At 40.4% G+C, this 57671-nt stretch carries 45 protein-coding genes, 1 tRNA gene, 3 pseudogenes and 2 riboswitches (1 of these 51 running past the window's edge); of the genes and pseudogenes, 19 read left to right on the forward strand and 30 right to left on the reverse strand.

The features are described 5' to 3' along the window. Positions 1-105: 105 nt before the first annotated feature. The 3 genes from CDG77_RS12100 to CDG77_RS12110 all read left to right on the forward strand — a co-directional run bounded on the left by CDG77_RS12100 (position 106) and on the right by CDG77_RS12110 (position 2206). Positions 106-924: an NADPH-dependent oxidoreductase gene (locus CDG77_RS12100; RefSeq protein WP_094329617.1), complete on the forward strand. Its 819-nt coding sequence runs from the start codon at positions 106-108 to the stop codon at positions 922-924. A 112-nt stretch (positions 925-1036) separates the two neighbouring features. After that, entirely contained in the window at positions 1037-1414 is a 378-nt protein-coding gene (locus tag CDG77_RS12105) for a restriction endonuclease subunit S (protein WP_190233963.1), read from the forward strand. 60 nt (positions 1415-1474) lie between these two features. After that, the gene (locus CDG77_RS12110) at positions 1475-2206 is read left to right on the forward strand and encodes a restriction endonuclease subunit S (protein WP_094329619.1); all 732 of its coding nucleotides are present in this window, start codon (positions 1475-1477) and stop codon (positions 2204-2206) included. Positions 2207-2538: 332 nt separating this feature from the next. On the opposite strand, the gene CDG77_RS12115 is transcribed toward CDG77_RS12110, so the two are convergent. The 6 genes and pseudogenes from CDG77_RS12115 to CDG77_RS12145 form a co-directional block, all read right to left on the reverse strand. After that, the gene (locus CDG77_RS12115) at positions 2539-3084 is read right to left on the reverse strand and encodes an RNA 2'-phosphotransferase (protein WP_094329620.1); all 546 of its coding nucleotides are present in this window, start codon (positions 3082-3084) and stop codon (positions 2539-2541) included. A 61-nt stretch (positions 3085-3145) separates the two neighbouring features. Continuing rightward, a complete protein-coding gene (locus tag CDG77_RS12120) occupies positions 3146-4453 on the reverse strand; it encodes an amino acid permease (protein WP_094329621.1) in 1308 nt (435 codons plus the stop codon). 533 nt (positions 4454-4986) lie between these two features. Then, positions 4987-5607: a universal stress protein gene (locus CDG77_RS12125; protein WP_094329622.1), complete on the reverse strand. Its 621-nt coding sequence runs from the start codon at positions 5605-5607 to the stop codon at positions 4987-4989. Positions 5608-5783: 176 nt separating this feature from the next. Then, a riboswitch (cyclic di-AMP (ydaO/yuaA leader) is annotated at positions 5784-5898 on the reverse strand. Between the two features lie 38 nt (positions 5899-5936). Beyond that, complete coding sequence (locus tag CDG77_RS12135; protein ID WP_094329624.1) at positions 5937-6797, reverse strand: ABC transporter ATP-binding protein; 861 nt, start codon at positions 6795-6797, stop codon at positions 5937-5939. Positions 6798-6951: 154 nt separating this feature from the next. Further along, positions 6952-7329: pseudogene (locus CDG77_RS12140) on the reverse strand (twin-arginine translocation pathway signal protein); the annotation flags it as partial. A gap of 2 nt (positions 7330-7331) precedes the next feature. Further along, a pseudogene (locus tag CDG77_RS12145) lies at positions 7332-7730 on the reverse strand (nitrate ABC transporter permease); the annotation flags it as partial. 97 nt (positions 7731-7827) lie between these two features. Then, positions 7828-8040, reverse strand: a riboswitch (cyclic di-AMP (ydaO/yuaA leader). 417 nt (positions 8041-8457) lie between these two features. Here CDG77_RS12145 and CDG77_RS12150 point away from each other — a divergent pair. Continuing rightward, positions 8458-9648, forward strand: a complete 1191-nt coding sequence (locus CDG77_RS12150) for a sensor histidine kinase (protein ID WP_094329625.1) — start codon at positions 8458-8460, stop codon at positions 9646-9648. A gap of 58 nt (positions 9649-9706) precedes the next feature. On the opposite strand, the gene rnc is transcribed toward CDG77_RS12150, so the two are convergent. From rnc to CDG77_RS12165, 3 genes are all read right to left on the reverse strand, one after another. Continuing rightward, complete coding sequence (gene rnc / locus CDG77_RS12155) at positions 9707-10387, reverse strand: ribonuclease III (protein ID WP_094329626.1); 681 nt, start codon at positions 10385-10387, stop codon at positions 9707-9709. Between the two features lie 132 nt (positions 10388-10519). Continuing rightward, entirely contained in the window at positions 10520-11128 is a 609-nt protein-coding gene (locus CDG77_RS12160) for a hypothetical protein (RefSeq protein ID WP_094329627.1), read from the reverse strand. Between the two features lie 43 nt (positions 11129-11171). Beyond that, the gene (locus tag CDG77_RS12165; protein ID WP_094329628.1) at positions 11172-11759 is read right to left on the reverse strand and encodes a Uma2 family endonuclease; all 588 of its coding nucleotides are present in this window, start codon (positions 11757-11759) and stop codon (positions 11172-11174) included. 91 nt (positions 11760-11850) lie between these two features. Between CDG77_RS12165 and bchD the strand changes: the two genes are divergently transcribed. Continuing rightward, positions 11851-13884, forward strand: a complete 2034-nt coding sequence (gene bchD / locus CDG77_RS12170; RefSeq protein WP_094329629.1) for a magnesium chelatase ATPase subunit D — start codon at positions 11851-11853, stop codon at positions 13882-13884. Positions 13885-13949: 65 nt separating this feature from the next. Here bchD and CDG77_RS12175 read toward each other — a convergent pair whose 3' ends face one another. After that, on the reverse strand, positions 13950-14735 hold the full coding sequence (locus CDG77_RS12175; protein ID WP_094329630.1) for an RNA polymerase sigma factor SigF: 786 nt from the start codon (positions 14733-14735) through the stop codon (positions 13950-13952). Positions 14736-15343: 608 nt separating this feature from the next. On the opposite strand from CDG77_RS12175, the gene CDG77_RS12180 reads away from it, so the two are divergent. The 9 genes and pseudogenes from CDG77_RS12180 to CDG77_RS12220 all read left to right on the forward strand — a co-directional run bounded on the left by CDG77_RS12180 (position 15344) and on the right by CDG77_RS12220 (position 22210). Beyond that, entirely contained in the window at positions 15344-15553 is a 210-nt protein-coding gene (locus tag CDG77_RS12180) for a hypothetical protein (protein WP_181154108.1), read from the forward strand. 148 nt (positions 15554-15701) lie between these two features. Beyond that, a complete protein-coding gene (locus CDG77_RS12185) occupies positions 15702-16430 on the forward strand; it encodes a Bax inhibitor-1/YccA family protein (protein ID WP_094329631.1) in 729 nt (242 codons plus the stop codon). A gap of 142 nt (positions 16431-16572) precedes the next feature. After that, positions 16573-17725, forward strand: a pseudogene (locus CDG77_RS12190) (PCRF domain-containing protein). A gap of 116 nt (positions 17726-17841) precedes the next feature. Then, positions 17842-18964 (forward strand): peptide chain release factor 2 gene (gene prfB, locus CDG77_RS12195; protein WP_143857011.1). Its coding sequence is split into 2 segments (ribosomal slippage): positions 17842-17913 and positions 17915-18964, totalling 1122 coding nucleotides; the frame shifts between segments, so codons are not numbered across the junction. Between the two features lie 233 nt (positions 18965-19197). Further along, a complete protein-coding gene (locus CDG77_RS12200; RefSeq protein ID WP_094329633.1) occupies positions 19198-19353 on the forward strand; it encodes a DUF3285 domain-containing protein in 156 nt (51 codons plus the stop codon). 113 nt (positions 19354-19466) lie between these two features. After that, a complete protein-coding gene (gene ybeY, locus CDG77_RS12205) occupies positions 19467-19994 on the forward strand; it encodes an rRNA maturation RNase YbeY (RefSeq protein ID WP_094329656.1) in 528 nt (175 codons plus the stop codon). Between the two features lie 152 nt (positions 19995-20146). Beyond that, entirely contained in the window at positions 20147-20602 is a 456-nt protein-coding gene (locus CDG77_RS12210; protein WP_094329634.1) for a diacylglycerol kinase family protein, read from the forward strand. A 237-nt stretch (positions 20603-20839) separates the two neighbouring features. Beyond that, on the forward strand, positions 20840-21427 hold the full coding sequence (locus tag CDG77_RS12215) for an anthranilate synthase component II (RefSeq protein ID WP_094329635.1): 588 nt from the start codon (positions 20840-20842) through the stop codon (positions 21425-21427). A 15-nt stretch (positions 21428-21442) separates the two neighbouring features. After that, positions 21443-22210 (forward strand): MBL fold metallo-hydrolase, encoded by a 768-nt coding sequence (locus CDG77_RS12220; RefSeq protein ID WP_094329636.1) that lies wholly within the window; start codon positions 21443-21445, stop codon positions 22208-22210. Between the two features lie 67 nt (positions 22211-22277). Here CDG77_RS12220 and CDG77_RS12225 read toward each other — a convergent pair whose 3' ends face one another. After that, on the reverse strand, positions 22278-23519 hold the full coding sequence (locus CDG77_RS12225; protein WP_094329637.1) for an FG-GAP repeat domain-containing protein: 1242 nt from the start codon (positions 23517-23519) through the stop codon (positions 22278-22280). A 909-nt stretch (positions 23520-24428) separates the two neighbouring features. On the opposite strand from CDG77_RS12225, the gene CDG77_RS12230 reads away from it, so the two are divergent. After that, complete coding sequence (locus CDG77_RS12230) at positions 24429-25739, forward strand: aminopeptidase P N-terminal domain-containing protein (RefSeq protein WP_094329638.1); 1311 nt, start codon at positions 24429-24431, stop codon at positions 25737-25739. Between the two features lie 39 nt (positions 25740-25778). Here CDG77_RS12230 and CDG77_RS12235 read toward each other — a convergent pair whose 3' ends face one another. The 10 genes from CDG77_RS12235 to CDG77_RS12280 form a co-directional block, all read right to left on the reverse strand. Continuing rightward, positions 25779-26324 carry a hypothetical protein gene (locus CDG77_RS12235; RefSeq protein WP_190233964.1) on the reverse strand — a complete coding sequence of 182 codons (546 nt, stop codon included), beginning with the start codon at positions 26322-26324 and terminating at the stop codon, positions 25779-25781. A 64-nt stretch (positions 26325-26388) separates the two neighbouring features. Then, entirely contained in the window at positions 26389-27648 is a 1260-nt protein-coding gene (locus CDG77_RS12240; protein ID WP_094329640.1) for an ADP-ribosylglycohydrolase family protein, read from the reverse strand. 23 nt (positions 27649-27671) lie between these two features. Next, on the reverse strand, positions 27672-29972 hold the full coding sequence (locus tag CDG77_RS12245) for a site-2 protease family protein (RefSeq protein WP_143857012.1): 2301 nt from the start codon (positions 29970-29972) through the stop codon (positions 27672-27674). 129 nt (positions 29973-30101) lie between these two features. Continuing rightward, positions 30102-31988, reverse strand: a complete 1887-nt coding sequence (gene ftsH2 / locus CDG77_RS12250; protein WP_094329641.1) for an ATP-dependent zinc metalloprotease FtsH2 — start codon at positions 31986-31988, stop codon at positions 30102-30104. Positions 31989-32354: 366 nt separating this feature from the next. Then, complete coding sequence (locus CDG77_RS12255; protein WP_094329642.1) at positions 32355-32849, reverse strand: hypothetical protein; 495 nt, start codon at positions 32847-32849, stop codon at positions 32355-32357. A 223-nt stretch (positions 32850-33072) separates the two neighbouring features. Beyond that, positions 33073-34518 carry a glutamate--tRNA ligase gene (gltX, locus tag CDG77_RS12260; protein WP_094329643.1) on the reverse strand — a complete coding sequence of 482 codons (1446 nt, stop codon included), beginning with the start codon at positions 34516-34518 and terminating at the stop codon, positions 33073-33075. A 135-nt stretch (positions 34519-34653) separates the two neighbouring features. Beyond that, positions 34654-34727: transfer RNA gene (locus CDG77_RS12265), tRNA-Asp, on the reverse strand. 110 nt (positions 34728-34837) lie between these two features. Continuing rightward, positions 34838-36361, reverse strand: coding sequence for a serine/threonine protein kinase (locus CDG77_RS12270; RefSeq protein WP_094329644.1), 1524 nt, complete (start codon positions 36359-36361; stop codon positions 34838-34840). 102 nt (positions 36362-36463) lie between these two features. Continuing rightward, positions 36464-38086, reverse strand: a complete 1623-nt coding sequence (locus CDG77_RS12275; RefSeq protein WP_442946417.1) for a serine/threonine protein kinase — start codon at positions 38084-38086, stop codon at positions 36464-36466. A 286-nt stretch (positions 38087-38372) separates the two neighbouring features. Next, positions 38373-39557: an esterase-like activity of phytase family protein gene (locus tag CDG77_RS12280; RefSeq protein ID WP_094329645.1), complete on the reverse strand. Its 1185-nt coding sequence runs from the start codon at positions 39555-39557 to the stop codon at positions 38373-38375. A 478-nt stretch (positions 39558-40035) separates the two neighbouring features. Here CDG77_RS12280 and rnhA point away from each other — a divergent pair, with 478 nt between their 5' ends. Beyond that, on the forward strand, positions 40036-40944 hold the full coding sequence (gene rnhA / locus CDG77_RS12285) for a ribonuclease HI (protein WP_094329646.1): 909 nt from the start codon (positions 40036-40038) through the stop codon (positions 40942-40944). A gap of 47 nt (positions 40945-40991) precedes the next feature. Here the strand turns inward: rnhA and cruG are convergent, their stop codons facing one another. The 3 genes from cruG to CDG77_RS36445 all read right to left on the reverse strand — a co-directional run bounded on the left by cruG (position 40992) and on the right by CDG77_RS36445 (position 43725). After that, positions 40992-42221 (reverse strand): 2'-O-glycosyltransferase CruG, encoded by a 1230-nt coding sequence (cruG, locus tag CDG77_RS12290; RefSeq protein WP_442946418.1) that lies wholly within the window; start codon positions 42219-42221, stop codon positions 40992-40994. A 106-nt stretch (positions 42222-42327) separates the two neighbouring features. Then, on the reverse strand, positions 42328-43236 hold the full coding sequence (cruF, locus tag CDG77_RS12295) for a gamma-carotene 1'-hydroxylase CruF (RefSeq protein ID WP_094329647.1): 909 nt from the start codon (positions 43234-43236) through the stop codon (positions 42328-42330). A gap of 342 nt (positions 43237-43578) precedes the next feature. Beyond that, entirely contained in the window at positions 43579-43725 is a 147-nt protein-coding gene (locus CDG77_RS36445) for a hypothetical protein (RefSeq protein WP_181154102.1), read from the reverse strand. Between the two features lie 40 nt (positions 43726-43765). Here CDG77_RS36445 and CDG77_RS12300 point away from each other — a divergent pair, with 40 nt between their 5' ends. The 3 genes from CDG77_RS12300 to CDG77_RS12310 are packed head-to-tail and all read left to right on the forward strand — an operon-like array spanning position 43766 to position 46545. Then, positions 43766-44851, forward strand: a complete 1086-nt coding sequence (locus tag CDG77_RS12300) for an ABC transporter substrate-binding protein (RefSeq protein WP_094329648.1) — start codon at positions 43766-43768, stop codon at positions 44849-44851. Positions 44852-44893: 42 nt separating this feature from the next. After that, positions 44894-45787 (forward strand): ABC transporter permease, encoded by an 894-nt coding sequence (locus tag CDG77_RS12305; RefSeq protein ID WP_094329659.1) that lies wholly within the window; start codon positions 44894-44896, stop codon positions 45785-45787. A gap of 53 nt (positions 45788-45840) precedes the next feature. Continuing rightward, on the forward strand, positions 45841-46545 hold the full coding sequence (locus tag CDG77_RS12310) for a Uma2 family endonuclease (protein WP_094329649.1): 705 nt from the start codon (positions 45841-45843) through the stop codon (positions 46543-46545). Between the two features lie 100 nt (positions 46546-46645). On the opposite strand, the gene CDG77_RS12315 is transcribed toward CDG77_RS12310, so the two are convergent. The 6 genes from CDG77_RS12315 to murQ all read right to left on the reverse strand — a co-directional run. Further along, complete coding sequence (locus CDG77_RS12315; protein ID WP_094329650.1) at positions 46646-50269, reverse strand: hybrid sensor histidine kinase/response regulator; 3624 nt, start codon at positions 50267-50269, stop codon at positions 46646-46648. A gap of 200 nt (positions 50270-50469) precedes the next feature. Then, positions 50470-53778 carry a GAF domain-containing protein gene (locus CDG77_RS12320; RefSeq protein ID WP_094329651.1) on the reverse strand — a complete coding sequence of 1103 codons (3309 nt, stop codon included), beginning with the start codon at positions 53776-53778 and terminating at the stop codon, positions 50470-50472. Between the two features lie 125 nt (positions 53779-53903). Further along, a complete protein-coding gene (locus CDG77_RS12325; RefSeq protein ID WP_094329652.1) occupies positions 53904-54377 on the reverse strand; it encodes a chemotaxis protein CheW in 474 nt (157 codons plus the stop codon). A 121-nt stretch (positions 54378-54498) separates the two neighbouring features. Then, positions 54499-54864 carry a response regulator transcription factor gene (locus CDG77_RS12330; RefSeq protein WP_094329653.1) on the reverse strand — a complete coding sequence of 122 codons (366 nt, stop codon included), beginning with the start codon at positions 54862-54864 and terminating at the stop codon, positions 54499-54501. Between the two features lie 724 nt (positions 54865-55588). After that, positions 55589-56863: a response regulator gene (locus tag CDG77_RS12335; protein WP_223269795.1), complete on the reverse strand. Its 1275-nt coding sequence runs from the start codon at positions 56861-56863 to the stop codon at positions 55589-55591. Positions 56864-57373: 510 nt separating this feature from the next. Next, positions 57374-57671, reverse strand: partial view of an N-acetylmuramic acid 6-phosphate etherase gene (murQ, locus tag CDG77_RS12340; RefSeq protein WP_094329654.1) — the 3' portion only. Its footprint extends 629 nt past the window's final position; only the last 298 of its 927 coding nucleotides appear in the window; the start codon falls outside the window, past its right edge; it ends in the stop codon at positions 57374-57376.

Below are 57671 nucleotides of genomic sequence, written 5' to 3' on the forward strand. Positions count from 1 at the left end.
AACCCCCTCCCCGCAAGCGATGAGGGGGCTATGATGTACTTTGTATGATTAGGAAACGCTATATGCCTCTACAGAATAAAATATCTGAAAATCTGGGAGTTGATTATGACTAATCCTACAGAACTACTGCGATCGCGCTACGGTGAAATTCCCTTCAATCCCGAACAATGGAATGATTCTCTGACAACACTATTATCTCACCGTTCCATCCGGTCTTATTTATCCGATCCTTTACCACCAGGGACTCTGGAGTTACTAATTGCAGCTGCCCAATCTGCCTCTACTTCCTCTAATTTGCAAACCTGGAGTGTGGTAGCAGTCGAAGATCGAGAACGCAAAGAGGAGTTATCTAGATTAGCGGGGAACCAAGCACATATTAAACAGGTTCCTTTATTCTTGGTTTGGTTAGCAGACTTGGCGCGTCTAAGTTACGTTGCTGAGAGTCGCGGCATATCTCATGATGCGCTGGAATATTTGGAAATGTTTTTGACGGCAACAGTTGATGCAGCTTTGGCGGCACAAAACGCAACAGCCGCAGCCGAGTCACTCGGTTTAGGAACAGTATATATCGGCGCAATCCGCAACCACCCGAAAGAGGTAGCAGAGATATTAAATTTACCTTCCTCTGTGTTTGCCGTATTTGGGTTATGTGTAGGCTATCCAAATCCAGAGGTAGAAGCAGCGATTAAGCCAAGGTTGCCACAATCAGCTGTGCTGCACCGCGAAACTTATAAATTGGCGGATCGAGAAGAAGCGATCGCTCATTACAACGACATCATCAAAGAATTCTATACTGAACAACAGATGAATGTTGCTGGTGATTGGTCAGAACACTCAGCCCAAAGGATCGCCACTGTTGAGTCATTGAAAGGACGCGATCGCTTGCGGGAAGCTCTCAATCAACTCGGCTTCAAGTTACTCTAGAACACGACTTACGTAAGGGACTTCCAATTAAAAAAATATCCCAAATTTTCTTGTGGGATGGGCATCTTGCCCGTCCTAATAATTGGGGATGGGCATCTTGCCCGTCCCACAAATGGATAATTATCAACAAATAACTGGTATAAAATTTAATAGAAGTGTTATTCCTGAATATGCTTATTATTATTTTCTAGCAAATCGAAATTTGATTTTAGCTGATAGTTTTAAATCACCTTTACCAATTATTAATCAAAGCAAAATAAGAAATATTCCCTTCATTTGTCCTTCTATAAATGAACAAAATCAAATAGTTTCTTATTTGAACTACTGTTTAGAGTGCTTTCTTGTAAAGAAGTTTATTAGCAAAAAAACGCATAATTTACCAGAAAAAATTTACGCCGCATCAGATAAATTGTTTAGTATATATGATTTCTCCATTAATTCTATTAGAGAAAATAATAAGCAAGAAAAATATATTTCTCAACTGAAATAGGCGATTTTACAAGAGGCGATCGCAGGGCAACTTACGGCAGAATGGCGCGATCGCAATCCAATGCAAAAAGGCAACCCAGATACCGATGCAGCCGCACTCCTAGCCAAAATCAAAGCCGAAAAACAACAATTAATTGCTGACGGAAAACTCAAAAAAGAAAAACCCCTCTCCGAAATTCAACCTGATGAAATTCCATTTTCTTTACCTGATAGTTGGGTTTGGTGTCGCTTAATAGAAATTGCAGAGGGTTTTGAATATGGATCAAGCTCTAAATCACTTAAAGCTGGTAAAGTCCCAGTTTTAAGAATGGGTAATTTACAAAATGGATTAGTTGATTTAACAGATTTAGTATATACAAATGATGAAAAAGAAATACAGCAATATGCCTTATATTATGGTGATTTACTCTTTAACAGAACAAATAGTCGTGAATTGGTAGGAAAAACATCTCTGTTTCTTTGTGATGAAAAGATGATCTACGCAGGTTATTTGGTTCGCTATAGAATGCTTTTGTCAATAAGTTTTCAATATGCTAACTATGTGATGAATTCTCAACTTCATAGAGAATGGTGTAATACAGTTAAGAGTGATGCAATAGGACAATCCAATATTAACGCAACTAAATTACGAAGTTTTTGTTTTCCCCTTCCTCCGCTTGCCGAACAAAAAGCGATCGTTGAAAAAGTTGATTATTTGATGAAAATAATTGACCAACTGGAAGAACAAATCAAACACCGAAAACAACTCGCAGAAGACCTCATGCAAACCGTCCTGCGCGAAGCATTTGAATAATCTTCTATGTACCTAAGAGGTTGTTTGAAAAGTGTTTCGCTGTGACTTTAGGCACTTTAGATCCCCCCTAACCCCCCCTAAAAAAGGGGGGAACCGGAATCAAAGTCCCCCTTTTGAAGGGGGATTTAGGGGGATCTAAAACGTTTTGCTACCAAGAAGAGGACTTTTCAAACATCCTCTAAACTTAACTATTTTAATCCTAGTCGCATAATTGTATTTTACACAAAAAAATAGCTCTACTGCTCTCTTTATTGAATCAAATAATAAATGAAACTGTATTTTGCTTAATTACGCATACAACCATACAACCAATCATAAGCAACTATTAAAATTCAAATTCTTTGTAGATACTCAGGTGGCACACAATCTACTAACCAAACACCATTAGCAGAACAATAAAAAATATAACCCGCCTGATACATTGCCGCAGCATTTACAGCAAAAACCACTGCTTTTCCATGTCTTGCACCAACAGTTTGCGCTGTTGCAATATCCTTCGATAAATGGACATGATGTCGTGACATTTTGCAAAGTCCTGTTTGCAAAATTGACTCTACAGATTTGCGTCCCGTACCGTGATAAAGCCGATCTGGGGGAGTAACAGGTTCTAACTGTAAATCGACTTTTACACTATGTCCTTGGTTAGCACGAATTAGAGTACCTGTAGAATCAAAAGAAAAGCGTTGTTTCTCGTTGTATTCAACTACCACCTCTAATTCCTGACGGGTAATGGGAAACTTGTTTTTAGCACAAGCGGTAAGTAGTTCATCAACAGCAACCCAACCACCGGGAGCAAGTTTAATTCCAATTGCATCTGGTGTGTGTCGCAGATATTTGCTGAGATATTTGCTGATTTTGACGAGGCGAGTATCACTCATAAGATTGTGGTTGGCAAAGACTATACTACAAGTGTATATCAAGAATATTACATTAATGTTTTTAGTAAATTGACAAAATTTGTCTTCCCATCATCGCTAATGCCACTCCAATCATCACAATCAGCGTCACCTTCCCACCAGGCACGAGTGGTTGATTTGTACTATCTGAATTTTCTTGTTCTTGACGTTGCTTCCAACTCATTAACGCTGGAATAATTCCACCCAGAACTGAAATACTAAACGTTCCAGTGTAATCTAGAGCAGTAAAAAAGATGCTGGGATTGAGCGTTCCCAGAGTCATTGGAGGGAAAAGAACCAGGGAATATAAGGGGAGACGACTAGAAAGTTTACTTTGTGCGGTGGAGAAAATATCTTTGAATACATCAAGCAAACCGTAGACAAATCCGATGAATGATGTAGCGATCGCAAACTCTGCAAAAATGGATACTAGCACTCCTAACCATTCTCCTGCCCCACCTGCTCGGAGAATTTGCAATGGATCGATAACAGTTTTACCGTCAGCAGTGCCATGTAGCATATCGGGAGTGACGCTTCCTAAAATTACGGCATTCCATGCCAAGAACATAATTAGAGGAATCACAGAACCCATAAAGATAGACTGACGAATTTTGCGGGCATCCCCTTCGAGTTGGGTTACAACCAGAGGCACAACGTTTTGAAAAAATAGCGCCACAGACATGACTGAAATGGCACTACCAAGGGCACTCCAATTTTGAAATAGCAGTTGGGTACTCTGAATATGTCTACTCGCCAAAAACAATAATCCCAAGAAAGAAGCGATGACAATTCCGACAAAGGCGCTGTTTAATTTTTCAATAAACTTTTCTCGTCCAAGATACATAATGCCACCAAATAAAAACGTGAAAGTTGTTGTGCCCATCCACGTAGATATATGTACACCTCCGATTTTTGCTGCCGCATAAGCTAAAATCTCTCCACCTTCGGTAATGTATGCCACCAAAAGAGCATAATGCATGAATAAATATGCGCCGCCTGCCATTCGCGCTCCCATTTTACCAAGGATTTTCTCAACAATTCCCAAAAAACCGATACTTGCACGCCCTTCTGTTCGCATCGTATTTAAAGTAACATCTGCAACCAATAACCCGGAAACTAAAGCGTAGAGCCAAACAGCAATCAATCCAGATGTGGATGGCACAATCCCAGATGGCATGGTGACAGATGGTAGAGCGAGAATCCCTGCCCCAACAGTGGTTCCCGCAATCAATGCAGTACTTCCCAATACACTACCCGGTTGATGATTGAGCTTTTTTCCATCAAATTCGAGATGAGAAAACAAGCGATTGACTTGCTCTGAATCTTGGAGAACAGTCTTTATGGGAACCATACTGAATATCCGTACCTAAACCAAGCAATATTAACATACGTAAATATTCTTCACAAAAACCCTGATTTTAGGTTTTGCCAGCATTTTTGGCGATCGCTTTCTTGTCTATTACCCCATGAGCGTAATCAAATATTTTATACTAACGCCAAGAGGCTTATACTATTTTGCTTTAAAGTTGATAAGCTGTTCCACATTTAAATTGCATAATGAGGGCAGGCAAGATGCCCACCCCACAAGAGTTATAAAAATTTTAGATATGCAAACTAGATGTGGTTTAGCTTATAAATAGGTTGGTAAGGACGCACAGCGTGATTTTTCAATGTTTTCAAGCTGTTCATCTAGTTGTCGTTTCTGAAGTCAAGCTTATTTCTAACCTCACTCATGAACCAAAGTTTATACTAGAGTTTCTTGATTCTGCTTGTCAGAAATATTATCTCCTTTGTTGAGCAACCTGCGGAATGTAGGATCTAAAAAAGCCACCTACTTTTAGGTGACTTTTCTATGACTAAAATTACCGTAATTTTAAACAGCGATTATTCATCAATACAACTGGGAATACCTAAAACAGCACAGGGAAAATTAGAACCTAACGCTTCAATCATCGGATGATTGACAGAGTTGCAACCTAGAAACAGAATATCGGCAGCTTCTGATTCAACAACTTTGTGAAGTTCTGTAGAAATGCAGCCAAATCGCAAATGAGATTTGAAAGAACCCTGCCATTCTTCAGCCAGACTCCGGGCTTGCCAGAGAATTATATCTGCTTGTTGCAGGGGAGTTACCACTGTCTGCAATTTGGGTTGAGTTAATACCTGTGTGATAGAGTTTGATACTTCACTAATTTGACATTCTAATGAAGACTGTTGTGTTGGAAAACTCAAAATATTTGAATATTGATTGCTTTGATTATCTTCTAACACATAAACAGCTTGAACTGTCACTTCTGCATTAGTAGCTAAACGGGTTTGATGGGCAATCCAGAAAGCAATATCTAGTGCCGTATGACTATTAGGAGATGCGTCATAAGCAACAATTAAATTAACTGGTTTTGCTTTTTTAGTTTCTTTAGAAAAAGGTTTTTTTGGTTCTGGCAGCAGTACCATTTGTTCAATTAAGTCATCTCGACCTGTGGCACTTTGCAGACGTGCTAACATTGGCTTGATTTGCACAGCTTTACTTCTCCCAATGAAATGAATTAACAATGAGAAGCAGGGGGACGAATTTTAGATTTTTAGATTTTGGATTTTAGATTGAGTGACGATAACCAAAATTGCAAATCTGAAATCAGTCAAGGAAACCCCAATAATAACTGTATTACAGCCAAAGTCTTGGGGGTTCCTTCCATTGCCTACGGAGTTAGCTGACGGGCTAAGACTGGAAGGTGTCTCTCGTAAGATTAGCCCCAAACATTGGTTCCTCCGTTCCAAATTCAGCTTTCATGAATTTGAATTAGGCTACCCACTAAAAAAAATGATAATCTAATTTACTCGTCTTGGGTAAAATAGCGATCGAGAAAATTTAAGGCGTGGTTGCGGAGTTCAAAATATTCTTTTGAGTTTCGCATGGCGGCGCGAGCCTCTTTCAGAGGAGCTTCGCTAACGCGGGGACGCTCAAAAGGAACTTCTAAAATCTCTCCTATACTAGCAGCTGGGCCGTTGGTCATCAAGACGATACGATCGGACATATAAATTGCTTCGTCTACATCGTGGGTAATCATCATCACTGCTTGACGATTATTTTCCCAAATATCCAATACCTGCTGCTCTAATTTGCCACGAGTTAGTGCATGTAGTGCCCCAAAAGGTTCATCCATCAGCAACATTTTAGGACGAATTGCTAAAGCTCTGGCAATACCTACTCGTTGTTTCATCCCTCCAGATATTTCATCAGGATATTTGTCAGCCGCCGCCGTCAAGTTTACCATTGCCAAGTGTTGATTTACAATGCTAATTTTTTCAGACTTATTAGCATTTTTTAACACCTCATCCACGGCTAAACGGATATTTTCTCGGACTGTTAACCAAGGTAACAGCGAATAGTTCTGAAATACCATCATCCTTTCGGCTCCTGGCTGACGAATTTCTTTTCCATTGAGCCGGACTGAGCCTGATGTGGCTTTTTCTAAACCAGCTACTATCTTTAGTAGGGTTGATTTTCCACAACCTGAGTGACCAATTACAGAAATATATTCATCTTCACCAATCGTTAGATTAACCCCATCTAAAACGACAAAGTTATCTTTATCAGGTGTCGGATAAGACTTGACTAAATTTTCAATTTCTAAAAATCCAGGATGGGGTAGAACTTCGGTCTGGGTATTAATAGGTAATGAGGTATATTCCATCATCAAAATGCTCCCGAAATTATTTAGTCATCAGTCAATATTTGAACTTAGCATTTCAGCTAAAATTGCTTTAATTTGCATTCTCCAAAAAGTAAATCTTTTGTGGGTTGGACAACATAAATACCATAGTTGTGCAAATTAAATGCACGACAGCTTAAGACATGTAAAATTTAGTGGGAGCATTAGCCCTGATAGCAAAACTATTCAGATAGCCCACAGGATCGCTGGGGTCGAAGCCTTTCTTATCTATAAATACTTCTGGTGGTTCGACCTTGTAATCATCCTTGGGACATTTGATGCCCATTTCAGATGCTATCTCCCGATATAAATCTGTTCTCCAGCCCTGGTCGGCTAGTTTATCGGCATTTTTAGGAAATTCCTTAATTTGTCCCCACCGCGCTGCTTGTGTCATCAACCAGAGACTTCTCGATCTCCATAAGAATGTTGAGTGTTCTCCTGGCTGTTTGGGAAGGTTGTCAGGAATATCGAAGAAAATCGTGGTGTCAGCAGCTTTGATGGTGCGGTCTTTACCAATACAGGTTTAAAAATTTGAATGATAGGATTGAGGGCTAACATTGCCGGTCTGGACATCCCAATGAGAAAACCCAGAGGAATCGCTACTACCGCACCTAACAAAAAACCCAGTAATACCCGACGCAGACTTGCGATCGACAACCAACCAATTCCCAAGTTGCCAGGGCCTCTTTGGTAGAAGGGATTTAAGATGTAGTCCAGATTAGCGATTAGCGCTTCTGGTGGGGTGGGCATCAATTCATGATTGGCAAGTGCAATAATCCACCACAGCACAATTATTCCCAAGAAGCCCAATACAGGTAAAATGAATACATCTCTGAGGATGACAGGTTTTGTCTTTTTCCAGGCCGCTTGTGTTGCGATCGCTGCGATCGCAATAAAATTTAATTGAAATATCATTTACGACCTCAACAGATTTAAGTGCAGGTACAAAAAATCCGAGCAGTACCAGCCTTGGACACCGATGAGATCGGAACATCGTAAAAATGCCGTCTCTTCAGTCTCCTCCCAATGCCTACGAAGTTAGCTGACGGGCTAGGGCTGAGAGATGCCCTTCTTTTTAAAGTGCTGAGTAGCGAGTGCTGAGTTCTGAGTTAACTCTTCACTTCTCACTCTCAACTCCTCACTTTCTATGAGATACGCCCCACAATTTGGTTCCTCCGCTCCAGCGTTATGGACTGTAACACGCTGAATTAGGCTGACTTACTCTAATGGATTGCTAAATTATGGACAATATAACATCGATTCTCAGTAAAAGCCATCTATCTTATGATAAGTAAAGTTAGATTTTATGCTGTAATTAAAGGTTTTTACTTAACTCATGGTAATAATTATAATACATATTTATAATTGGATTTTGAGTGAAATCCTTGCCCAGAAAGCTAAACAATATAGTCTAGTCAAGCATAAAGATTGTTACGTGTTTAATTAATATTTCTTAATTTTAAGCTGGATTATACTGAGGGAGTTTTATATGAGGTTAGTTAACCAGCAAATAAAAAACATTTAGAATCTATTACTTTTGGTAGGTGAATTAAATTCCTAAACTTGGTAAAAATCCACTGCACTCGCTAAACTAATTGAATATGGAAGTTTGCTCATCTATCTCCTAGCTGAATTTAACATAATGGATTTTAGTCAAGTACTGGCTGAAAAAACTGACACCATCATTGAGAAATGGGTTGCAGCAGTTCGCAAGGATAGACGGATTGAAAGTGCTGAGGACCTATCTTATACAGCAGTAAAGGATCACATCCCTGATGTTTTACAAGCAATGGTAACAGTGCTTTCAAAATCTCAGGATAATGATATTCAGTCCATAGTTACTGCCAGTTTTCAGCATGGAGCTATTCGAGCGGAACAAGGTTACGATCCAGGAGAAATTGCCAGAGAATATCATTTGCTGCGAACAGTAATATTTGATGCTCTACAAGCAGATTTATTAGGGGGAACACCTATAGAGATAATTCGTTCCATGCGTTTGATTGACGCTATTATAGACGAAGCGATCGCTCGGTGTTTTAAGAGTTATGTTGACGAACGCTTGCGAGAATTACAGCAGTTGCAGTTATCACTAACGCTTCATAATGAGGAACTTACGCGCTTAATTAGCGCCAATCAAGAGTATCTTTCGCAACTAGCCCACGAATTGAAACATCCCCTAACTTCTATTATTGGTTACTCGGATCTGTTTTTACGCCAACAACGACGAAAGACACGGATAAAAGATACCTCAGCCAATTTAGAACATATTGAGAGGGTACTACGCAACGGTAGACAATTACTCCACCTAATTAACGATGTATTAGAACTTTCACGATATGAAGCAGGGCAGATAAAACTCCAACTAGCGCCTACCGATGTGCGTGAATTAATCAATAATATCTGTGAAATGTTGGAACCTTTAGCTGCTGGGAAAAATTTAAAAGTCGTAGTAGATTGCGATCGCGCTCCCAAAGAACTGATCACAGATCCTTTTCAATATCAACAAATTGTTACAAATCTTATTAGTAATGCAATTCGCTATACAGAGTCGGGGACTATTATTATAATGTGTCAGATGTTGGAGAACCAGAAATGTGCGATCGCGGTTTCTGACACTGGAATTGGCATTGCACCAGAAAACCAAGCCCAGATATTTGAACCCTACTTTCGGGTTAGTTCTAGCGATCGTCCTTATCTACCCGATAGTACAGGATTGGGGTTAGCGATCGTTTCGCGGTTGGTGAAACTACTACAAGGTGAAATTAACCTAGTTTCTGAGGTAGGTGTTGGTTCTACCTTCACGGTAATTTTGCCTTTAGAAATAGAGAGTTGATTTCGTGCCAAGATGTAAAATTCTTCTCTACGCCTCTGCGTGAAATCAAAAAACATTTTTACAACAATCCTTGTTTTTCCAAGTTAGCTAGTGCATCCTCAGCAGCAGCTTTTTCTGCATCTTTCTTATTGCGTCCCTTACCTTCGCCGAACTCTTCTTCACCCATAAACACTGTAGCTAAAAACTCTGGTGTGTGAGATTCACCACCTATTTGTCTTGTATTATATTTGGGGGGAGTAGTGATACCTCTGCTTTGCACCCATTCCTGAAAGCGATTTTTTGAGTCTATATTAGAGCGAGACACAACATTATTCTCAGGTACAGAATCAAAGAACTGTTTTACAAAATCACGAACAGGTTTAATATCGAACTCTTTATCCTCATAATAAGCACCAATGATTGCTTCAAAGGTACTGCTAAGTAAATTAGGATTTTGACGGCCTCCATCTCGAATAGCACCATTCCCTAGTCGCATCTTGGAATTTAGTTCTAAATCTTCAGCAAACTTTGCCAATTGCTTCTCATCTACTAGTGCAGAACGACGACGAGTTAATTCATCTTCTCCCTTTTCTCGGTGTTTCTTATAGAGATATTCACCACTTAAAAAATTAAGTAGAGCATCACCGAGAAACTCTAGGCGTTCATTATGCTTGCTTGTGGGATGTTCATTAACATAAGAACGGTGAGTAAGCGCTTGATCTCGAAGTGTTGAATTATCGAATTTTGGAAGTTCGTACATTTTTCTGTTTCCAATTCCTAGAGGAGTTAATTACCCTAAGTTTACGTAAAATTTGATTACTGTCTCAACCGTCTGCTAAGGTATATGATACTATTTTCAATAGTTTAAATAATATTCTAACTTTTAAAGAATTTATACCTTATTGTGCGCGATCGCACTATACAAAATACCTAAAATTTTCTTAATATCCTGAATATAATATTCACTCAAATCAATCGAAACTACATTACCTTCAAGTTTTAGAAATTGCCAGATCGTACCGATAGTCACAGCACCATATATAGCTTTTATTTGATTTCCACCTCTTTCGTTAAATAACTGAGCAGCTACCATTTCGGCAATACATTGGGCTAAACCAGACCTCAAATTCTCATTTTTACTTTCTACTAACATAATTACCGGACTACGCACAAGCAACTGCTCCGAAGAAAGACTTAAAATAAAATCACAAAAACCGTTTAATCCTCGTTGACTATCAACAGTAAAATCAACTCCTGAAAAAAAGCTTATTTCATAATTAAATTTACGTCTAATTTCTAGTAAAATTGGACTAATTATCATTTCGCTTCGAGCTTTTTCTGTACTGATAGCTACTGCTAAATCTACATTCTCCCTAAGAATAGTAGCTAATAAATCACTACATTCTTGCTCTTGTACGCTTGCAAATAGTCCAGATGACTCGTGAATAACTAAACCAAAAGAATCAATAATTTCAACAAGTTTGAAATCACTATAAGCCATAAAACTTACTCCTTTGTCTTATGACTGAATCCTATAACAAAGTTTAAAAAATCAGCTTTGGCGGAAACACCTTAGCTAAATCAAGAGATAAATTAGGGAAGCAGGGAAAATTTATTACTTCATTTGACAATAAAATTCGCTTATTTGAATAACCATATCTACCTTGATTATCCTGATATGGTTCACTGTAAGCTTCCAAATAATTATCGAATAAATTAAATATCCAATAATCACTAATACCCGCTTTAGCATAAAGAGGGATTTTCACATCTTGGTCATAAGCTAAAGAAGAATCGGAAACTTCCATCACCAATAACACATCAGCAGGTTTAGGGTGAGCCGACAGATAATCATCAGCACGGTTTTGAACAATCGCAAAATCTGGTTCAGGTTCGCTATTAGGCGGTAAAGCAATCGGGGCTTGAGATTGCAAAGTAGCCTTGTCTCCCAGTATTTTGGGGAGTTCCTTCAACAGTTTTCTTAAACAAGTTTCATGGGCTGTACCTTTGGCTACCATTTGAATAATTTCTCCATTAATTAATTCAATATGGTCATCTTCATGGAAAAAGCCCAATTCTCCAAGCCTGTGGTATTCATCCAGTGTGAAGCGTTTAGCCTGAGCAATACTCATAACCTTACCTTTCTCTCATTGCCATAATACTTATTCTAAATGTGCCAGAAATTGGTATGCTAAAGGCCGAGACTCGCTATGAAAGCAAACAATGCCTGCGCCTACCATTAATCCTACAATCACTGCTTTTCCCTTGACTGCCGTAGTCGGTCAAGAAGCAATTAAATTAGCCTTGCTGTTAGCAGCCGTTGATCCTGGTTTAGGGGGAGTGGCGATCGCAGGTCGTCGTGGTACGGCAAAATCTGTAATGGCTCGTGCTATCCACGCTCTACTACCACCCATTGAAGTTGTCAAAGGTTCAATCAGCAACTGCGACCCCAATCACCCAGAAGAATGGGACGATCAATTATTGGCGGAGTACGCAGACAAAGATATTCAAGATGTGCCCGTCGAAATTATCCCTGCGCCTTTTTTGCAAATTCCTCTAGGTATCACTGAAGACCGACTATTAGGTTCAGTGGATGTGGAAAAGTCCGTAAAACAAGGTGATACCATTTTTCAGCCTGGATTACTCGCTACAGCAAACCGGGGTGTACTGTACGTAGATGAAATTAATTTATTAGATGACCAAATATCAAATCAGCTTCTAACAGTATTATCTGATGGACGCAACCAGATAGAACGGGAAGGGATTAGTTTTCAGCATCCGTGCAAATCCCTATTTATTGCCACCTATAATCCCGAAGAAGGCGGATTACGGGAGCATTTGCTAGATAGAATTGCGATCGCACTTTCTGCTGACGGTGTACTCGGCTTAGATCAAAGAGTAGAAGCAGTAGAGCAAGCGATCGCTTATTCTAAATCTCCTCAAGACTTTCTCAAGCAATACAACGAAGACTTAGACTCCCTCAAAACCCAAATTATCTTGGCGCGGGAATGGTTAAAAGAAGTCATCATCACCCACGAACAAATTGCCTACTTAGTGGATGAGGCCATTCGCGGAGGAGTTCAGGGACATCGCGCCGAGTTATTCGCCACGCGGGTGGCCAAAGCTGCGGCGGCTTTAGAGGGACGGACAACAGTTAATGCTGAAGATTTGCGCCGGGCTGTAGAACTGGTAATTGTACCACGCGCCACAGTTGTGCAGACACCGCCACCCGATCAAGCACCGCCACCACCTCCACCGCCGCCACAACAGAATCAAGAAGAACCCCAAGACGAATCTGAAGAGGAACAAGAAGAACAGGAAGAACAGGAAGAAAATCAAGAGCAAGAACCCCCCAGCATCCCGGAAGAGTTTATCTTTGATCCAGAAGGGGTAATCCTTGATGACAACGTGCTTTACTTTACTCAAATGGCGAAGCGGCAAGGTAAATCGGGTAGTCGCAGTGTCATCTTTTCCGATGACAGGGGACGTTATATTAAGCCAATGTTGCCCAAAGGGAAAGCGCGACGCATTGCAGTAGATGCTACCCTGAGAGCAGCTGCCCCTTATCAAAAAGCACGCAGAGAAAGACAACCAGATAGAAAAGTTATTGTAGAACAGCCTGATATTCGCTCGAAACGCCTGGTACGCAAAGCCGGGGCGTTGGTAGTATTTGTGGTAGATGCTTCTGGCTCAATGGCCCTGAATCGAATGCAATCGGCTAAAGGTGCGGTGATGCAACTTTTAACAGAAGCTTATCAAAATCGCGATCAAATAGCATTGATTCCCTTCCGAGGAGAACAGGCAGAGGTCTTATTGCCTCCAACACGTTCTATTGCCTTAGCGCGTAACCGTTTGGAAAGGTTGCCTTGTGGTGGGGGTTCGCCCTTAGCACATGGTTTAACTCAAGCTGTGCGCGTCGGCTTAAATGCCCAGATGAGTGGAGATATTGGGCAAGTTGTCCTTGTCGCAATCACCGATGGGCGGGGTAATATTCCCTTAGCGCGTTCTTTGGGCGAACAGCTAGAACCAGGAGAAAAGCCAGATATCAAAGGAGAATTATTAGAAATTGCTGCGAGAATTCGGGCTTTGGGGATGCAACTATTAGTAATTGATACGGAAAGTAAATTTGTGTCTACTGGTTTTGCCAAGGAATTATCGCAAACAGCAGGCGGTAAATATTATCATTTGCCAAAAGCGACAGATCAAGCTATTGCTGCTATGACCAAAGGTGCGATCGCTGATTTAAAATCTAGATAATTAGTCATTTGTCATTTGTCATTTGTCAGTTGCTTTTCTACAAACCACTGACCATTGACTAATGACTACGAGCCAGTGGGCATTACCTGTGGTTGTAAATAGCAAATCAAATCTTGGATTCCCTTTTGCAGATAGCGCGTCACCGTCATTGGACTAGTGCCAATGTTCTTAGCAGCATCTTTGCGAGAAAGTTCCTTTAAAAATACCATTTCAACTGCCATGCGGGGCTTTTCTTCCAACATATTGATTGCACCTTGCAGTTGTTGGCGTTCTTCTTCTTGTTGTAGGAGGACATGAGAACGAGGACAAGGAAGTGCTTCACCCAAGGTTATTTGACAATCAACATAGTTAACTGCGGTTGCATCTAAACTCAAAGGCATCCGATTTTGAGCCGCTAACTTGGTTTCTTGCCATTCTTGCACAGATACCCGGAGGTGGCTGGCAATTTCAGCATCCTTGGGCTGGCGACCTAAAGACATTGCTAAATCTTTGCGAATCTTTTGCCCTTCATTATATAATTCTTGCCAACGACGGGGGATTTTTAATAGAGTACTGCGATCGCGCAAAAAGTGCAGCATCTCACCGCGAATGTATGGCACTGCAAAGGAACTAAAAGCATATCCTTGGCTAGGGTCAAAACGCTCAATAGCCCTAATCAAACCAAAATACCCAATTTGTTCTAAATCTTCATAAGGTTCATTACATTGATGGCTGAATTTATGAGCCATCTTCCGTACTAAGCCAGTATGTAACTGTACAAGTTTATTACGAAGTTTAATAGAAGGATTCTGGTGGTACAAGTGCAATAATTCTATACCATCAGTTCGTAAAGAGGACTCACTTGTTGCCATATACATTCCCTTGTTTTAACTCCCATTCCTCAGAAAATGGAGTTGCGTATATTTTCTTCTAAGCTGTTATTATTTTGCTGAGTCAGGGAAGAATAAGCTATCGTCGTTTCACTGAACTTATGAGGGGTCTAACTCCACAATTCAGTATTTATACGCATGATTTTTCTCACATCTCTGTTACAGGTTATTTTTGTTTTTTACATAACTCTTGAATCGCAGATAATCTTTATCTTTTGCAACAAAAACTAGCTATTTATGCTGAATAATGCATAACTAACCTAATAACCATCTGTCATACTGAGAGCAACGTAAATCAGTACTGAATTAATCGCAAAAGAGACTGGGCAATTTTATCTTTTAGTACGCACCGTCATTAATAAAGGTCGAAAAACCCAATTGAAAGTTGGGCTGATGAAGAAAACCTAAGCTACAAAAAACAGAATTCCAACTCATTTTTATGGGGATTTGTACTTAGTTGGGTCTTGAGGGACATTTCCATTCAATATTGGTAAGGTAGAAACTTTGGAAACTTAGTGGAAACATAGAAACAGGTGATTGCTATGCCAGTTTGCTGGGTGTCACACTTCTCTTAAACAGGAGGGTGAACAATGAAAATCACCAAACACCGACAAAAAATTCTGGATACACTTCAGCAATGGTTCAGCATCCATAAACAGGGGCCAACTCTAGAAGAGTTGTGTCAAGAACTCGGAATGCAACCATGTCAAAAGCAACAGTTCAGCGCTGGTTACAAACTATGTGCGGTATTGATGTCGAATGGGATAACCCGCCCGCAGTCTTCACCTACTCACATCTGAGCTAAAAGCACTCTCTCTAGATATCTGTGACAGACACTCTAAAGCTGCCCTTCAAATTTTGCAACGTTCTAAATCCTTGGCTGTTAACCGCAAAGATTGGTAACAATAGGAATAAGCAGAAAGTTTTTCTAAAGAACAGTTTTTCAATATGAGCAATACCAGTAATTTTCGTGAAGCTATGCGTGAGGCTAAATCTCACACTCTCGTTGGCCCAAATGTAATTGCCAACGCCCTCCCCTACGTCGGTGGTGGATTGGTGCTAACGGCATTAGGGACTTACGGCGGTTTGGGAGTTATCCGTGCTAACTCTGAAATATTCTTTGCCACTTTCATCGGTGCGGTGATTTTGGAGTTAATTTTGTTCTTTGTTGCCCAAAATGTTGCCCAAAAAGGTAATAAGGGTCTTGCACTACCTCTGCTAGCAACCTACAGCCTCTTGTCTGGATATACTCTCAGTGGCCTGGTGTATGTCGCTTTAGGACAAAAAGGTGTTGGCTTTCAAGGTATTGGTTTGGCTGCCCTTGGTTGTGGCGTTACTTTTATTGCTGCCCGTCAAATTGGTTCAAATCTCTCGGAACAAGATGGTATGGCTTTGACGAAAACCATCAATCTTGGCGTTATCGCCTTGGTGGTTGTGTGCCTTGCCCAATTTGGGTTTGCCATGTTTGGTGTTTATAGCCCAAATTGGTTAGAAATTGCCATCTCCGGTTTAGGGGTATTTCTATTTGTTGGGGTTTCTGTTGTCGATTTCTACATCTTGCCCCGCACTTACAGCGATGACCAATATCTTCCTGCTGCTTTGTCGATGTACTTAACCTACATCAACTTGTTTGTCTTTATCTTACGGTTGCTAATTGCCATAAATGGCCGCGATTAAGCTTTCGTAAGTATAAAAACTTAACAAATTATCAACCGTGGTCAAGCATTAGCAGCCACGGTTTTTTGTGGGATGAGAAACTAGAGCAATTTGTAGTAATATACTATCTAGTAAGCTATCAACCCCAGAGAGTAAAACCATGCTGGAACTCTTGAACATCAAACGTGAAGTAGAAAGGTTATCTAATATCTTGGCTAAGGCTGAAGGCTGTCTTTGACGTTCGAGAACTGAGTGCAAGAATTGAATATTTGAATCAATTAATTTCTCAATCTACTTTCTGGGATAATTCTGCCACTTTCTATCAGATACTTCAAGAAATTGAACACCTCAACGCTACAAAGAAACAATATCAGCGATCGCACTTCATTCTAGAAGATATTAAGGCTGCACTAGAACTACTAGAATCATACGCTAATGAGGAATTGTTGCTAGAGGCGCAAACCAACCTTAGCCAACTCCAGCAAGAACTCGAAACAGTAGAAATACAACAATTAATGTCTGACACCTGCGACCAAAAGGGGGCATTCTTGGCAATTACGGCTGAGGTTGGAAGTATAGATGCCCAAGACTGGGCAATGATGTTATTGCAGCTATACCATCGTTGGGCAGTAAATCACAACCATAAAGTATATCTAGTGCAAGAGTCAGTAGGTGATTTAGGAGAGGTTAAACATACCATCCTAGAAATTATAGGGCGTTATGCTTATGGCTGACTGAAATCGGAACAAGGAACTCATGCAAGAATAGAGCGAATTTCTCCTGTTCATGGCAATGGCAAACGGCATACTTGCCTAGCCAGCGTAGAAGTCAGCCCGATTTTAGATGAGTCTATTGATTTTGAGATTCCAGAGAAGGATTTGGAAATTACTTTTTATCGCCATCGGGGGAATGTCAACCGGACAGAAACATGGGTAAAGATGGTTCACATTCCTACTGGGATTAGTGTGTCTTGTAACCAAGAGCGTAGCCAGATGCAAAACAAAGAAAAAGCCTTAGCTATTCTCAAGAGTAAATTGTTTGCGATGCCTACGGCTGGCTACGCCTACGCACTAGCCCAAAATGTCCAGCAAGTTGATGAAATTCAACCTCGGCTAATAAAATCTCTATCCAGCAAGCTCATCCGAGAATATATCTTGCATCCTTACACCAAGGTGAAAGATTTACGTACCAATGTCGAAACAGCTGCTGCGACAGAGGTATTAGAGGGTAAAATTGATTTGTTTATCAAAGCCTATCTGCAACAGCTAAATCACACTACTTCAGTGAGTAAAGAAGCACTTGATAATTTCAAGTAACTTTTGTAACTAGTGCAGAAAAAATTTGCCCAATTACAGCTAAAATCAAGAAACATCAGTAGAATAAAGAGCAATTTTTTAATCCAAAGCGCTCTATCTATCATTCAGCAAGCATTATGGATGTCCTAGAACTCAAACGCGAAATCGAAACGTTGTCTGGCCGCCTGGGTAAAACCCAGGACTATCTTTGACGTACCTGCACTGACAGCTAAAATTCAAGACCTCGAAAAAATATCCGCTCAACCAGAATTTTGGAATGAGCAAACCCAAGCCCAACAAACGCTACAAGAACTCAACGACCTGAAAGCCCACCTTCAGCAATACGATCGCTGGCACGCTAATCTGGAAGATACTAGGGCAGTTGTTGAATTGTTGGAGTTAGAAACCGATGAGGCACTACTCCAAGAAGCGGAATCTACCATCACTAAACTGAATCGCGACCTTGACCAGTGGGAGTTACAACAGTTACTTTCTGGTCTCTATGATGCGGAAGGTGCTGTACTGACAATTAGTGCTGGCGCTGGTGGCACAGATGCTCAAGACTGGGCATTTATGCTGATGCGGATGTACACCCGTTGGGGCGAAGCTCACGGCTATAAGGTAACTTTAGCTGAAGAGTCGGAGGGTGATGAAGCTGGAATTAAATCGGCAACCCTAGAAATTACTGGTCGCTATGCCTATGGTTACTTGCGTTCAGAAATGGGTACACATCGCTTAGTGCGGATTTCCCCTTTTAATGCCAACGGCAAGCGCCAAACCAGTTTTGCTGGGGTGGAAGTGATGCCGCAGATTGATAACTCTGTGCAATTGGATATTCCAGATAAGGATTTGGATATCACCACAACTCGGTCTGGTGGTAAAGGTGGGCAAAACGTTAACAAAGTAGAAACTGCGGTGCGGATTGTTCACCTTCCTACGGGTCTTGCCGTGCGCTGTACAGAAGAGCGATCGCAGCTGCAAAATAAAGAGAAAGCCCTAAATCGTCTAAAAGCCAAGCTTTTGGTCATCGCCAAGGAGCAACGCGCCCAAGAAATTGCCGAAATTCGTGGCGATATGGTGGAAGCCTCCTGGGGAAACCAAATCCGTAACTATGTATTTCATCCTTACCAAATGGTGAAGGATTTACGTACAAATACAGAAACAACGGCGATTGGGGATGTGATGAGTGGCGAACTTGATACATTCATTCAAGCTTATCTGCGCCAAGAGAATAAATTAGTAGAAAACACTACTGCATAAATCAAAATTATTTACAAGTGCTAAGTCACGATTTTTAACATTACTTAGCACTTGTTACTTATTTTTAGTGTTTTCAGATTAGCGTGCAGGCGTAGCCCGTCCTAGACATCGCATAGCATTTCATCTTATTGGGGCGTTTTCGGAGAAATTCCTTAGCAATATGCAAGCGATCGCCATTCTATCTCAGACCAACTAACTGTTACAGTTATAAAAGAGTCTGTAGACAAATAACTATGAGCAACTCACCTTCAACAGAACCTCAACCCAGCTACGTAAAACTCGCCATGCGAAACATGGTGCGGAAGGGTGCAACTTCCCTAAAGCATTTTGGGTTGACTGCCGTAGGGCTTTTAGCTCTCCTTGTTGGTCTTGCTTACTTAACTCACTAAGCTATTACGCAACTGGTGAGAGTTGTCATTAGTCATTAGTCATTTATACTTCAAAGGACAGATGACCAATGACAAAAGAGAGTCTTAGCGACAGACAAGGAGACTATGTGCCCCTGAGCGTTGAATTATATGTGGAAGATTCTTTTTACGATTTCTCCTCGACAAAATCTGTAAAAATTGCGGACACCGATACCCGAATTCCTCCTGAAACTTGGGAAAATTGGTTTAATCAGTGGTTGAAAATACTTCACCCTCAAATCCCGCCAGCGCCAAGTTATGAAATTGGGCTGCGTTTGACAGATGACTCGCAAATTCAAGAACTAAATGCCCAGTATCGTCAACAAAATAAACCCACAGACGTTTTAGCTTTTGCTGCTTTAGAAGTGGATTTTCCGCAAAATAAAGAAATGCTTGCTTCTGTGCCATTATACTTAGGTGATATTATCGTGTCTGTAGATACAGCACAGCGTCAAGCTCAACAGATGGAACATAGCTTACCAACTGAGCTAGCCTGGTTAGCTACTCACGGTTTATTACACCTATTAGGCTGGGATCATCCTGATGAGGAAAGTTTGGGGCGAATGTTAAAACAGCAAGTAAAATTGCTGAACGTAATAGGTATTGCTATTGACATAGAATAGCAGTAGTTATGTCTCTTTAATGTTAATTTGGGGTAATACTTTTATAATACTTCTGTGGAAAATTGCTTAAAGATTGCCTCAAAGTTAATTCTGCCATTAAGATCGGCGAATATTCCCACTGTAGCAACTCTATTTTTGTATTTTTTAAGTCTATGTCCCCAAAAATTTCTCCATCACCAACGCCTACCTCTTTTCAACCACTGGTGTCTAACGAACGGGAATTTTCCTGGAAAGTAGCCTCTAATTTATTTGTTAGTTTTAAATATGCCTGGGCTGGAATCAGCTATAGTTTTCGGACTCAACGGAATTTTCGCATCCACGTAAGTGTTTGTGCAATGGCTATCGGTTTAAGCGTTTTTTTGCATCTGCAAGCCGTGGAAATAGCGGTAATTGGTATAACTAGTGGTTTAGTTTTGGCACTAGAGTTACTAAATACAGCGATCGAGTCTCTTGTAGACTTAACCGTTAAGCAGACATATCATGAATTGGCAAAAATTGCTAAAGATTGTGCGGCTGGTGCAGTCCTTGTCTCTGCCTTGGTAGCGGTGCTGGTAGCTGGTACGCTATTGCTCCCTCCTTTGGTAAAGTTAATTATATTGACTTTGTAAATATGATTTGCGTCAGCTAGGAAAAACCGTAGACATCGCTAAGTGACTTGGTAAGAGAAATCGCACTCTACCCAATCCACTTTCGAGAAGACACTATAAGCAATTCAAAGTTTGAGAAGTGGCTGGTCGTAGAGTAGCCGCTTCATATTTATACGTCTACATCAGCATTATTTTTAGACCTAGCGAACAAATAGCACGAGTAGTCTGATGAGTGCTAAAAACCAGGAGTGATGAGCTTTGATTATAGTTATCGACAATTACGACAGTTTTACATATAATTTAGTGCAGTATCTGGGAGAATTGGCAGCAGAATTCTCAGTAGCAGATGATATTAAAGTTTTTCGTAATGACAAGATATCGATAGATGAGATTCGGGCATTAAAACCGGAAGCCGTGGTTATTTCTCCTGGGCCAGGTCGCCCAGAAGATGCCGGTATTTCTCTAGAATTGATTAAACAGCTAGGACAAGAATTGCCAATTTTGGGTGTCTGTTTAGGACATCAAAGCATCGGTCAAGTATTCGGTGGTAAAATAATTTCTGCTCCAGAGTTGATGCATGGCAAAACCTCTCAAGTGTCTCACACTGGGGTGGGGGTTTTCCGGGGATTAGAAAATCCTCTAATCGCCACTAGGTATCATAGTTTGGTAATCGAACGTGAGACTTGCCCAGATGTGTTAGAAATCACCGCTTGGGTTGAAGATAACACTATTATGGGAGTGCGACACCGGAACTATCCTCACATTCAGGGCGTGCAGTTTCACCCAGAGAGTGTCCTGACATCTTCAGGAAAACAGTTATTGCGAAATTTTCTGGAACAGTTATAGTCAAGAGCATAATTAATGAAACGACGACAGTTGATGGGCTATGCTGGGGCGGGGTTGGCCACAGCTTTCGTTACTACCTTGAGTTCTGAATCTCAAGCTGACGCACAATCTAGCAGTTTATCAGTTCAGTGGTTGGGTCATACTTGCTTTCTTTTTACTGGTGGCGGTGCGAAAATCCTTGTCAATCCATTTCGGTCGGTCGGCTGTACTGCTAAGTATCGTCCACCAAAAGTTGCAGCAGATTTGGTACTAATTAGCAGTCAATTGCTGGATGAAGGTGCTGTGGACGTGCTACCGGGAAATGCAAAACTCATCTACGAACCAGGAGTTTATGAGTTTAAAGGTATTAAGTTTCAAGGAATTGCCATAGACCACGATCGCAAAAGTGGTAAGCAATTTGGTTTAAATACTGCTTGGAGTTGGAAGCAAGCCGGAATTAATATCCTACACTTAGGCGGGGCTGCTGCACCCATTTCCATTGAGCAAAAAATCTTGATGGGACGGCCCGATGTGGCATTTGTTCCAGTGGGAGGCAGCGCAAAAGCCTACAATGCTCAGGAAGCAAAGCAAGCTATTCAAGTATTAAATCCCAAGCTGGTGATTCCAACCCATTATCGGACACAGGCGGCTGATGCTGCTAAGTGCGATATTTCACCACTTGATGATTTTTTAACCTTAATGCAAGGTATGAAAGTACGACGCAGCAATGGAGATAGTATCTCCATTAGCCCTAAAGATTTGCCAGAAAATGGGGAAATTCAGGTTTTGACTTACAAGTTTTAATTGTAGGAGATGAGGGAGCAGGAGAAAGAACTCCTAACTCCTAACTCTTAACTCCTACTTCTAACTTTTAGAACGTATACCACTGTCCACCAAGCTTATCTGCGTCGCCGATGGGATTCTCAACGGCTGTTGTCCCATCTATAGTCCAAATATTATCTGAACCTGCGGTCTGATCGCGCCAGTAGATATCGGTCTTACCATCGCCGTTGAAGTCACCAAGGGATGGTGTCAAGGCTGCGTTATTAGTTGGTAAGAAAGCTTCAGTAGCAACTGTTGTACCATCCATCAACCAAGCGGTGTTTGCACCAGTTGTGCCATTGTGCCAGAAGATATCAGTCTTACCATCACCGTTGAAATCACCAATTTTGGAAGTCCAGGATGAGTCAAGTGTTCCTAAAGCCCCTTCTGTGACTAAGATACCATTCATCGTCCAAACCTTGTTCTCACCAGTTTGAGCGTTTCTCCACAGAATGTCGGTCTTATAGTCGCCGTTGAAATCACCAAGGCTAGCAGTCCAGGCTGCGTCTTGTGATTGGAGGGCAAACTCAGTTTTTTGCGTACCATCCATAAACCAAGCGGTGTTATCGCCAGTTGTCTGATTGCGCCAGAAGATGTCACTCTTGCCATTGCCGTCGAAATCAACAATGCTAGGAGTTAATGCTGGGTCTGTAGTATCTAGAACAGTTGCACTCAGAACTGTGGTGCCATCCATCTCCCAAATAGCGTTCTCACCGGTCGTATTATTATGCCAGAAGATATCGGTTTTGCGATCGCCGTTAAAATCCCCAATCTGAGGAGTCCAAGCTGGATCGACGCTAGTTAGAGCAGCCGCAGTCGCAACTTTGGTTCCATCCATCAGCACAACGCTATTCTCACCGGTTGTCTTATTCCGTAACAAGAAGTCGGTTTTGCCATCAGCGTTAAAGTCAGCAATTTTGTAATCATAGGCTGATAGGTCATATTGACCCAGAGAACCCTGTTCAAGAACTTTTGTGCCATCCATCAACCGAATGATAATCTCACCGGTTGTAGAATCGACCCAAACTTTATCTGTTTTGCCATCACCGTTGAAATCAGGAGTAATGGCTGCACTGGTTAGGTAAGGATTAGGATTGGGATTTGATGATGTTTTGACAGGCTGGGTAGTTTGTTCATTTCGTAGTGCATAGGAGGAACTCTTACCCCCAAATCCCAAATCATAATTTAAATTCTCAAAAGAAGATGTCAAGATTTCTGATTTTTTGAAAGAGTCTGATGCCCATCCAGATGTATTTAAAGATAAAGGTGAGGAATTTGTATTTGCAGGCATGGTGTATTTTTATGATTGGTTGTCATATTCTTTTAACTTTTTTTGGAAATACTTTTCTGTAACGAAATAACATTTACTAATTTTTCAATATTTATTTACAACCATTTATTTTTTATAAATGTCAGTCTTTTAAGATAAATGTTTGTTTTAAACGATGCTAATAAATTATCCAGTCTTACATAAACAATTAAAAAAAGTTTTGCTGTATTTTATGTACATATAAATCTATAGGTTTACTATTTGATTTTTGAACGAAATTAGGTATTGTAGAGTGTGTTAGAACGAAGTTCGTAACGCACTCTTATCATGGGTTTGATACGTTACGCTGTCGCTAACACATCCTACGTATATTTTCAAAAATCAAATCGGATTCCTATAGTTTGATTTCTAATAAGCATATTGAGACTAAAACATTAAACACTTTATCTAAATAAGTCCCTTAAATCCAACCAAGTCATATATGATGATTTGTAGATATTCCATCTCTGATATCTATGTTTTGTGATATCTAAATATAGTTAAGTAGTTATACGAACAATATCTACACTAACTATCTATTGGTTACGTAAACGAGCGCTTTTTTTATTGTGGGTTGAGTAGACATAGTTTTTACAGTGTGTTTTTGAATTTATGAACTACCATAATTTAAATAAGATAAACGAGTAAAAAATTAATTATTTTCTGAATCTCCTAAAGTATTCGATAGCAACAAGATTTTTGAGTTATTTAAAACTTATAAAATCTGAGTTTTTCAAGAGAATTAATTATTTTTAAATGATTTATGATTTGAGTTTAAACAAATATTGGTTAGAATAACTTAGATTAGCAACTACCGAGAAGCACAAACTGTGCAATAGCTGGTTGCCCAAAGTGTAAAATAACACAATACTTTAATACATACATTTAGTTATGCAAGCAGAATATCGGCAGCGTCGCGAGCAGTTAATGGCAAAAATTGGTGATGGCACAGCTATTTTTCGCAGTGCGCCAATGGCAGTGATGCACAACGATGTCGAGTATGTTTATCGGCAAGACAGTGATTTTTTTTACCTGACTGGTTTTAATGAACCAGAGGCAGTAGCAGTGTTAGCGCCGCATCATTCAGAACATCGGTTTGTACTGTTTGTCCAACCGAAGGATCGCGAAAAGGAAGTATGGACTGGTTATCTTTCTGGGGTAGATGCAGCTAAGGAAATGTATGGTGCTGATGAAGCGTACCCCATTAGCGAGTTAGATGAAAAATTGCCGCAGTATTTGGAAAAAGCCAGGCGTATTTACTATCACTTAGGACGCGATCGCACTTTCAACGACCAAATCCTTACACATTACCAAAGTTTACTGCGGAGTTATCCTAAACGCGGTACAGGGCCTGTCGCGATTGAAGATACTGGCCCTGTCCTCAACAGCATGAGACTAATTAAAAGTGAAGCTGAATTGGAATTGATGCGTCAAGCCGTGGCGATCGCAGTCGAAGCACACAACTATGCACAAGAAATCACCGCACCTGGACGTTATGAGTATGAAATTCAAGCGGAGATGGAACGCATCTTTCGACTCAGGGGTGGAATGGGGCCAGCTTATCCTTCGATTGTGGCTTCTGGTGTGAATGCTTGCGTACTCCACTACATTGAAAATAATCGGCAAATGCAGGATGGAGAATTACTGCTAATTGATGCCGGTTGTGCTTACGGTTATTACAACTCTGATATTACCAGGACATTTCCTGTGGGGGGTAAATTTACGCCAGAGCAAAAGACACTGTATGAGATTGTACTAGAAGCGCAAAAACAAGCGATCGCTCAAATTAAACCAGGTAATCCCTTCAAATTAGTTCACGATACAGCAGTGCGCGTTATCGCCGAAGGTTTAGTTGAAATTGGTATCCTCAAAGGTGAAATTGATAAGTTAATTGAAGAAGAGAAATATAAACCATATTATATGCACCGCACCAGTCATTGGTTAGGTTTGGATGTTCATGATGTGGGAGTTTACCAACATGGTGAAGACAAACCACAGATTTTACAACCAGGCCAAATTTTGACAGTGGAACCGGGACTATATATTGTGCCAGATACCAAACTAGCAGAAGACCAACCAGAGACTGATCCTCGATGGGTTGGCATTGGTATTCGGATTGAGGATGATGTGTTAGTTACACCTGGTGGACATGAAGTGTTAACTGCGGGAGTTCCCAAGGCCGTGGATGAAGTGGAACGATAAAAATGGGGATGGTATGTACCATCCCTAAGATAATTTAAATCAAGAACAACCCTCAACAAATTCAACTTCTGGTAGTTTACCTGAGCGAAGCTGAGTGACACGCTTACCGTCAGTCTCGAATACCACACGATAGTTCTGATTAGAACGGTCTTTCGGGATAAATGTTAAGTAGTGTCCGCCTTGGACGTATTTATGAGGTGTGACTTTAATTTGTCCTGGGTAAAGAGACTTGATTTGCGCTTCGGTGTCGCCAATTTTTGCACCTTTAAGGGTAGTAATTTGGGTATTCTGCCGCACATCTACTCTAGAAATGCGACCTTTTGTAACCATAAACAAAAGATTTTTGGGTTCGTTTTGTGGCTTAACATAGTAGCAACTGTTATTCGGCGAATCTCCCGCTAGCTTAGTACCAGCAGCTTTTGCCGCTTGGGAAACAGTCATCCCAACTCTTACCTCTCCGATACCATTGATGAACAATTTCGATTTATTTGTCAGTTTCGCCTGTGCTAAAACTGTGCTGACAGTTAAAGAAGAAACTGCCAACGTTAAGGAAGCAAGAGTCAATAATTTAACTTTATTATTCATAAATTGTGCAAATAAAAGTGGGTATATTTTTGTATACAGCATCGATGCTGCCAGTTTCGGATTTTCAAGTTGTTGATTGGCGAAATTCTGATATTACTTCGATTAAACCAACGATATTACGGTTGAATTCAGGTAAATCTTCCGCAGGTATCCAATATTCCTGATGTATGGAACCGCCTACAGTTTTTACGGAGTAGCGGCTTAAAAACTCTGCACGCACCTGAAAACGTGTTACATAGCCGATGTATCCTGTGTCAGTACTTGCCGCATTCCAGTTACGGGCAATTTGTGCGGCGTATTCTTCGTTAAGTACTGGGTAGAAAATAGGCTGTTCAGGCAGTCGAGGAGGAAATTCGCGATCGCCACTTTCTTTAATCAAAGCCAGTTCTTTTGGCCCAATAGGACGGAAGAGTGCGATCGTTTCTCTATCGCCCTTGGGCAAAGGTTCTCGCGCTTGCACCCATGCCGTGGGAATACCTGACACACCTGTAGATAGCGCCACAATACCACCCGCGATCGCACAAGTAGTATCTCTATCTCCCAAGCCACTTACAGTTAACCACAGTGCTTCTTCGTAGTTATGAAGGTGCTGGGCAGCACACCATAGTGCAAAAGGTACTGTATCTTGTGCTGAGACATGAGTACCATTTCCCAGGAGAGTAGCTGCTGATTGCACTGATGTGTTTTCCGACAAATTCACAGCCTGATGAATTTTTGAACTTACCTCACTGTCTGGAACATAAGGTAAGACAAGGTTGAGAAAATCTTCTTTGCTGGGTAAAGAATCTTTGAGTCTCCACGCCCAAGCAGCAGCAACAGCTACGGCAATTGCACCAGCGATCGCTTCTGGATGGGTGTGAGTGATTTCGGCACTGGCTTGTGCTTGTTTGACAACTAAATCCAAATCTTCGGCAAAGAACGCCCCTATCGGTGCAACGCGCATCGCTGCTCCATTTCCATAAGAACCTTGTCCGTCAAACAGACTACTTGCCAATTTATGCCAAGATTCGCCATTGCGTATTTGCGTTAACAGCCTGTGCATTGCTGCACCATAACCCCGTTCGCTATCGTATTGTTTAGCAAAGCTTTGTGCGAGATAATCTTGGTTAATTTCCCCGTATTCTTGGAGAGTAGACACAATTGAGAGCGCCATCTGGGTATCGTCAGTGTAGTACCAAGGTGATGCTGGGATGGCACGGCTAACAATCAGACTTTCTACCACATCTGGATGCAGAAAAAATCGCTCTCCAAAAGCATCACCCACTGATAAACCTTCAAGGGAGGATTGAGCGCGAATTAGGCGAAGATCGTCAGTTGTTAACATAAGTCATTAATAATTGGTTTTTATCAACTAGGATCTTCCTCATCCATAGCTTTAAAAAGAGTATTTCCAGTTTGTTCATCTGCGATCGCTCCTTGATTATCTCCCAAATGACGACGAATTTGGCTACGCAATATATATGCTTCTGCTTCTTTAGGATTTAGCTGAATTACATAGTTAGCATCTGCGATCGCACCTTTGTAATCTTGGAGTTTTTGACGAGTATATCCACGAGAGATATAAGCGTAGGTATCTTTGGTATTCAATTTAATAATTTCGTTGTAATCAGCGATCGCTCCTTTATAGTCTTCCAGATGATTAAGAACTTGCGCTCGCTGGTAATAGATATCACTGACATTTTTGGGGTTAAGGCGCAAAATCTCGTTATAATCTTGAATTGCGCCTTTATAATCTTTTAATCTATTACGAAAGCTGGCACGAGTCCTACGATATTCAACATCGTCAGGTTTTAAGCGCACAATTTGGTCATAATCTGCTAGTGCGCCTTTATCATCACGCAATCCCATACGCGCCCGCGATCGCTTTATATAAAGATTAACATCATTGGGATTTGTACGTAAAGCAGCAGTTGCAAGCTCAATCTGTTGTTGTCTATTTTTTCTGATCTGCTCAATTCTTTGCTGAGAATTTTGAGAGTAATAACTCAATAACCTTACCCAGCTAGGAGCCATAGCTTGCAAAGTACCTACCATTCCACCTAACAAGGTTACACAGTATATAACTAATAGAAAAACTCTAGTTTTCCATTTACTACGGGATTCATGCTGCTGTTGAATCAATCCCTTGACTAAGGCGTATCTTTTACTGAAAGGCAAGTTTCCATATCCGAGTTGCTTCAGATACTTGAATATGAAATGCAGAATATTGTCCCGATCTATGGGTGGATTTAGTTGCAGTTCTTTTTGAAATTTCTGATTAATTTTAGCGCTGCGGAAGCTATTAGGGATACCCATAGCTATCAACATTGCAAATAACAACAGCATTGGTCTATCTTTTCCTAGAAATCCTAAGATAATCACACCAAAGACTTTAAATAAAACACCAATGTAAGGGAAACGAGAAAACAGCAGTAAATCAGCAATTTGTCCTCCATCTAGAGGATAAACTGGGAGGAGATTGAACAAGTTTAGAAATATCAGCGTCCAACTTATTTCTCGTACCCAATCAGGATAACCACTGCCAAAAGGTGCAAGGATCGCCAGCCCAATCCCCAAAATTAACCCTGGTAATGGCCCTGCTAAAGATATCCAAAACTTTTGGGTGAGTGTGGCATCATCTTTACGGGCAGTTGCTAAAGCGCCTAAAAACGGTACGAATAAAACAGAGGTATCACGATAGCCAAACAGTTTCATCGCCAATAAATGTCCGCCTTCATGGAAAAACAGTACAGCGATGAAGATCGCCACACTTTGTGGACTAAGAAAGCTTGTATAACTAGCAATGAACAACCCTAGACTACCAAACAAAAGCCAAGTGCGAAATTTTTTACCCACCAGACCAGTTTGGGTATACTCCATTTGTTTAAATCCCTCTACTTCCAGTTCTATAGGGATTTCTTGTAAAATGCTGGAATCAGTTTTGGCTTGTTGTCTGCGTTGCTTGATGATATTTGCTGCTTTCTTGTTACCCTGCGTCATTGGGTTAAGCGATCGCAGAACTGTTAACCAATGTATCTGAAATAACTCTGTTCCCTTGATTGGTGATATTTTCCCCGTCTTGGCTAAGTTCCTAACATAGCCACTCATCTGTATCTGTAGTGCTTGAGCAAAAGACTCTGGTGATAAACCACAAGGTGTTTTGCTGATAGTTAATTGTTTGAGACGATCTTGATGAGTTTGCCATTGTACTGATACTTCGCCAGTATAAACATCCTGAACAATAGTGTTGGGAAACTCACCTATAAGTCCATGCTGTTTGCCGTTGACAGTCAGCAATAAAGTTTTATCCTTAAAAAAAGTATAAAACTCTATATCGAATAAATTGACAGGTTCGGCTAAACGACGAATAACTACTGTGGCATAGCTTTTGAGTGCTTTGTGATATAAAAGAAGTTCCCAATTTGTTTGCTCATAGGCTTTGCTGATTGGTTGATATTGCAAATAGCTGCATGGAAGAAAGCCGAATTGCTCTAGTTCTTTAATGGGAGTTTGAAATAAATCTTTTAAATAGATAGGAACTGTATCAGTCTTGGTAATCTGGTACTTGGGATATTGAATCTGAGACTTGCAAAGTAGTAAAAAAAGAATGAGATAGCGAATAACAGTCAGTAAAACGTAAATTGCGATCGGGTAGATTAAGTATTGCATAGCAATATCAAATTTTTAACTATACTTAGTATTCCCTTACACTAAATAAAATAGCTTAGTATTAATACCTAAAATAAAAATGAGTATAGCCTTTTGACCATACCCATTTCAGTGATTTTAGAACAGTGGTTACAGTTGCGGTACGTACTGCTGCTTCTCAGGAACTTCAGCATACTCAGCCACAATCTGACGGAATTCTTCGCCGTCAATGGTTTCTTTTTCGATGAGCAAATCGACTAAGCGATCGGTAACAGTGCGATGATCTCGGACAATTTTCTTCGCATTTTCGTAGCATTCTTCCACGATCGCTCTGACTTGTCCATCAATGCGGGAAGCAATGGATTCGGAATACTCAGATCGAGTTGTCCAGTCACGACCCAAGAATACTTCACCCTGTTGGCTTTCCAATGAAAGTGGCCCTAAGTCGGACATTCCGAACCGAGTCACCATCTGCCGTGCCATTCCTGATAACTGCTGCAAGTCTCCACCAGCGCCAGTTGTGACTTCAGCAGCCCCAAAAATTACCTCTTCGGCGGCGCGACCACCCAAAGCACCAGTAATCCTAGCTTTCAACTGAGAACGAGAAATTAATCCCTGTTCTTCGTTGGGAGTAAACCAAGTTAAACCTTGTGCTTGTCCCCGTGGGATTAAGGTGACTTTTTGCACTGGGTCATGGTCTTTTAATAAAGTGCCAACTAAAGCGTGTCCGATTTCATGGTATGCAATTAAGCGCTTGCTCTTGCTATCTACCAAGGGAGTGCCTTCCATCCCAGCAACTACCCGATCAACTGCATCATCAACTTCGCGGAGGGTGATAGCTTCTTTGCGTCTTCTAGCAGTAAGAATTGCCGCTTCGTTGAGTAAGTTGGCTAAGTCAGCACCAGTGAATCCAGGAGTGCGACGAGCGATCGCATCAAGAGATACGCTAGCGTCTAGTTTCTTGTTCCGCGCATGGACTTGTAAGATTTCCAAACGTCCTTTGATATCGGGTGCATCAACTGTTACTTGTCGGTCAAAACGACCGGGACGCAACAAGGCTGAGTCTAGTACGTCGGGACGGTTGGTAGCAGCAATAATAATGATGCCTGTGTTACCTTCAAACCCGTCCATTTCGGTGAGCAACTGGTTGAGGGTTTGCTCTCTCTCGTCGTTACCGCCACCAATACCAGCGCCACGTTGGCGTCCAACAGCGTCGATTTCATCGATGAAGATGATACAGGGGGCGTTGTCTTTGGCTTTCTTGAACAAATCGCGGACGCGAGATGCACCCACACCAACGAACATTTCTACAAATTCTGAACCGGAAATACTGAAGAATGGTACACCTGCTTCGCCAGCGATCGCTTTTGCTAGTAAAGTTTTACCAGTTCCTGGAGGCCCAACTAGCAGCACTCCCTTGGGAATCCGTGCGCCTACAGCCGTAAATCTTTCTGGCTGCTTAAGGAAAGTGACGACTTCTTGCAATTCTTCCTTAGCTTCTTCAATCCCGGCCACATCGTCAAATTTGACTCCAGTTTTCGCTTCCATTTGGAAACGCGCTTTGGATTTGCCGAAGTTCATTGCTTGACCTGGCCCCCCGGGAAGGTTGCTAGAACGCCGGAACAAAAAGAACAGTCCGGTAATCAATAAAATTGGAAACACGAGATTGCCCAACAATCCCCAGATTGCGCCATCATTCCGCATGGGGTGAGCATCAAAACTAATATCTTTTTCTTTGAGCTTGCTAATTAACTCAGGAGCGTTAATAGGCAAATCTACCCGCCACCGTTGGACGCGATTTTCGATATCTGGATCGCGGGCTTCAATAATTGCTGTTCTACCGCCTTCGTACAGATCCACACTGCTGACGCGATCGCCGTCCAAGTATTCTAGAAAGCGACCATAAGTCATGCGGGTATTAGCTGTATTCTTGTTCATGTCAGTAGGAGCGCCTGCAAAAGCCCCCTGCCAGAAGAAAAAGCCAATTACCAAAGCCGGCAATGTCCAGAGTACTACGACTTTCCAAGAGAATTTCATCTTAATTTGCCTCTAGATGCCTATACAACTCGTTAGCCTTAGCAACCGAATGTTAAATCACTCTGTCACTTTAAGCTGTTAAACGGATGTCTATAAATCCATTTTGTTTAATCTGATCTCTTACATGCACTGCCATAAGGCGATTAGAGCATTATGGCAATGCCAACAAGAATCTTAATCAAAGTTAACTTAATTTTAATACAATATCGCACGAGAAAAGGGAGTGCAACGGGATGCAAAGCCACGGAGAATTTATCCACAAGGCTCCTCATGTCCTTCCAACCCCTCACAATCATCATATTTACGGTTAAGAGACGCGATTAATCGCGTCTCTACAAAAGCGATTATTGCCCTATTCCCCATTCCCTACTTAATTTCTGTAATTTTTAGAGTGTAAGGAAGGTACTTACCTTTTTCGTAGGAACCAACCCAAATCTGATAACTTCCAGGCAGCCATTCACCAATAATGCCGGCATTTTTGCCATCAAAATCGTCATTGCACCAAGTACCACCCGGCCCCTTAATAATGAGCGTGGTGTCTTCAGGACTTTGCACTTGCAGCTTCAGGTAGTCAAATTTACTTGTTAGTGCTAATGTGTGGTCTGGTGTTTCATCAACAAATCCGGTACAAGGGCCAGTGGCTGTTTCGCTTCTCCCACCGACTTTACTCCCAGATATTGAACCACCACTCATCCCGCGAACTGTCAAGGGGTCTGGCGAAAACTGAGGGCCAATGTTGACATCTCCAAATATCGTTGGCGCTTCCTGAGCATCCGTCACAGCGTTAACTGTCGATGTGATGAAGAGCGTAACTATCATCAACGATAATCTCATCCCTCTATTGAGCGCTTTTGTCGGCATTGTAATTACGTTCGCTTCTAAGTGTTTTTGAAGACATGAATTTTACACACCAAGTTCCCAAGATGAGGAGAATTGACTACCTATTTTAGATTTAAATTTAGGGATAATTCATTAGTAATTAGTCAATGATTTCTTGTTCTTATAGTTGCTCTACCTTATGGATAGGGGCGCACAAATGTGCGCCCCTAAAATCTAAAATATTTCTAAAGTTCGGAAATAATTGCTAATTAGCTTCTGTTATTGCTCTACTCAAGCGCGACTTGTCTAAACCAATCTGATTTAGTAGTAACCAAGATTGAATGAGGTCGGGGCCATGAACATCTCCAGTTAAGGCTGCTCGGAGCGATCGCATTACCAAGCCTTTTTTGACTTTTTGCTCTTTCACCACTTGTTTGATAATATCCTGCGCGGCGGCTTCCGACAGTTGCGGCTGATTTTCTAAAGCTGTGACAATCGCCTCAAGGACAGCATTAGAACCTTCTTGCTTGAGTTGTGTACTACCTTCTTCGCTAAATTCAACTGTATCGCTAAAAAACAGTTGGCTTTGAGGTACTGCATCTACTAAACGAGTCAAACTTTGGCTAATTAAAGTTACTAGCTGCTCTAACCAAGAGCGTTCTCTTCCACCATCAAATTTATACCCAGCCGCTTCCCAAAAGGGTATGAGTAAATCTGTGAGTTTATCTACTGGCGTATGGTGGATATACTGACTATTCAACCAATCTAGCTTGTCCCAGTCAAATTTTGCACCCGCTTTATTTACACGCTCAAAGCCAAACTCCTTGGCTGCTGTTTCTAAGGTAAATATTTCTTGCGTCGAGTCTGGTGGCGACCAACCCAGCAATGTCATATAATTTACCAAGCCTTCAGCAGTAAAGCCCATTTGCTGAAATTCAGAAATAGAAGTAACTCCATCCCGCTTAGAAAGCTTGCGCCCTTCCATGTTCAAAATTAGCGGTGTGTGGGAAAATTCTGGAATTTTTGCACCCATTGCTTCATACAGCAAAATTTGCTTGGCGGTGTTGGCAATATGGTCTTCTCCGCGAATCACATGAGTGATTTGCATATCAATGTCATCCACTACAACGACAAAGTTATACAGTGGTTGACCGCTACCCTCTTCTGAGGCGCGGGCGATAACCATATCACCACCTAAATCGCTACCTCGCCAAGACATTTTTCCCCTTACTAGGTCATTCCAGACAATTTCCCGCCCATCTTCGATTTTGAAACGAATTACAAAAGAACGACCTTCTGCTTCATAAGCGGCGCGTTGTTCTGAGGTGAGGTTGCGGTGACGGTTATCATAGCGGGGAGCTTCGCCTCTAGCTTTTTGGGCTTCTCTTAGCGCCTCTAGTTCTTCAGAAGTGGTGTAGCAGCGATAGGCTAATCCTGCATCTAGCAGTTTTTGCACTGCTTCTTTATAAAGATCCAGGCGTTGGGATTGAAAAAATGGCCCTTCATCCCAGTTCAGCCCTAGCCAGCGCAGTCCTTCAAGAATATTGTCGGTGTATTCGGGACGCGATCGCTCTAGGTCTGTATCTTCTATTCGCAGAATAAACTTCCCGCCCTGGTGACGGGCAAATAGCCAGTTAAATACAGCCGTTCTAGCTGTACCAATATGTAAATTTCCGGTTGGACTCGGCGCAATACGGACTCTAACAGTCACAGTTAATTCTCTCTTTTGCAAAGCATGATAAATGTAGCTTATATTCAAACCCTGAATTCTGAGTCAATCTCTTTGAATTCAAAATCCAAAATCACCGAAATGAACTTCGGTGATTCGCTATCTATAAATTTAGAACGGGACTGACGGGGCTCGAACCCGCAACTTCCGCCGTGACAGGGCGGTGCTCTAACCAATTGAACTACAGTCCCTTGTTTGTCAACTTTGCTATTATCACTATTTTTTTCTGACTTGTCAAGTGTTTTGGAGTGGGAAATTAAGAATCATTTTTGCCCCGTCTCTCTCAGGTGCGAATTTACCGTTAAAACCTTGATAAAACAACCTGGGGCTTGGATTCCAGATGTTGCAATATCCGGGATTGCATTTGTTTGTACTGCTGCTTTAATAGCTGTTTGCTCAATTGGGGCTGAGAAGTTGGTGGTAGACGATGAGCCTGTTGCACCCAGGTTTTCAACATTTGTCGCTGAGTTAGTTCAATAGGACTGCTGAGAACGCTGGTGCAGGAATGTGGTGCTTCCAGAGGAAAGAAAATCAAAGGATAGTGTTCATTTTCAGCCAGTAAACTTACCAGCCTAAGATTTTGAGGATTTTGCATATCTAAGTAGCACGGTAGCCACTTAGGAGTCAATTGCCGATTGTAGAGTACAGTCACCCACAACAGCATTGGGTGAGGGGATGTCATGAAGATAAACTGGTTATAACGGTTAGAAACCGTATAGTTTTTGATTTCTTGTTTAGGTAACATTAACCATAGTGCTGTTATAGATCCTTGTGGGGTATCTATCAGCTGGGGAAAAACAATTTCTTGAATTGGTTTATTTTGAGGCCACAAAAGTTGCCGACAGCTTTCTTCTACTGTGATTGCTAATCCCGAATCTAAGGGACGGCTAAGGATAGAATTAGAAGCTAAATTTGTAGGTAAGCCAGGACAATCTGACTGTTCTAAACTATTTAATACTTGCAAAATTTGAGCGATATTTTGTGGGCGATCGCTTGCCTTTTTTGCAAGACAAGACATGATTAAATTATTTAGCTTCTGAGGTATTTTCAGAGTAGGTTTAACATCTGCGATCGTTTTTGGTGCTTCAAAGTGATGTGCTTTATACCAAGCACCAAAGTAATCCGTTTCGGGTTCCCAGGGTTTTTTCCCTGTGAGCATTTCAAACATCATTGCACCCAGACTGTAAATATCAGAACGACTATCTAATTTTTCCCCATCTAGCTGTTCTGGAGAACAGTAAGGCAAAGTGCCATTAAATCCTCTACTTGTACTGGCTGTTGATGCATAATTTAAAAATCTAGCAATTCCAAAATCGAGGATTTTAACTAACTGACCCAATATTGGATCGGGAATAACTAATATATTGGCAGGCTTGATATCTCGATGAACTAACGGACAAATTTTTCCATCAACGTTAATACCTTGATGGGCGCACTGTAAGCCTAAACAAATTTGGCGAGAGAGAGTCAAAAATATCGACAATGGTAGCGGAATTAAATCTTTTAAACTTTTACCACTTAGATATTCCATGACATAATATGGTTTTCCTTTTTCATTTACACCATAATCATACGCCCGCACTATATGTAAGCTCTTTTGACTCAAAGCCGCACTCATTAAAGCTTCACGAGCAAAATCTTGTTGCATCTTGCTATCGACAACAGTCTGAGTCAAAAACTTGATAGCAACTGGTATACCTCCTAACAAAATATCATTTGCTAAGAAAACTTCACCCATACCACCGCTACCAATTAATTGCTTGAGTTGATAACGATTAGCAAGCAAGCCCGTACTATTTGGAGATATAAATGGGCTTTTATTCACTTTATTCACCTCTGCTACTGAGTCTATTTAAAGATAGCAATACACACATAAGAATATGCTTAGGTAATGGTGGTAAGTTTTTTGATTTTGAGCCGCAAACTTTCAAGAATGTGATAAAAGCTTAAAAAAAATCTCAAAAAATTTAGCCATCCAATTTTTTAAACCTTCTTTCTCAGCTTTTTGATCTGCGGCTAACTTTTGTAAAATGTCTAATTTCAATTTTTCGTACTCTGTTTTTAGAAGAGTTTTGGCTTGATTAGACAAAATTAACTCATTTGACTGTTGACTCATATCTAGCCAATCTAGAAGTTGCTGGCGCTGATTAGCTGTGAGGCTTAAAGTCGTGACATGAGAGCAACGGTTTGGATCTTCTAGGGGAAAAAATAGTAGATGATAATACCCTACCTCTGCTAAACTTCGTGCTATGTTCTGTCCTTTATTATCTTTCAAATCTAGAAAATAAGGTAGCCACTTAGTCATAGAAGGCTGGGCATCGTATAGGACTGTTATCCACAATAACATCGGGTACACGTTAATTTGACTAATAAATTCAGTGCCATGTACTTTATCCAAAAATTTTGTAATTTCTTGTTTGGGCAACATTGCCCAAAAAGTTGGTATAGGTCTTTGAGGAGTTTGTAGTAAATGGGGAAAACCAATTGCACCAATTGGCTTATTTTTAGGCCAGTTTTTCTGCAAACACTCTTGTTCTGACAATAAAGTTGCAGGGACTAATTGAACCGGAAGTGGGAGTTTAATAATTTCACTACTCTTGTTAGGAATAACATCCTTAATCTGATTATTAACTTTTTCTAATTCTTCTAATATTTGGTTAATATTTTGCGGGCGATCGCTTACTTCTTTCGCTAAACAACTCATCAATAATTTTTGTAATACTTGCGGTATTTTAACTTGCGGGTTCACTTCTTCAACTGTAGGTGGCATTTGAAAGCGATGCGCTTGATACCAAGTACCAAAAGAGTTACTTTTTGTCTGAAATGGATGTTTTCCTGTCAGCATTTCAAACATTAGTACTCCCAAACTATAAATATCAGAGCGTACATCTAGCAATTTACGCCCTTCCATGTGTTCTGGAGAACAGTAAGGTAAACTGCCAATAAAAGAATCTGTCAGAGTCATCCCACTTCGTTCTGTTAAAAATTTGGCAATGCCAAAATCTAGTATCTTAACAATTTCTCCTTGTTTACTATCTTCACTAAGGAATATATTTTCGGGTTTTATATCTCTGTGAACAATGGGATAAATCTCTCCTTTGAGGCTGATACCTTGGTGGGCGCATTGTAAGCCTAAACAAATTTGATTACAAATCTCCAAAAACTTGGATATTGTTAAGGGTTTAATTTTAAGAATTTGTTTGAGATTTTTCCCTTGGAGGTATTCCATTACAAAAAAAGGGGTTTTATCTTCAGTAACGCCATAACTTAAAATGCGAACAATATGTTTACTTTTACGCCCCAATTGAGCGCCAATAAAAATTTCTCTGGCAAAGCGTTGGGACATTTGCTGATTTGCCAAACTGAGTGATAAAATTTTGATTGCGATCGGCATAGCACCTTTAGCACTATCTTCTGCTAAATAAACTCTCCCCATCCCCCCTTTGCCGATCAAATCTCTGATTAAATAGCGATTATTTAAAAATTGCCCAATATAATCGTCTAATTCTGCTTTTTGCCCTACCATATTCTCAGTTTTTTTTTGTGGCATAAAAATCATTTATGAAAAATATTGTTGGCAAATTACTTTAATAAGTATAGTTAAGCGCTAATTTTAAATCTAAAAAAATATCATAATTTGTAGGAAATTAATCATCCACCGCCATCAAGGTTAATCTGCTTGCAAAATTTTCTAAACATTATGTAACATATTTATTAAGGAATATGGCTGAGAAATTACACGGAAACTACGAATAGGCTAGATAAAGTTGCCTAATAGATTCCGTGAATACACAGGAATAAGTAAATAGCATTAAAGGTGCTATATCTCTGTACAGTTAGCGGTTGAGATTCAGTAGTAATCGCCGAAATAATCTACTCAGTGGTGTTTCAATTTTCATTTTAAAGGCTAGTATTTGAGTCCGTTGCAGTGAGTTAAAATTGTTATCGCTCACAAGAATTAATGATTGTTGACCATCGGGTAGTTTGGGGCCAAGAGTTAAGCCTTCAATGTTGTCTAGCAGTACATTTAGGCTTCTCAAATCTAACAGTAGTTTTTTATAAACTGGTTTAATATTTTTCGAGTCAACTGCTAAAAGGCTATCAATATTGTGAATATCATCAGATCCTTCTAAAGAAACTTGAAACAAGGAAATAGCAAATCCTAAACCAGTAAAAGACCGTTCTAAAGTTAGGAAGTGTCCTTGATTATCGAGAGCAAGTAAATCAGGTAATCCACTAGCGAATTTGCCAGTCAGATTTAAAAAGGGTGAAACGGCTTCTGTTTGGTAAAGGAATTCTTTTTCTGGCTGGTTATTAAGCAAGTTATATTGCAAAATGCGGCAAGGACTACCGATGTTAGGTTTGGCGGCAACACCATCTTGAATTAAAGCATTTTCGGTAGCTGTAAATAGATGGTTTTTATCGGGTGTGATAGTAAGGCTTTCAAAAGCCAAATTGTTGCGGATACCTTGTTTACCACTTTTATCTGGCAAAAATTTGTTTGGGATGGTAAATGTCGTAATTTCTTTGCCAGAAGATAGTGAAAACTCTTTAATAAAAGGATTAATTAGTTTTGCCACATCGCCCTCAGAAGAAATAAACACAGTTGATTTATTAGTTAAGGCAATACCTTCTGTATCAGTTTCACCAGGGCGAAATGTTTGACCCTTTTCATTTAATAATGTGGTAACATTGACAGGAATAACTCCACCTTTTTGCAGATAACCCTTACTTAAGTCTATTTTTAGGGTGTAGAAACGGGCAGCAGCTTTTTGTCCCCGATCGTCAGAAATAGCATAATAAAGGTTGTTTTTTGCATCATAGCTAATTCCAGACAAGCCTCCTAATTCAGCTTTTTTAAAAATTAAACCTTTGGGCAAAGTAGCTTCACCGATAAACTCTATGCTACTAATTTCAACAGATTTTAATGATAATTTATTAAATAAAAAAATGATGCCTAAAATTACAATTAAGAATAAAATAATTAGTGGAATAGGGAAGACTTTTTTAATTAGTTTCATAGATGCTTTTGTTAAAGTTGGAATATAATCTTGATTTTAGTGTCATAAGTGCTATAACCAAAAATAGCAACAGCTACCTCCAATTTATCAAGCGATCCAGGAAATTTAGCGCTGATAAATATCTGTTGCAAATATAAACAGATTACATCAACCTTAGCCCCTACTTAACCCGACTGCAAAGCAAAATTTAATTAGTACAATTTAAGGTAGTATTCACACTTGCCAAGCAAAAAGCGATCGCAACATAGAAAACATTCATCGGTAACGCAGATATGGGGTTAGTAACCAGCCAAATCGGATCTTCAGTGTTGGTTGCTCAATACCCACTCAATAGCAAAACACCATTTTTCGTCACAACAGCCTTGTAATGGAGCGTTGTTGCTGGAGTGCTAATCGGTATAATAGCCTGGATATTCTTTAAAAATTCGCAGCTAATCACTCTTGCCTTAGCGTCCTTTGCGGTTCGATATTCTAAACCATGTCCACTCAACCTATAATCCAAAGCATATATACCGATGGCGCTTGTACCGGGAACCCTGGCCCTGGCGGTTGGGGAGTTGTCGTCTACTTCAGCGATGGCTCAATCCACGAAATGGGCGATGCATCCCCTCATAGCACCAATAATAAAATGGAAATGCAAGCTGCGATCGCAGCCCTCCAATTCCTGCAAACATCTCAACAAGCTGAACCAATTACGCTCTATACCGATAGTGAATACCTGATTAACTGCGTTACTAAGTGGGTGAAAGGCTGGAAAAAGAAAGGCTGGAAAAAGTCAGATGGTAAACCCGTCCAAAACCAAGAGCTTTTGGAAACTCTTGATGAACTCAATACTCAACAGGTAAAATGGCAACACGTCCGGGGACATTCTGGTAACATAGGTAACGAACGTTGTGATGCGATCGCTCGCACATACGCCAGTGGCAAAATCCCTTCCCTACAACAACTAACTCCTGCAAATTTTTATCAATCTTTACCTTCCAGAAATGAACTAAATGTAGCAAAAGTAGCTGATTATGAAAAAAACTCTCGAATAATTAACCAAAGTCCGCAAGAAATCAGTACTTCTGCACCAGAAATAACCATTATGGAACCATCAACCGGGCCAACTGCGGCCACAACCGATGAAAAACCGCCAGAAATTAGGGTTTCGCAACTCCGCAGCTTGGTCGAAACTCTGCGTATCGCTGACGAAATTTCAGAAAAAGGCTACTTAATCACCAGTTCTGAGTTAGCAGACTTGATGGATGTCCACGCCAGCGCTGTTACCAGTCGGGGAGATCAATGGCGCTGGCGAAACTGGATAGTGTCACGGGTACGCCGTGAAGGAAATCAAATTCTTTGGGAACTGGAACGCGGGGATCGAGTAGGAGGTGAAGAGGAGTAGGGAGACAAGATGGGGAATTTTTTCAATATCCAATTCCCAATTCCCGACTATATTATATATTTGCGTCCTCGCCACTCGCGTGGCTTGCGGAACGCAGATAAGAAAATTCGCAGCACAGCTAAGGGATCGGCTAAAGGGGAAAGCCAGAATAACCAACCGCCTTTAGCACTTTTGCGATCGTAAGAGGGTGCGATCGCAATTAGCATCGCAAAGCGAATCACCACCAAGAATAAATTCAGTCCCAGCAGAAGAAGTGGGGGAGTAGGTAGAGACGCGATTAATCGCGTCTCTAGCAAGTATGAAAATTGGGAAGAAATCAATAAAAAAGTGAGGACAATTAAAAGGGGTAGACCTTGAACAGATGTGAGTAGCCATAAATCTCCCCACAATTGCGAACGAGAAGTTGCATCTTTGAGGTCGAGACTGCGCCCCCACTCCTTCCACGTCTCCATCGCCCCTTCATACATCCGTACCTTCAGCACCTTTGCCCCATCTAAAAATCCCACCTTATACCCAAGAGTTGCAATATTTCGTGCCAAGGTGACATCATCACAAAAAGAACTACTTGCACTGCTATAGCCACCCACAGCAGCTAAAACGGAGCGACGACACAAAAAACACTGTCCATTTGCCATCACCCGTTCAGGCTGCTCTGCATTGATCCCAGCAGGGTCAAATCGGTAAAGCAGAGTCATCAACAAAGCTGGTTGTAGCCAGCACTCTCCTGGATATTTAAGGATAAACTGAGGTGAAAGGGAAACCAAGTCATAACCTTGTGCTTCGGCTGTTTTTACTAAAGCAGCAACCAAACCAGGATGTGGTTGAATATCAGCATCTAGTCCCAGAAACCACTGACTACCTTCAGAACTATATAGAAAACCGTTATGCAACGCCCAAGGCCGTCCCACCCAACCAGAGGGTAAGGGATCGTCTATCATCACGCGAAAGCGCGGATCTTTTTGCTGTATCGCTTTTACTAAGTCGGGTGTCCCATCACTGGAATTGCTGTCTACAACAATAATTTCCCGAACTTCATAACTTTGCTGACTTAAACCAGCCAACAGAGGGCTAATACGAAGCGCCTCGTTCAATGTGGGAACAACGACGCTAACCCTACCTAAAAGCTCTGGTGTCGGCTGTTGCGGTTCTATTGGGGGCAGCCGTCTTGGCCCCTTTAGCAGACGCGAAAACAGAATTGCCGTTGCTGGTACTTGGATAAGTAGCAATAAAAGTGATATGGCACTTTCTACTATCAAAGCGTTGTCTACTGTTGTCAAAATACTTATCAATTAAAAGTGCGACTATACAAAATAAATGGGCATTGGGCATGGGTATGGGGCATTGGTTATTCCCCTCCCTAGTCCCCAGTCCCCAATCTCTAGACTATTTCAAGGCAACTTCAACCTTTGCTACTGATACTTCTTTGCTTATTGGTTCAACAGCAACTTGAGTAGGTTTGGTTGAACTCCTTAACCACAGCGCCACGGCGGGAACCACACCAAGAAATAAGCCGAGTAATACAGGAATAGAGAACCCAGCTGCCAAACTTAGTCCGGCGGCGAAGGCAAAATTAGTTAAATAAACGACCAAGGGTAGATTAAGTTGCGATCGCTCTAATTTAATCGATGTATTTCTCCACAACAAGCCTGCCACACTCATAAACAGGGCGCTAGTGCCAAACCAACCTGCATAGTTCTGGTAAGGTGTCCCAAAGAAAGCCCCTGGTTGTTCCCAATACCAAAAAGGCAGAGAAGTTTGACTCATAGCTGGCTCAAGGGCAAAATCCCAGCAAGTGAAGAGTAAAGCACCAACGGCTATAGCTGCAATATGGCGACCCCAACTGGGTTTTTGAGCCACTTGCAAACCAGTTCTCGCAATTAAATAAGACGACAGCCCAACATAGAACCAAGACAAAGGAATTGTGAAAGGAACTAGCCCCGCAATCTTATAACCCAAGCCACTCAAGTAGCTATAATCACCAAATGGAAAACCTGTGCTGGTTCCCAGTAGTTCACTTCCCAAAGAGATAAACATAGCCGGCAGCATAAATGCTAGCCAAGTTCCCAATCCTAGCGTCCGGTAGGCATAAATAGAGACAGCTATTGTCCCTAAGATGATATCAACTACACCACCGCCAGCCATACTTAACTGTACGGCAGTTTCTCCAACCTGCGATAAGTTGAAAATTATTTCGGCATTAGGTACGACCAGTAGCATCCCTACCAGTCCAAAGGCTTTTGACACGATATGACCAATCAGGCATACGCGTTCAGCAATAACAAGTTGTCTCATGATAATTCCTTAACAAGATGTGACACGCGGCTACTCGGCTGCTAACAGTTTACAAATGTTTAACAACATATTTAAATACTTTGTGCCGCAATTTTCTACAAACTTGTTTGACTTTCTTGGGAAGAGCATAAGAGGATGTTTAATTGAAGCTATAAGAAATATGATGATAAACCTACTAGTGTAAGCTATATACTCAAAATCTATATGATTTCATCGGCAAAAACTTCTGGTTTGTTATCCCACTGATACCCCTATGGTGAAAAACTCCTTTCATCCAAGCATCTTCACTTGAGGAAAGATAACAATCATAGATTAACCAAGCCTGAAAGTAAAATAAAGTGTTTAGCTAAATCTGATAGAAGCCCCACATTCCAACCGTTCGAGGAGCATTACATTTACGTAGCAGGCGATCGCAGGAGAAGGTGCGTTTGGTAAGTGTGAAGAATGACACATTCCTGCTAGTAAATCACACCAGGGGCTAGGAATCATACCGTAATCTAGAAGTTGTTGATGAATAATTTCTAACTTAATGACTAACAGACGGCAATTTTTAAAAGGGGTGGCAGCACTTTCTAGCTTATCTTTAGCTGGTTGTGGCTGGAGGCTGGCTGAAGTCCGTGCTAATTCTAATACTTCTAGTCAGCGCAACCAACTTTATATTTTTACCTGGACACAATATACTGACCAAAAATTACTGAGAACTTTCAATACCCAAACCGGTATGAAAGTGCTAGCGGATGTGTATGATTCCAATGATGTCATGCTGGCTAAGTTGCAAGCTGGAGGTGGTGGTACTTACAGTATCATCTACCCATCCGATTACATGGTGCAGAAGATGGTAAACAAAGGTTTGTTAACAGAAATAAATCACGATCGCTTAATCGGTTTAGAGAATTTATTCCCCCGGTTCCAGAATCCTAGTTATGACCCCAATAACCGTTACAGTATCCCTTTTAACTGGGGGACAACAGGTTTCCTGTACAATTCCGAAAAAATCAAAGATGTACCACAAGACTGGGATTACCTTTGGCAGAATCAAGAGGAACTTAATCAGAGAATGACCTTGCTTAATGATGTTCGAGAGGTGATGGGTGCGACGTTACGGATGCTAGGTTATTCTTACAACTCCAAAAATGAACAAGAAATCAAACAAGCTTATGAAAAGTTGAAGGTGTTAAAACCTGCGATCGCCCGTTTTGACACCGATGCTTGGCAAAATCAAATTCTGGCAGGAGATTTACTATTGGCAATGTGTTATTCAGCAGATGCAGTGAAAATCTCTCAAGAAAACCCTAAACTCAAATATGTGATTCCTCGCAGTGGTTCTTCATTATGGACAGATACTATTGTAATTCCCAAAGCTTCTCCGAATTTAGATGGAGCCTATGCTTGGATTAACATGATTTTGCAACCAAAAATAGCCGCTCAAATCAGTAAACGTCTGAGTGTTTCTACACCTAATAAGGCGGGATTTGAGCAATTGCCAAAAATCATCCAAAATAATGGTAATTTATTTCCCTCAGAGTCGCTTTTAGCAAATTGCGAACGTGTTACTCCTGTAGGAGACTTTGAAGAGGTTTACGATCGCTATTGGACTCAACTAACTAGCAGCTAAAATAGTTAGGAGTTAGGAGTTATGAGTGAGAAATTACAAGTGATGAATGTTGAAAAAAATGATATTTCCCAAGTAGAAGAATTGCATTCCCTGCCAGGGAAGTGGCTGCAACCTTTGATATTACTTGCACCATCAGGGATTTGGTTATTGCTTTTGTTGGTGTTGCCAACTTTGATAATTTTCGAGTTAAGTTTAGTTGCAGATATCCGGCCGGGAGATTTGGTTAACCCTAACGGATTTCAAAACTACATCCGAATATTCGATCCGCTTTATATACAAGTGATTGTGCGATCGCTATTCTTTGCGTTTGGTACCACCATAATTTGTTTAATTTTGGGCTTCCCCGTCGCCTATTGGATTGCTCAAATAGCGCCGCAACGTTGGCGAAATTTGCTGCTATTAGGCTTTGTTTTGCCTTTGTGGACTTCCTCGTTACTCCGCTCTTATGCTTGGATTACAATTCTTCGCCCTACTGGTTTATTGAACAGTTTACTCAGCACTTTCGGTTTACCTACCTTGCAATTACTTAATCAGAGTCAAGCTGTATTTATTGGTATGAGTTATAGCTTGTTACCCTATATGGTTTTGATTTTATATGCTTCTCTCGAAAAACTAGATAAGCGGTTGCTAGAAGCGGCGGCTGATTTAGGTGCAAATCCAGTGGAAACTTTTTGCCAAGTAACCGTACCGCAAATTTTGCCTGGAATTGCGGCAGCTTCTATGCTTGTATTCATCACAGGCTTGGGGGATTTTGTCGATCCAGAATTACTTGGTGGTGCTTCTAGTATGACGGCGGCGCGCTTAATTTATAACCAGTTTCTGGGAGCAACCCAAAATTGGGGATTTGGTTCAGCTTTAAGTATGACGTTAATTTTGCTTGTTAGTATTGCGATCGCACTTTTAATTAAGTTTGGCGAACCTGAAGCCAAACACTAACTTTTCGTCACTCATTTATAATAAGGGCATCAAACGCCAGCGAGACAACGGTTATGCTCTCACCCGATCTCAAAAATGCGTTACCAACGACTGATGAACTCCCATGTTCAGACGATACACCAGTGGATAACGAAGATCAAAACTTTTTGCCCAACATTTTACTATTCTTACTCAACTCCATTTGGGTAAATCGCCTAGATTGGTACTTCGGAGTAGATATGGGAGTATATCACACCACGGGAGTAAATCCCAGAGTACCTGTAGTGCCAGATGCTTTTTTAAGTGTGGGAGTAGAGCGCAAAAAGGGAGGCAAATCACGCAAAAGTTATGCGGTTTGGGAAGAAAATGGGATAGTTCCAATATTCACATTAGAAATGGTATCCCACACCCCCGGAGGTGAATATGAAGAGAAGCTAGATATATACAGAAAACTGGGTGTATTGTACTACGTAATTTATAACCCTGAATTTTGGCGGCGCGACCAACATCAACCCTTTGAGGTGTATAAGTTGATAGATGGAAATTACCAACTACAAATAGGTGAACCTTATTTGATGGCAGAGGTTGGGTTAGGTATTGGGCGACACCAAGCTGTAATTGCCGGGATACAACAGGAATTTTTATGTTGGTATGATGAGCAAGGAAAGCGTTATTTGACAGATGGAGAACAGGCACAACAGGAGCGACAAAGGGCTGAACAGTTAGCGCAGTATTTACGTTCTATAGGTGTAGATCCAAATAATCTACCTGGTAATTAAGGCGATCGCGTCCCAAGGGTTGATACACTTTATCGGTACACCATGCCTCTCTCCCCACAGATAACTTCCCGATAGCACCCAACTAAAATTAATCTTAATTTTAATGATTTGTCACCATGAGTAAATGGTTTAAATCATCTGCATTACTGTTCATTAGACCCTTAATTGTAGAAAGAAACTCATTTTCTAAGTAAGGCTTGGTTAAATAAGCCTTTGCACCCAATTCTTGAGCAAGCTGGCGATGTTTTTCAGCGCTACGAGAAGTGAGAATTACTACAGGGATTTTTGCTAATTTGGGGTATTGACGGAAATTGCCTAACAACTCAAAACCATTCATTCGTGGCATCTCTAAATCGGAGACGACGACTTGAATTTCTGGATGTAACTGCAACTTTTCTAGAGCTTCTACACCATTTTGAGCTTGTATTACTTGATAGCCAGATTTTTGTAGAGTAAGAGAGATAGTTTGGCGCAGACTAATCGCATCATCTACTACTAAAACAACTTTTGGTAATTTATTCTCTGATTCATGAGAATAACTGGGTTCAGTTTCTATAGTTGTTGTGGAAATAGATGCAGGAAGTAATGGTGTAGATGCAAAAGTGTCCCCCGATATCGCCAAGGCTTTTTTATTTGAGGGAGAAGCAATTGGTCGCGCCATGATATCAAGTGTTGTTTGTTGGAGCCTGTTAGACTCTAGCAACAGGGAAGCATCAATCACTAAGATGAGATTACCATTAGGTAAACTACTACAGCCATAAATATATTTTGGCTGTACGATCGCATTTCCTAAAGGTCTGATTACCAGTTCTTGTTCACCAATGATTTGGTCAACTTCCAAAGCAAACATTCCTTGATTTCGTCGGAGCAAAAGCACCGGATTTTTCGCTATGCTTGGGTCGTCAGTATTTGATGTGTTGTATGAAGCAGGACTATTCAAGGATGAGTCATTATAATTAATCAATTTTGAAAGTTGACGGAGACTAACCATAGTCTCATCATTGTCTGTGTTCCAATGCAAGACTTTTTGCCCTTCAATTTCTTTAATCTGCTGCTCGGAGGGAATCAATATTTTTTCGATACTGTCCAAAAGAAGGGCATAAATAACACCTTTGGCTTGAACTAGCATTAATTTTTCTGTAGTCATAGAAAAAGGAATTTTGAGCATGAATATTGTTCCTTGGTTGGGTAAGGATTGTACTGAAATTGAGCCATTAAGTGCATTCATCTGAGTCCGAACAATATCCAACCCCATACCGCGCCCAGAGATTTCAGTCACTTTATTAGCAGTAGAAAATCCAGGCGAAAATATCATATCTAAAAGTTCAGGTTCGGCCAGATTAGAAGCATAACTGTTGCTTTTTTCTTCAGTTTGTATGGGATAGAATTCAGCAGCTTTTCTGCGAATTCTTTCTAAATTCAATCCCTGACCATCATCCCGAACTTCGATAACAGTTTGGCTACCCTGATGATAAGCGCGGATTTCGATTAACCCTTGTTCTGGTTTACCAAGCTCCCGGCGAAGTTGCGGAGCTTCAATCCCGTGGTCAAAAGCATTACGTACTAAATGTAACAAGGGATCGTACAGCTTTTCTGCGATCGCTTTATCTACTAGTACTTCAGTACCAGTTAGCTTCAATTCTACAAGTTTGTCATAAACATTCCCAAACTTATTTACCATGTGGGGGAAACGATTTAAGATATTGCCCAAAGGCAACATTCGTGCTTCTACTAAGCTCTCTATAATATTAAGAGTTAAATTCTCTTGTTTGTTACTAATTTGAGCAGCTTGCGTCACGAGCAATTCAAGAGATTCTGTAGTTTCTTGTAGTTGCAGTGTCTCTTCTATTGCTTCATGCAATGTCATGTGAAATTCTGTATATACATCCATTTCTAAAGAGTCAAATTTTACCGCAAAATTTTGCGTTTGTTGTGAGGCAATATTTGGTATTTGTAACGGTAAATCGCGTAATTCATTTAAAGTTATTTGATGTCTAGTGATTTGCCGGATTAATTGCTCAATGATTTCTTGGACTTGTTCATCTTGCAAACTACGCCGTTTTTGATAAATTAGCAATTCTCCGGCTAGATAATTTAGATGTTGCAGCCTCTCTGTATCTACTCGAATAAATGAAGGCTGACGAAAATTTTTAGTTTGAACATACTGTGATTTATCTTCTATTTCTTTGTTTATTTGTGTAGCTAAATCAGGCATGACTTCAATAGCTGTTTCAGGAACATCTATAGCTACCTGCTCCTTGACAGTTAATAAATCAAGCTTTTCTGGAGAATGTTCAGTTGGAGTAGTAACCACTTGCTCTGTCAAATTTTGGCTAGCTTCTTCTCCCCATATTGCCTCTAGGAGGTTATCAGTTGTTTGAGAAGAGACAGATTGGGGTATTTCTTTAATAGCTAACAGTGATTGTAACCTGGGACTATCAAGCCAATTTATCTCTTTACTAGTAACAGGAGGATAATTTTTATATTCTTTTGCTAATAGGTGAATTCGGTTCTGTAATATTTTTATTACTGCAAGATAACCATCAAGCTTTTTGATAGAGTACTTGAATTTTGTTACTGCAAATAAGATAATCAAAACGATCCCATTTCGATAAATATAAAGACTTTTGCTATCCTCCTCATCTTGGATATAATCAAGAAAGTTTTTCAGCCAATTTTCAATGTAATCAAGTAAATAATCTCTTTCTAAGCTAGGAATTAGTAAGTCCAAATGAAGGTCTTTCTCTGGTATTTGCCTCTCGTGATTAAACCAGCCAAAAATGTAGCGAATTACTTTTAAATAAAATTTAGCAGTTATTGGCTTTACAGATTCGTTTTTATTATTATCAGATGTAGTAAGAAACTGGTAAAATTGTTCTTCATCGAATGTATCAGTAGATAAATTATTTTGCCATTCTCCAGATAACTCATTATCTGCGACCATCGTCAGTTTTCGTAAAGCTGGAGAAGTTTCTCCGCCAGATGTGCGATCGCCTTCTAATACCAATTTTTGTGATTGCTGTAAATCTGCAAGGGCAATTTCTGCAATTTGCTGTACCTGAGTGGGATTTGCTTGCAGAGCCAATAGAATTGTTTGAGAAATTTCTCCTAATCCAGGTAAGTTTAGAGATTCTGCTAAACCAAGAAAAACTTCAGCTTGAGAGTGTAATAATTCGATAAAATCGTCATTATTTGGGGGATTGTTAACAGCTTCAGCAATACTATTTAGACGTTGTTCTACTCCAACTTCAAAAACTGACTGCACAATATCAAACCCCAATTCCTCAGAAGTTGGAATATGAGCCTCATCACCAAATGCATCACCTAGCTTTTCTTGTAATTGTGCAAACACTGAAGTTGTTCGATGAAGTAGTTCTTCATCATTAACAGTACTGCCTATTAGCTCAGTATTTAATGCTATGCTAAGACACTCGTAAGCTTGTAGTAGAAGTGTTTGTAATTCAGCATCAACTTCCACTTTAGGATTATATAGAGCTTTGAATACATCTTCTAAAAAATGGGCTATCATCTTAATTACCTCTAGCCCAACATTAGCAGCACCACCTTTAAGCGTATGAGTAGCCCGCATTAAGTTATGAACTTTAGCAATACTATAGTCTTCTGATAAACTAAATAGTTCTTGCTCAATAATTTGTATTAATTCCGGGGCTTCAGCTAGAAAATAGATGTATCCTTGTTCGCGAATTGCAGCGTCGGTAATCATAGTTAGGAGTTTGGAGTTAGGGGTTGGGAGTTGGGAGTTAAGGGTTGGGAGTTGGGAGTTAGGAGTTGATCGACCAATTGATTTTTCAGTTGTCTTGACTATTCAACTCAAAATCAGAATGATCTCGTCTGCATAGCTTATCAAACAAATACTTTTTCTCCATAATCTATATCTCCTAACTCCTAACTCCTAACTATTTTTCATTTGACTTTAAACTTGCTAGCAGTTGTTAATAAATCTTGCGCCATCCCTGATAAATCTTGAAATACAGTGGCAATTTCTTGAGACTCAGCAAAAGTCTTATTAGCAATTTCTGCTACATCTTGCATTGATTTTGTTACTGTTACAGATTGCGTCATTTGCTTTTGAGTCGCTGCGGTAATTCGCTCAATTAGTTGACTAATTTCGGCAGTTGCAGAAACGATCGCATTTAAGTTTTGGCGAGTCTCACTAACTAGATTTGTGCCTTCTACTACCTGCTGAATACCAGTTTCCATCGCTACTGCAACTTCTCCGGTTTCTGCTTGAATATCCTGGACTAATTTTTCTATTTCGATGGTTGCTGCTGCTGACTGGCGAGATAAAGAACGGACTTCATCAGCTACAACTGCAAAGCCTTTGCCATATTCACCGGCACGGGTGGCTTCAATGGCTGCATTCAAAGCCAGCACGTTTGTCTGTGTGGCAAAATTACCAATCAAATTCACCACTTTGGAGATTTTTTGCGAAGATTCACTGAGGCGTTTAATCTTTTTACTGGTTTGAGCAACGGTTTCGCGAATTCCTTGGATTGCTTGTACAGTCAGATTCATCGCGGTATCACCAGACTCTACAGTTTGGTTAGCCTGTTTTACTGCTAGTTGCACTAACTCAGCATTCGCTACCACAGCTTGAGTAGAGTCCACCATCTGTTGAATTTCACCTAATGCTGCGGTAATTTCCTCAGATTGTTGTTGCGCCAGATTAGTCAGTCCTGCTAGTGAAGACTCGCTATTGGTAGAAGTTTGGGCAACTTGTTGAGCAGCCCCTTGTACTTGAAGAACTATTTGCCGCAGTGCTTGCAGAGTATTATTATAAGCATCGGCGATCGTACCTAGTTCGTCTTCTGTTATGGGTGCGCGTACTGTTAAATCACCGTTAAGTGCAGGTCTAAGGGCTGTTAGGAGTTGAATAGATCGTTGTTGTAGTAACTCCTTGGCTGCCTTTTCTCGTGCTGCTGCTTCTGATAATTTTGCTGACTGCGCCTGTACTTGTTGCAAATATTCGGTATGTTGTAATGCCAATCCTAATTGATTGCCAATGCGTGCTAACAAGGTGACTTCTGATTCTTCCCAATCACGAGTTTCAGAGTTTTGATAAGCTGCCAGCAATCCCCACAATTGCTCCCCAGCAAATACAGGAACAATTACATAAGCTTTGACTTCAAATTGCTCTAAAATTTCAATGTGGCAAGGAGAATGACCTACCTGATAGATGTCATTTACAACAAAGCTTTCAGCCTGGGCATATCGACCTCCTTGAGTTTCTTGCAAGTGGGTATCTTCCCAGACAGTTTTGATATCGGGGCCTACTAGTTTTACCCAAGTATGACCTACTGATTCTGCGACAAATTCGCCTGTCCAATCAGGATTGAAGCGGTAGACGGCGACGCGATCGCACCGCAGTAATTGCCGTACTTCTTGAGTGGTTGTTTTAAAGATTTCTTCTACATCTAAAGATTGGCGGATGCGGTTACTAATTTTGGTGACAGCTTTCTCTTGTTCCGCTATCTGAGATAGTTTCTCAGATTTCAACTGCACTAATTCCAAATAATCTATCTGCGATTTAGCTAGGCTAAATTGCAAGCTAGTCTGAACCAAAAAGTTCACTTCCCAGGTTTGCCATTCACGAGGGCTAGAATTTTGATAAGCTGCCAGCAATCCCCACAGTTTATCCCCGAAGAATATAGGAACAATTATGTAAGCTTTGGCTTCAAACTGCTCTAAAATCTCAATATGACAGGGAGCAAGCCCTACTTTATAGATGTCATTAACGATAAAGTTTTCACCTCTGACATATCTACCTCCCTTGGTTTCTTGCAAGTAGGTATCATCCAAAACGGTTTTAATATCAGGGCCTACCAGTTTTGTCCAACCACTACCCACAGACTCAGCCATAAATACGCCACCCCAGTCAGGGTTAAAGCGATAGACGGCGACGCGATCGCATCGTAGTGATTGACGCACTTCTTGAGTAGTTGTTTTGAAGATGCTATCTACATCTAAAGATTGCCGGATGCGGCCTACTATCTTAGTGAAAGCTTTTTCTTGTTCAACTATTTGAGCTAGTTGTTCAGATTTCTCATGCATTTGGTCGAGATATTCGCCTTGTGAGATAGCCACACCAAATTGCAGCCCAATTTGAGTCACAAAGCTTTCTTCCCAAGGTTGCCAATCACGAGGCCCAGAATTTTGATAAGCTCCCAGCAAACCCCATAATTTCTCTCCAGAAAATATGGGCGCAATGATGTAAGCTTTCATTTCATACTGCTCTAAAATGTCAATGTGGCATTGAGCATGACCCATTTTATAGATGTCTTTAGCTACATAGCTTTCACCCTTGGCGTAACGTCCTCCTTTGGTGTCTTGTAAATGGGTATCTTCCCACACCATATAAAAATCAGGGCTGACCATTTTTATCCAGCCATTACCCACAGACTCAGCGACAAACTCGCCACTCCAGTCAGCGTTGAAGCGATAAACGCCGACGCGATCGCATTTTAGTAATTGACGTACTTCTTGAGTGGTTGTTTGAAAAATCTTATCGACACTTGATGCTCGGAGAATTTTGTCGATGACTTTAGCTACCGATTTTTTTGCTAGTATTCGCTGTTGTTCTTCTCTTTTGAATTCAAAACTTTGCAATTTGTAGATCAGTTCTGTTGTAATTTGGGATAGGAGACTAATTTCTACTTCTTGCCACTGCCGTGTTGAGTAACAATTATTTACTGCCAGTAATCCCCAGACTTTACCTTCTACTACTATCGGTAAACTCAAACTAGCTTTAATTTGAAATTTATCTAGCAGTTGCTTTTGATAAGGGGTAAGTTGAATCTGATTGATATCATCAATAACTACAGCTTCTATATAGTCTTGATTGGTATATAAGCCAAAAATAATTCCGGGAATATTTTCGCCGAGAGTTGGTGTCCAGCCTAGTGTTCTAGATTCTGCTAAAACATTACCTGAATCAAGGGAAGTAAACTGATAAATTAAGGCGCGATCGCAACCAATCTTTTCTCTAATCTGCGCTACAGTAATTTTGAGGAGTGTATCAATGTCTGGGGCTTGGCGCATGTGAGTTGCGATGTCTTGCAACTGTCGTCTCCAAGTTTTAAATTCTTGAGCGATGGCATTTAACAAAGATATTTCATTGCTAGCAATATTTGCTATATTAGCGTTTCCATTCATATTTTCTACTTCAGGCATTAGATGCTCATTCTCATGGCTATTGTTATACAGAAATGTCATTGAATTAACCTCAAATTTGTTATTGGTAGCACTTGGATATTTGACAATTACAGATGAACTATTATTTGGTTATCAAGGATTAGAAAGTGCCAAAATACTATATCTAATCACTCAGTATTAAAAGTTCAATTATGATTTTTCCACATAGGAGCTTGGATAATCGTAATCGCATCCAAATTGAAAATCATATCCTCGGAATCATTAATAAAGTATCCTTGCAAGAAAGGTGATATTTTAGGATAAAATAATTCGGCACTTGGAGGTTTCATTTGCTGAGTGTCCAGCCCTTCAATATCTATAAGCTGTCTCACCAAAAGCCCCAAATACTTACCATTGTTCTCCAAAACAATTGCCATCATTTTGGAAAGTAAATTTGATCCTTGCGAAATTGGAGGATAACCTAACATTGCTTCTAAGTCTACTAACCAAAGCATCTCACCGCGCCAGTTATAGATACCCAACACGCAGCTAGGCATCTGAGGAACGCCACATATTTCTGGCAATGATACTTGCAAAACTTCTGTGATGTGTTGTAACGAAATTACGGCTGTATCCCTGATTCCCAAATTAAAACTTAAAAACTTTTCCTTGGTTTCCAAAGTTATCGATCCTTTGTCCTTGATGATTTATCTTTAGCCACTATTTGCAGTTATACTTTAATTTTCATGATGATTCTAAATTAGAAACAGTGACTTTTTTGAGTATTTATCTACTAAGTTACTACTTATTAATTAGTTGCTTTACAATTACTACTAATTCGTCTCTGTCAATTGGTTTTGATAGATAACCTTCAGCACCCAACATATTACCCCAAATTTTATCTACATCGCTATTTTTTGTAGAACAGAAAACCACAGGTATTTTGCTAGTGATGGGGTTATTTTTTAGCTCTCGACAAATCTCAAAGCCACTTTTACCTGGCAAGATTACGTCGAGAAATATTAGGTCTGGCTTATTTTTATCTATTTTGTCTTGAGCCTCTTCACTGCTTGTGGCGCTAATCACAGAATAACCTGCCTGTTGTAAGTAACGGCTGATTATCTCCATATCTGTTAAGCCATCTTCAACAACTAAAACAGTATTCATGGTAATTACCTTTTATTTTTAAGAATGTAAACAAATTAGATATACAAATCCTAACTGATTACTGAACAAAGACATGGAAAGGACTAGAGACTAGACCCTAACGCCTTTTTTATAACCAATATTTATTTCACAATTCAAATAGAATTGCTAGAAATACAAAAAATTGTATTTGTCTAATTTTGATTCAATCTTTATGTATTAACCTCAGAAGAAGTACGTAATGAAGAGAGCCAAATATATATATTTGTGAATACAAAATGATTTTATCAATAAATAATCAAGAAATTATTCGTTATACAGCAAATTGCAATCAATCGTGCCACAGACGGAAATAATCAAAGCCAGTGATATAATTCATTATGCGATTTATTTTGTGGCGGGTTTGGTTGAAAACTGCTGTAAGTCAGGAGTAATTTTTTAGCATTAGTAGATAAATAAGTATATTCTATACATCCACTAAATAAATTGTTTATCAGGTATAAAAAATTAGGTAGCTTTAAGACTGCTACCTAATTTTTGATGAATTATGATTTCTTATTTATTACCCCAGTAATTTTATGTTTATTGAGGCGGCAAACATACCTTGTAAGGATTTTTTATGGCTGTTTGTGACAGTAGGTTAATGCTGAGAAATTAAATTTTTAAGCTCATCAGATTCGCTGATGATTAATTTCAATAAAAATGATTAATTCTCCCTAATTACATACCAGAGAAGTTCGCGTTTCTAAGCATGGCTTCCTCCTGCCTCCTGCCTCCTGCCTCCTGCCTCCTGCCTCCTGCCTCCTGCCTCCTGAAAAACATCGACTTTAGCTTTACTCTTCTCAATGGGGACACTCGATGTAGGTAAATACTTACGTACTATACTCATTACCTTGTCAGCCACTACGGGTTTAGTAATAAAATCTGTAGAACCGACTACCTTCGCACGAACTCGATCTAAAAGACCATCACTGCCTGTTAATATAATCACTGGTGTATTGGCAAAGGCAGATATTCGCCGCAGTTGAGTACAGATTTCGTAACCACTAGCGACTGGCATAATCAAATCTAAGAAAATCAGGTCTGGTTTATCTTGAATAAGGGTTGGGAGAGCTTGTACAGCATCTTGAATCTTCATAAACCTTAATCCATTGGAAGTGATAATATCCTCTAGCATTTTACAGACTTGAGGGCTATCATCCACACAGGCTACTAGCGGAGCATTTGGTTTCTTTGGTTGTGCAGTGACAGGCTTATTATTGACCTCAGTCACGACTAAAGGCACTAAGGGCGTGTCGGGTACTTCCACCAATTCGATGATTCCTTTAAGGATATAGGGAAGCAACGAACGGGTGAGCGGTAGTACACTTTGCTTCATTTTCACGGCTAAATCTCGCAAAGTTAATTTGCCGTTGATTAAACTCACAAAGTTTTTGTAGACAGACGGACTTACCATCTGCTGAAGTTGTTCTGGTCGCCGCAGAACTGGTGCTAAGTCAGGAGAAAAATTTGCTAAACCAGCTTCTGACCAAGTTTTCCACGAGTCTTGCATGTGCCTTACAGACATTTCTGCACTCGTGAAGCTTATTGGTGTTTCTAAGATAACTTCTTGGTTGCGATTGCAACTTATAGAAGCAAAATTTCCTTGTAGAGCTAGGTCAAATAATAGTTCTGCTATGGTGTTTTCGGCAATACACTGAATCTGTTCTCTCTGAATTTTCTGTTTTTTATGAAAGATTTCTAGAAGACGGTAATCCCAGTAATCCATTGATATGTCTTGCGAACGCAACAGCAATTTATCAACCTCAATCTGAGGACAATTTTGAGCCATCTGTCTGCGCCAGCGCCGGAAGGGATGAGTTCCACCTGTTGCCCAAACTATCCGTCCTAGTCGATAGTAAAAAGTCCATTGGCTACCTTTTGAACTTTTAATATTTAATCTCCCATTATATTGTAATTGAGTACAAGTTTTAAATTCATTAACCAGGTTATTTGAAAGAATAAGTTCCGAGTGGGTCATACTTTGTTCCTTGTATTAAAAAGCCAGTTATTGAAAAACCAACACTAGCTATATAGTGGTCAGCAGACACCTCAAAAAGTGGAAATACATTTGATATATAGCGGTTTAAATCAAGTTTATTAAAATCAAGGGCGATCGGAAAAGAGCAAATATCTTGCTAGTCCATAAGTCCTATAGCATAAAGTTTATTATCAATAGGCTTTATAACTCAAATATATTGCTATAGCCCACATCATTTAAGATGCATTCAGTATTGATATATCATTTTAATAATTTCCATACGGAATTATATCCGTATAAGTTCTGAATTTCTGTTTACAAAAAGATTAGCAGTTTCTAGATATTTTTGCTTTAGTTATTGAATGTTAAAAATATTTATCTAACTTTACATTTATTAATACACATCAATTTTAATTTTAGTGAGCTTTCTAGGAAATATTATACTAAAAAAAGGTGTGCTACTCAGGCAAGTAGCAGCCACCTATAGAGTATTTATTGAAGAAAACTTCTTTAAGGTTGATTGTGGTTTTGATAGCTCATAACAGCTGCTCTAAGATTACTTTGGTGTTCTGAAAGAAGCCGATGACCCTGGTCTTTTTCCAAACCAGTCCAGTGCATCAATAGCGCTAGCTTAACCCATTTCCCACTGCGTTCTAATAAAAAACCAGCAGCTTCTCGACTTAAACCTGTGAGGTCTTGCAAAATTCGCAAAGCGCGATCGCGTAACTTTTGATTTGTTACTGCCACATCCACCATCCGATTGCCGTAAACCTTACCTAGTTTAACCATTACTCCAGTGGAAAGGATA

Source organism: Nostoc sp. 'Peltigera membranacea cyanobiont' 213 (assembly GCF_002245975.1).
Taxonomy (GTDB): Bacteria; Cyanobacteriota; Cyanobacteriia; order Cyanobacteriales; family Nostocaceae; genus Nostoc.

What these genes read in the sequence shown, in the direction of transcription:
- CDG77_RS12240 (WP_094329640.1), bottom strand. Translation starts at nt 27,648, where the DNA reads ATGTTAACAACTGACGATCTTCGCCTAATTCGCGCTCAATCCTCCCTT.
- CDG77_RS12255 (WP_094329642.1), bottom strand. Translation starts at nt 32,849, where the DNA reads ATGCCGACAAAAGCGCTCAATAGAGGGATGAGATTATCGTTGATGATA.
- CDG77_RS12225 (WP_094329637.1), bottom strand. Translation starts at nt 23,519, where the DNA reads ATGCCTGCAAATACAAATTCCTCACCTTTATCTTTAAATACATCTGGA.
- CDG77_RS36445 (WP_181154102.1), bottom strand. Translation starts at nt 43,725, where the DNA reads ATGATTCCTAGCCCCTGGTGTGATTTACTAGCAGGAATGTGTCATTCT.
- CDG77_RS12230 (WP_094329638.1), top strand. Translation starts at nt 24,429, where the DNA reads ATGCAAGCAGAATATCGGCAGCGTCGCGAGCAGTTAATGGCAAAAATT.
- CDG77_RS12245 (WP_143857012.1), bottom strand. Translation starts at nt 29,972, where the DNA reads ATGCAATACTTAATCTACCCGATCGCAATTTACGTTTTACTGACTGTT.
- ftsH2 (WP_094329641.1), bottom strand. Translation starts at nt 31,988, where the DNA reads ATGAAATTCTCTTGGAAAGTCGTAGTACTCTGGACATTGCCGGCTTTG.
- CDG77_RS12135 (WP_094329624.1), bottom strand. Translation starts at nt 6,797, where the DNA reads ATGGAATATACCTCATTACCTATTAATACCCAGACCGAAGTTCTACCC.
- CDG77_RS12320 (WP_094329651.1), bottom strand. Translation starts at nt 53,778, where the DNA reads ATGACATTTCTGTATAACAATAGCCATGAGAATGAGCATCTAATGCCT.
- CDG77_RS12180 (WP_181154108.1), top strand. Translation starts at nt 15,344, where the DNA reads ATGAAAATCACCAAACACCGACAAAAAATTCTGGATACACTTCAGCAA.
- CDG77_RS12100 (WP_094329617.1), top strand. Translation starts at nt 106, where the DNA reads ATGACTAATCCTACAGAACTACTGCGATCGCGCTACGGTGAAATTCCC.
- cruF (WP_094329647.1), bottom strand. Translation starts at nt 43,236, where the DNA reads ATGAGACAACTTGTTATTGCTGAACGCGTATGCCTGATTGGTCATATC.
- rnhA (WP_094329646.1), top strand. Translation starts at nt 40,036, where the DNA reads ATGTCCACTCAACCTATAATCCAAAGCATATATACCGATGGCGCTTGT.
- CDG77_RS12275 (WP_442946417.1), bottom strand. Translation starts at nt 38,086, where the DNA reads ATGCCACAAAAAAAAACTGAGAATATGGTAGGGCAAAAAGCAGAATTA.
- rnc (WP_094329626.1), bottom strand. Translation starts at nt 10,387, where the DNA reads ATGTACGAACTTCCAAAATTCGATAATTCAACACTTCGAGATCAAGCG.
- CDG77_RS12280 (WP_094329645.1), bottom strand. Translation starts at nt 39,557, where the DNA reads ATGAAACTAATTAAAAAAGTCTTCCCTATTCCACTAATTATTTTATTC.
- CDG77_RS12120 (WP_094329621.1), bottom strand. Translation starts at nt 4,453, where the DNA reads ATGGTTCCCATAAAGACTGTTCTCCAAGATTCAGAGCAAGTCAATCGC.
- CDG77_RS12175 (WP_094329630.1), bottom strand. Translation starts at nt 14,735, where the DNA reads ATGGCAACAAGTGAGTCCTCTTTACGAACTGATGGTATAGAATTATTG.
- CDG77_RS12210 (WP_094329634.1), top strand. Translation starts at nt 20,147, where the DNA reads ATGTCCCCAAAAATTTCTCCATCACCAACGCCTACCTCTTTTCAACCA.
- CDG77_RS12115 (WP_094329620.1), bottom strand. Translation starts at nt 3,084, where the DNA reads ATGAGTGATACTCGCCTCGTCAAAATCAGCAAATATCTCAGCAAATAT.
- CDG77_RS12200 (WP_094329633.1), top strand. Translation starts at nt 19,198, where the DNA reads ATGAGCAACTCACCTTCAACAGAACCTCAACCCAGCTACGTAAAACTC.
- CDG77_RS12315 (WP_094329650.1), bottom strand. Translation starts at nt 50,269, where the DNA reads ATGATTACCGACGCTGCAATTCGCGAACAAGGATACATCTATTTTCTA.
- CDG77_RS12150 (WP_094329625.1), top strand. Translation starts at nt 8,458, where the DNA reads ATGGATTTTAGTCAAGTACTGGCTGAAAAAACTGACACCATCATTGAG.
- CDG77_RS12165 (WP_094329628.1), bottom strand. Translation starts at nt 11,759, where the DNA reads ATGAGTATTGCTCAGGCTAAACGCTTCACACTGGATGAATACCACAGG.
- CDG77_RS12235 (WP_190233964.1), bottom strand. Translation starts at nt 26,324, where the DNA reads ATGAATAATAAAGTTAAATTATTGACTCTTGCTTCCTTAACGTTGGCA.
- bchD (WP_094329629.1), top strand. Translation starts at nt 11,851, where the DNA reads ATGCCTGCGCCTACCATTAATCCTACAATCACTGCTTTTCCCTTGACT.
- CDG77_RS12300 (WP_094329648.1), top strand. Translation starts at nt 43,766, where the DNA reads ATGACTAACAGACGGCAATTTTTAAAAGGGGTGGCAGCACTTTCTAGC.
- CDG77_RS12310 (WP_094329649.1), top strand. Translation starts at nt 45,841, where the DNA reads ATGCTCTCACCCGATCTCAAAAATGCGTTACCAACGACTGATGAACTC.
- CDG77_RS12220 (WP_094329636.1), top strand. Translation starts at nt 21,443, where the DNA reads ATGAAACGACGACAGTTGATGGGCTATGCTGGGGCGGGGTTGGCCACA.
- CDG77_RS12125 (WP_094329622.1), bottom strand. Translation starts at nt 5,607, where the DNA reads ATGTTAGCACGTCTGCAAAGTGCCACAGGTCGAGATGACTTAATTGAA.
- CDG77_RS12330 (WP_094329653.1), bottom strand. Translation starts at nt 54,864, where the DNA reads ATGAATACTGTTTTAGTTGTTGAAGATGGCTTAACAGATATGGAGATA.
- CDG77_RS12305 (WP_094329659.1), top strand. Translation starts at nt 44,894, where the DNA reads ATGAATGTTGAAAAAAATGATATTTCCCAAGTAGAAGAATTGCATTCC.
- CDG77_RS12160 (WP_094329627.1), bottom strand. Translation starts at nt 11,128, where the DNA reads ATGGCTTATAGTGATTTCAAACTTGTTGAAATTATTGATTCTTTTGGT.
- CDG77_RS12335 (WP_223269795.1), bottom strand. Translation starts at nt 56,863, where the DNA reads ATGACCCACTCGGAACTTATTCTTTCAAATAACCTGGTTAATGAATTT.
- CDG77_RS12105 (WP_190233963.1), top strand. Translation starts at nt 1,037, where the DNA reads ATGGATAATTATCAACAAATAACTGGTATAAAATTTAATAGAAGTGTT.
- CDG77_RS12110 (WP_094329619.1), top strand. Translation starts at nt 1,475, where the DNA reads ATGCAAAAAGGCAACCCAGATACCGATGCAGCCGCACTCCTAGCCAAA.
- CDG77_RS12185 (WP_094329631.1), top strand. Translation starts at nt 15,702, where the DNA reads ATGAGCAATACCAGTAATTTTCGTGAAGCTATGCGTGAGGCTAAATCT.